The 47,507-nt window shown below is 43.9% G+C and carries 33 protein-coding genes and 1 pseudogene (1 of these 34 only partly in view); 21 read left to right on the top strand and 13 right to left on the bottom strand.

Translation table 11 applies throughout. From position 1 onward, the window contains the following. Together L1D37_RS11125 and L1D37_RS11120 are read right to left on the bottom strand one after the other, a co-directional pair. Nucleotides 1-278: pseudogene (locus L1D37_RS11125) on the bottom strand (IS110 family transposase); the annotation flags it as partial. Between the two features lie 269 nt (nt 279-547). Further along, the gene (locus tag L1D37_RS11120; protein WP_176680153.1) at nt 548-1,591 is read right to left on the bottom strand and encodes a porin; all 1,044 of its coding nucleotides are present in this window, start codon (nt 1,589-1,591) and stop codon (nt 548-550) included. Nucleotides 1,592-2,105: 514 nt separating this feature from the next. On the opposite strand from L1D37_RS11120, the gene dinG reads away from it, so the two are divergent. The 5 genes from dinG to L1D37_RS11095 all read left to right on the top strand — a co-directional run bounded on the left by dinG (nt 2,106) and on the right by L1D37_RS11095 (nt 6,982). After that, entirely contained in the window at nt 2,106-4,181 is a 2,076-nt protein-coding gene (gene dinG, locus L1D37_RS11115; protein ID WP_239847919.1) for an ATP-dependent DNA helicase DinG, read from the top strand. 127 nt (nt 4,182-4,308) lie between these two features. Further along, nucleotides 4,309-5,088 carry a TSUP family transporter gene (locus L1D37_RS11110; protein ID WP_239847918.1) on the top strand — a complete coding sequence of 260 codons (780 nt, stop codon included), beginning with the start codon at nt 4,309-4,311 and terminating at the stop codon, nt 5,086-5,088. A 22-nt stretch (nt 5,089-5,110) separates the two neighbouring features. Next, nucleotides 5,111-5,659, top strand: a complete 549-nt coding sequence (locus L1D37_RS11105) for a primosomal replication protein (RefSeq protein WP_048659684.1) — start codon at nt 5,111-5,113, stop codon at nt 5,657-5,659. Continuing rightward, entirely contained in the window at nt 5,649-5,819 is a 171-nt protein-coding gene (gene rsmS / locus L1D37_RS11100; RefSeq protein WP_017111064.1) for a pleiotropic regulatory protein RsmS, read from the top strand. The genes L1D37_RS11105 and rsmS overlap by 11 nt, the downstream gene beginning before the upstream one ends. Nucleotides 5,820-5,848: 29 nt before the next feature. Further along, nucleotides 5,849-6,982: a cupin domain-containing protein gene (locus tag L1D37_RS11095; RefSeq protein WP_239847917.1), complete on the top strand. Its 1,134-nt coding sequence runs from the start codon at nt 5,849-5,851 to the stop codon at nt 6,980-6,982. 112 nt (nt 6,983-7,094) lie between these two features. Here L1D37_RS11095 and L1D37_RS11090 read toward each other — a convergent pair whose 3' ends face one another. Then, nucleotides 7,095-9,212 (bottom strand): methyl-accepting chemotaxis protein, encoded by a 2,118-nt coding sequence (locus L1D37_RS11090; protein WP_239847916.1) that lies wholly within the window; start codon nt 9,210-9,212, stop codon nt 7,095-7,097. A 556-nt stretch (nt 9,213-9,768) separates the two neighbouring features. Between L1D37_RS11090 and emrD the strand changes: the two genes are divergently transcribed. The 3 genes from emrD to xthA all read left to right on the top strand — a co-directional run bounded on the left by emrD (nt 9,769) and on the right by xthA (nt 14,387). Further along, the gene (emrD, locus tag L1D37_RS11085) at nt 9,769-10,974 is read left to right on the top strand and encodes a multidrug efflux MFS transporter EmrD (RefSeq protein ID WP_239847915.1); all 1,206 of its coding nucleotides are present in this window, start codon (nt 9,769-9,771) and stop codon (nt 10,972-10,974) included. Nucleotides 10,975-11,319: 345 nt separating this feature from the next. After that, entirely contained in the window at nt 11,320-13,410 is a 2,091-nt protein-coding gene (locus L1D37_RS11080; protein WP_239847926.1) for a S9 family peptidase, read from the top strand. A gap of 170 nt (nt 13,411-13,580) precedes the next feature. Next, nucleotides 13,581-14,387, top strand: a complete 807-nt coding sequence (gene xthA, locus L1D37_RS11075; protein ID WP_057621890.1) for an exodeoxyribonuclease III — start codon at nt 13,581-13,583, stop codon at nt 14,385-14,387. Nucleotides 14,388-14,508: 121 nt separating this feature from the next. Here xthA and L1D37_RS11070 read toward each other — a convergent pair whose 3' ends face one another. From L1D37_RS11070 to L1D37_RS11050, 5 genes are all read right to left on the bottom strand, one after another. After that, complete coding sequence (locus L1D37_RS11070) at nt 14,509-17,361, bottom strand: ImpA family metalloprotease (RefSeq protein ID WP_239847914.1); 2,853 nt, start codon at nt 17,359-17,361, stop codon at nt 14,509-14,511. A 219-nt stretch (nt 17,362-17,580) separates the two neighbouring features. Then, nucleotides 17,581-18,258: an ABC transporter permease gene (locus tag L1D37_RS11065; RefSeq protein ID WP_239847913.1), complete on the bottom strand. Its 678-nt coding sequence runs from the start codon at nt 18,256-18,258 to the stop codon at nt 17,581-17,583. A gap of 2 nt (nt 18,259-18,260) precedes the next feature. Further along, nucleotides 18,261-19,001, bottom strand: a complete 741-nt coding sequence (locus L1D37_RS11060) for an ABC transporter permease (protein WP_017630433.1) — start codon at nt 18,999-19,001, stop codon at nt 18,261-18,263. 79 nt (nt 19,002-19,080) lie between these two features. Beyond that, nucleotides 19,081-19,851, bottom strand: coding sequence for an ABC transporter substrate-binding protein (locus L1D37_RS11055; protein WP_010437364.1), 771 nt, complete (start codon nt 19,849-19,851; stop codon nt 19,081-19,083). 136 nt (nt 19,852-19,987) lie between these two features. After that, on the bottom strand, nt 19,988-20,758 hold the full coding sequence (locus tag L1D37_RS11050) for an ABC transporter ATP-binding protein (RefSeq protein WP_004736532.1): 771 nt from the start codon (nt 20,756-20,758) through the stop codon (nt 19,988-19,990). A 792-nt stretch (nt 20,759-21,550) separates the two neighbouring features. Here L1D37_RS11050 and L1D37_RS11045 point away from each other — a divergent pair. From L1D37_RS11045 to L1D37_RS11025, 5 genes are all read left to right on the top strand, one after another. Then, nucleotides 21,551-23,092, top strand: a complete 1,542-nt coding sequence (locus L1D37_RS11045; protein WP_017630432.1) for a DUF3360 family protein — start codon at nt 21,551-21,553, stop codon at nt 23,090-23,092. Nucleotides 23,093-23,399: 307 nt separating this feature from the next. After that, nucleotides 23,400-25,676 carry a formate C-acetyltransferase gene (gene pflB, locus L1D37_RS11040; protein ID WP_017631244.1) on the top strand — a complete coding sequence of 759 codons (2,277 nt, stop codon included), beginning with the start codon at nt 23,400-23,402 and terminating at the stop codon, nt 25,674-25,676. A gap of 201 nt (nt 25,677-25,877) precedes the next feature. After that, nucleotides 25,878-26,879, top strand: coding sequence for a lipid A deacylase LpxR family protein (locus L1D37_RS11035; protein WP_239847912.1), 1,002 nt, complete (start codon nt 25,878-25,880; stop codon nt 26,877-26,879). Nucleotides 26,880-27,043: 164 nt separating this feature from the next. Next, nucleotides 27,044-27,784 carry a pyruvate formate lyase 1-activating protein gene (pflA, locus tag L1D37_RS11030; RefSeq protein ID WP_017631242.1) on the top strand — a complete coding sequence of 247 codons (741 nt, stop codon included), beginning with the start codon at nt 27,044-27,046 and terminating at the stop codon, nt 27,782-27,784. Between the two features lie 221 nt (nt 27,785-28,005). Continuing rightward, a complete protein-coding gene (locus L1D37_RS11025; RefSeq protein WP_017631241.1) occupies nt 28,006-28,506 on the top strand; it encodes a YfbU family protein in 501 nt (166 codons plus the stop codon). A 95-nt stretch (nt 28,507-28,601) separates the two neighbouring features. Here L1D37_RS11025 and L1D37_RS11020 read toward each other — a convergent pair whose 3' ends face one another. Further along, nucleotides 28,602-29,315, bottom strand: a complete 714-nt coding sequence (locus L1D37_RS11020) for a MipA/OmpV family protein (protein ID WP_239847925.1) — start codon at nt 29,313-29,315, stop codon at nt 28,602-28,604. Nucleotides 29,316-29,711: 396 nt separating this feature from the next. Between L1D37_RS11020 and L1D37_RS11015 the strand changes: the two genes are divergently transcribed. From L1D37_RS11015 to L1D37_RS11005, 3 genes are all read left to right on the top strand, one after another. Beyond that, complete coding sequence (locus L1D37_RS11015; RefSeq protein WP_017631239.1) at nt 29,712-31,646, top strand: PrkA family serine protein kinase; 1,935 nt, start codon at nt 29,712-29,714, stop codon at nt 31,644-31,646. Nucleotides 31,647-31,766: 120 nt separating this feature from the next. Further along, a complete protein-coding gene (locus L1D37_RS11010) occupies nt 31,767-33,038 on the top strand; it encodes a YeaH/YhbH family protein (RefSeq protein WP_048659698.1) in 1,272 nt (423 codons plus the stop codon). A gap of 11 nt (nt 33,039-33,049) precedes the next feature. Beyond that, nucleotides 33,050-34,612, top strand: a complete 1,563-nt coding sequence (locus tag L1D37_RS11005; RefSeq protein WP_123283423.1) for a SpoVR family protein — start codon at nt 33,050-33,052, stop codon at nt 34,610-34,612. Between the two features lie 179 nt (nt 34,613-34,791). Here the strand turns inward: L1D37_RS11005 and sohB are convergent, their stop codons facing one another. Next, nucleotides 34,792-35,859, bottom strand: a complete 1,068-nt coding sequence (sohB, locus tag L1D37_RS11000) for a protease SohB (protein ID WP_239847911.1) — start codon at nt 35,857-35,859, stop codon at nt 34,792-34,794. A 137-nt stretch (nt 35,860-35,996) separates the two neighbouring features. Between sohB and L1D37_RS10995 the strand changes: the two genes are divergently transcribed. The 4 genes from L1D37_RS10995 (at nt 35,997) to L1D37_RS10980 (ending at nt 42,256) form a co-directional block, all read left to right on the top strand. Further along, nucleotides 35,997-36,737, top strand: coding sequence for a YciK family oxidoreductase (locus L1D37_RS10995; protein ID WP_017629695.1), 741 nt, complete (start codon nt 35,997-35,999; stop codon nt 36,735-36,737). Nucleotides 36,738-36,891: 154 nt separating this feature from the next. After that, nucleotides 36,892-37,599 carry a translesion DNA synthesis-associated protein ImuA gene (gene imuA / locus L1D37_RS10990; protein WP_239847910.1) on the top strand — a complete coding sequence of 236 codons (708 nt, stop codon included), beginning with the start codon at nt 36,892-36,894 and terminating at the stop codon, nt 37,597-37,599. Between the two features lie 3 nt (nt 37,600-37,602). Continuing rightward, entirely contained in the window at nt 37,603-39,075 is a 1,473-nt protein-coding gene (locus L1D37_RS10985; RefSeq protein ID WP_239847909.1) for a DNA polymerase Y family protein, read from the top strand. Between the two features lie 88 nt (nt 39,076-39,163). Beyond that, nucleotides 39,164-42,256, top strand: a complete 3,093-nt coding sequence (locus L1D37_RS10980) for an error-prone DNA polymerase (protein WP_239847908.1) — start codon at nt 39,164-39,166, stop codon at nt 42,254-42,256. Between the two features lie 344 nt (nt 42,257-42,600). On the opposite strand, the gene L1D37_RS10975 is transcribed toward L1D37_RS10980, so the two are convergent. Together L1D37_RS10975 and L1D37_RS10970 are read right to left on the bottom strand one after the other, a co-directional pair. After that, entirely contained in the window at nt 42,601-43,542 is a 942-nt protein-coding gene (locus tag L1D37_RS10975) for a chemotaxis protein CheV (protein WP_239847907.1), read from the bottom strand. A gap of 167 nt (nt 43,543-43,709) precedes the next feature. Further along, complete coding sequence (locus L1D37_RS10970; protein ID WP_017632359.1) at nt 43,710-44,927, bottom strand: ROK family protein; 1,218 nt, start codon at nt 44,925-44,927, stop codon at nt 43,710-43,712. A gap of 319 nt (nt 44,928-45,246) precedes the next feature. On the opposite strand from L1D37_RS10970, the gene pyk reads away from it, so the two are divergent. Beyond that, on the top strand, nt 45,247-46,692 hold the full coding sequence (gene pyk, locus L1D37_RS10965; RefSeq protein ID WP_176680167.1) for a pyruvate kinase: 1,446 nt from the start codon (nt 45,247-45,249) through the stop codon (nt 46,690-46,692). 137 nt (nt 46,693-46,829) lie between these two features. Here pyk and L1D37_RS10960 read toward each other — a convergent pair whose 3' ends face one another. Continuing rightward, nucleotides 46,830-47,507, bottom strand: partial view of a DUF6363 domain-containing protein gene (locus L1D37_RS10960; RefSeq protein WP_239847906.1) — the 3' portion only. 537 nt of this gene lie beyond the right edge of the window; only the last 678 of its 1,215 coding nucleotides appear in the window; the start codon falls outside the window, past its right edge; the stop codon is at nt 46,830-46,832.

The following is a 47,507-nucleotide window of genomic DNA, read 5'->3' as shown; positions in this document are numbered from 1 at the left end:
TCGATGAAATCGTTTTTATTGCCTTTGACATAAGGCTTAACATACTGAGGAGGAATAAGTCGGGGTTGATGCCCAAACTCACTACACTTTCGAGCAAGCCAATGAGCACCGCCACAGGCTTCGAAAGCAATAGTTGTTGGTTCTATTTTTCTAAGAAAGATTAAGAGTTGGTTACGATTAAATTTACGACGAAGCACCTCCACGCCACAACGGTTATGTGCGATAGCATGGAAGCAATGTTTACCTAGGTCGATACCTAAAATATGAATAGAAGACATATGGTTCACCTCATTCTGAGAGCCTACTCTAAGCTTAAGGGCTTGAGAGTGAGGCGGACCATATAATTAAGCCGCCACAACGGTTATGTGCGATAGCATGGAAGCAATGTTTACCTAGGTCGATACCTAAAATATGAATAGAAGACATATGGTTCACCTCATTCTGAGAGCCTACTCTAAGCTTAAGGGCTTGAGAGTGAGGCGGACCATATAATTAAGCCAGTCATATGACTGGCTTTTACAGCGTTACTTAACTAAGAGTTAGACTATTAGAAGTAGTAGTAAGCAGCTGCGAATACGAATGTCTCTTCGTCAGAGCTCTCAGCACGAACACCTTGTGGTACGTCAAGCTCTTGCTTGATATCGATACCCATGTCTAGGCGATCGCTGTGCGTGTACATTACTGCAACGTTCATGTAGCTGTAATCTTTGTCAGCAACAAAATCTTGCTCTTTAGTGTTTGCACCGTAACCAGCAGCAACAGTTACTTGCTCAGATGCAGTGAATGCGCCTGATAGGTAGTAACCAGTGTTCTTCTTATTTGTTGCATTTGTTTTGCTTGCGTCTTTCTCACCGTCATCAATCCAAGTATTGAAACCTAGTTTTACAGCATCGCCAACTTTAACATTACCAGAAACAGAGGTTACCGTGTAATCTGCTTCGTCACGGTCTTCGTAACCAGCGTAGATATTGAAAATTTCGTGTTCGAAACCAACGTAACCGTTCACACCTTTGTCAGCAGCAGAGTGGCTTTCGTCTGTTTCAAAGTAAGAAACACCGTAAGCAAAACCAGAAGTAGCACCTTGGAACTTAACAACGTTGAATGCATCAGAAGCATCGCCAGCAGAAGCACCAAACTCGTAAGTCATATCACCAGCGCCATCAACTTTATCTAGAGCTGTATCATTTTCCCAACCGAAAGATGCAACACCAAAACCAGTGTCAAAACCTAACCATGCTTTATCAACGTCAGTATTTGGACCAGACTCGATGCCGCCGTATACTTCTGAAACTTTAGCTGACTCGTTTGTGTCAGAGATGTAGTTCATCATTAGGTCAGTTTCAAAGTAACCAACCCAACGGTTGTTTTTGTAGCTTACAGCTAGTGTTAGAGCAGTTGCCCAATCATCGTAGAATGCACCAGAGTATGAATCGTAGTAACCACCAACACCCCAAGCACCAGATACTGAGAATTGGTCTTTGTGCATGTCTTCAAACTCAAACATTGGCTTAGAGTTTTGAGAACTTGTTTCAACTGCGAATGCAGAAGTTGATACCGCTGCGATAGCTAGCGCTAATAGAGTCTTTTTCATAATAAATCCACTGCCTTTTCTAAGAATGGGAGATCCTTGCCCGGTTCCCTTTTATTTTTTATGACTGGTCATTACCACTCTTTGTTGGTTAATCACCGTCACTAAATTTCGAGGTCTAGATTGCAAAAGATTATCCTGCGTGTCAAATAAACTAAAAACAAACCTAAAAAAAACACAAACCAATCAAAATCAAAGACTTACATTTTTTTTCATTGTTTTACGAGCAGGTTATCCTTAGTTTTATCAGGAAATATAATAATCCAAAAAAAGAACAAAACAGAATTAAACACCACCAACAATCTACAAAACAACCAACAATCAGAATTTAACACCTACAAGCCAGTCTTTTTTAATATTTATATTTCGCAAGATAAATAAAATCGTTAAGTTCCTGATGGTTCAGTTTTTTTTTGTGAACAAGATCTACCTTTGGTTCAAAAGCAAGCTATTTCACGGTAAATGTACCGACTAGTGATATGTGCTACTATCCTCGCTCCGTTACGTAGGTCACAGTATGCTAACTACTAAAATTCAAAAATCTATTCGCACCAGTTATCAAAACCTCCAAGATCAGTTGGACAACTTTGTACCTAGACGTGCTCAAAATTACCTTGTTGCAGAAATCGCGAAGACACTTTGTGGTCAATACCATAAAAGTAACCGCATGATAGTTGCTGAAGCAGGAACGGGGATTGGTAAATCACTTGCTTATTTAATGGCGACGATTCCTGTTGCAGTGCTCAACAATCGAAAAATCGTCATTTCAACGGCGACGGTTGCACTTCAAGAACAACTCGTAAATAAAGATCTCCCTCTATATAGAAGACTTACAGATAGAGAGTTCTCTTTTATACTCGCCAAAGGTAGACAGCGTTATTGCTGTGCCGAGAAGCTAGCCGCAGCTTGTGGGGTTGATGGTGGTCAGATGGCTATGTTCGAATCCAAGCCAAAGCAAAAAGACATCGAACAATTACAGACCATGTACCGCAGCTTGACTCAAGGTAAGTGGGATGGCGACCGTGATTCATGGCCGAAACCAATCGACAACATGATTTGGCAAATGATTGTCAGTGATAAACACAGCTGTAATAACAGTATGCCTACTCATAGAGACTGCCCTTTCCAAAAAGCACGCTCAGAGCTAGATAAAGCAGATGTGATTATTGCCAATCACAGCTTGGTGATGGCAGACGCTGACTTAGGTGGCGGCGTGATACTGCCTGAACCAGAAAACAGCATCTATATCTTCGATGAGGCTCATCACTTACCACACGTAGCAAGAGATCACTCTTCTGCAGCGGCAAGCTTAAAAGGTGCAGCTTCATGGTTAGAGCGTTTAAATCAATCCATCACCAAGCTTTCAGGCTTGGCGGATGAAAAGCGAGTAGGTCGATTCAGAAATGAATTGCAAGATTCTGTACAGCAGCTGATTCCTACTCTGACTCAGCTAAGTAAGCAATTTAACGCCACCCATTTTGAAGATGGATTGTACCGTTTTGAACACGGTGATTTACCAGAATGGTTAGAGAACGAATCTAAAGACCTCAAACAATTGAGTCAAAAAGCGAGTCAGGCTGTCGCGAAGATTGCTGACCTTATTGCTGAACGTGTTAAAGATGGAGAACTTTCAGCGAAATTAGCCGAGCCCGCGCTTGCTGAAATCGGCTTCTATATACAGAGAACAGAAAACCTAGCGCAAGTTTGGCGCTTAATGGCCGAGCCTAAACGCGAAAAAGGCGCGCCTTTAGCTCGCTGGCTTGAACTCAATAAAGAGAGTGAAGGCGATTTCGTCGTGAATGTTTCTCCACTCGAAGTTGGTTGGCAGCTTGACCAGCAGATTTGGAGCCGCTGTATCGGTGCGGTACTTGTTTCTGCGACCATGAGAGCACTCAACTCGTTCAGCTTTTTCTGTCACCAAGCGGGGATCAGTCAAAAAGAAGAAGATGGCGTGCAATTTCTGGCTTTGGCATCACCGTTTGATTATCAAAATCAAGCGGAGCTGATCGTGCCAGCCATGAAGTACGAACCGCAAGCGCCTCAGTTTACCGAATATCTTATTGAAATTTTGCCTAAGGTAATAGAAGACAACAAAGCTAATCTCGTTCTATTCTCTTCTTACTGGCAAATGAATAAAGTTGCAGAAGCTTTGGCAACAGATTTCGTTAAAAAGTCATGGGCTTTGCAGGTTCAAGGTGATACATCACGCACCGAAATCCTAAAAAAACATAAAAAGCTCATAGACCAAGGTAAAACAAGCGTTCTTTTTGGAACTGGCAGCTTTTCAGAGGGTCTGGATCTACCAGGAGAGCTTCTTGAAAACCTGGTTATTACCAAGATTCCTTTTGGCGTTCCTACGTCACCTGTAGAACAAGCACATTCAGAATATATTGAATCACGTGGCGGTAATCCTTTTATGCAGATTACTGTTCCAGAAGCGAGTAAAAAGCTTATTCAATCTGTCGGTCGACTACTGCGTAAAGAACGAGATTCTGGTAAAGTCACGATCCTGGATAGACGCATAGTCACGAAGCGATACGGGAAGTCCCTACTCGACTCACTACCGCCTTTTAAAAGAACAATAAAATACTAATTTTCCTACCCTAAAGGTAGTTATGGGCCAGTTATCGCTAGGCCCTGCATTCACAACCCAACATGATTAATCCATCGATTATTCGTGTGGCTGCCTCAACAGCCAATAACGAGAACACTAGCTATTTATGGAAATGATTGAACCAACCATGTTGGTTATCCTCGCTCTGGTTGCATTTGCAGCGGGCTTTATTGATGCTGTTGCCGGTGGTGGTGGGATGTTAACCGTCCCAGCTTTGCTGTCGCTTGGCCTGCCGCCACATATTGCACTGGGGACGAACAAGCTCGCTGCAACATTTGCCTCATCGACCGCAGCCTTTACTTACTATCGTAAAAAGCTATTTAAGCCCGAATGTTGGATCAACGCATTCATAGCCACCTTGATAGGCGCGACTATTGGTACTTTAACCGTTGATGCAATTAGCACTGAGTGGTTAGAGAAAGTACTACCATTAGTTATTCTTGCTGCAGCGGTCTATACCATTTTTCACAAGACACCAAATGCCAATCACAACGTGTCACCGAACCCTTGCCCTGTGCTTAAGAAAAAGCAAAAGTACCAAGGTTTCATTCTTGGCTTTTATGATGGTGTTGCAGGCCCGGGAACTGGCGCATTTTGGACAGTAAGTTCTATGGCGCTTTACCGCCTAAATATCTTGCTTGCTTCAGGCCTGTCCAAAGCAATGAACTTTACCAGTAACTTCACTTCTTTAGTGACCTTTGCAATTCTTGGTCATATTGATTGGGTTCTTGGTTTAACCATGGGTGTTTGCTTAATGGCTGGGGCATTCGTTGGCGCGCACTCTGCAATTCGTTTTGGGGCGACGTTTATACGACCTGTGTTTGTGACTGTGGTCAGCGTTCTTGCAATTAAACTGGCTTACGAAGCGTGGTTTGTGAACTTATAACCACCAGCAAACGGGAAGCAAAATGAATCAGTTTTCAAAGCTCAAAAGTGTTATTGATACCTTGATTGGCCATTGCTCTCAGGTCGATAAGTCTCGTGGCGCTTATCATCAAGCACTGTTTGATCGGGCCTTGTTTAAGTGCGGAGCCTCGACTCTTCTTCCTTATGCCCTTGAAACTCAGGCGACTTATAACACCATTATTCGTGAACAGAGCACCAATCAGCTCACTTCATCACGAGCAAATTATCTGACTGAAAGGCTGACCAACCAGATTGCAGCGATTCAGCGAGAGTTAGCCAACCACGATTTGCGCCTAGATAGGAAAAGTAAATCAGGGAAAAGCTTAAACGACTTGTACAACGAACTCGCACAACACCAAGATTGGCAAAAGCGGCTCGTCGATTTAGTTCAAACACGAAAGTTAGCGTTTGATTCTGCGCCACGCCACCATAAGAAAAAAGCGGAAGAGGCTTGGCAACTCGCAAAAGAACGATTGGAACGCTGTGAGGACTCAATGAAGAACATTGAGAGATTGATTAACTTAGAGAACCCTAAGCGAAATGAGCACTGATAACACATCATCACCACTGGATAACGCACCTGAAGAAGTTAAGTTAGCTGTCGACCTTATCTACTTACTCGAAAGCAACGAGATCGACCCAAAGGTTGCGTTAGAAGCAATTAAGATTGTCCAGCAAGATTTACAAGCCAAACTAGCATCTAGCATCTAGCATCTAGCACAAAAATATACAGGATTCACATGTACCAACTTAGCTTTTCTATGCCCGAGTTTCTTGAAAACTACTGGCATAAAAAACCAACCATCTTAAAAGGTGGCTTCCAAAACTTCGTCGACCCAATTTCGCCGGAAGAACTTGCTGGTTTATCGATGGAAGAAGAAGTGGATTCTCGCTTTGTTTCTAACCTCGACAACAAATGGACAGCCGAACACGGCCCATTTACTGAAGAGAAGTTTGGTGAACTCACTGAAACACATTGGCAATTGATCGTTCAAGCAGCAAACCATTGGCATCAAGGTGCAAATCAACTGACTGAAGCGTTCCAACAATTACCAAACTGGTTGTTCGACGATCTAATGATTTGCTACTCAGCACCGGAAGGCGGTGTTGGCCCTCATATTGATCAATACGATGTATTCATTATTCAAGGCCAAGGTAAGCGTCAATGGAAAGTGGGCGCGAAAGATGTTGGTCAATACAAAGAGACCGTACAAGCTTCTGCTCTACGCCAAATTGAAGGATTTGAGCCAATCATTGATGAAACCTTAGAACCAGGTGATATCCTTTATATCCCGCCAGGCTTCCCACACGAAGGCAACACGCTAGAACCATCAATGAGCTACTCGATTGGCTACCGCTCTCCTAAAGAGCAAGAGCTAATCAGTAACTTTGCCGACTTTGTGCTTGCTCATGATATGGGCGACGTGCACCTGCATGATCCAGAGTTCAAAACGCAAGATGGCTACGGCAAGATTCGTTCGTCAGATTTGAGTAACCTAACTGATATGTTGAAGTCCGCATTAGAACAGCCTGAAACCGTGAGTGATTTCATGGGTTGTTTACTGAGCCAATCACGCCATCAACTTGATATCGTTGCCCCAGAGCCACTATGGACTCAAGAAGAAATAGCTCAACACTTGGAGTCTGAAGGCGAGATCCACCGTGTATCTGGTTTAAAGGCGCTTTACCACGAAAATGAAAGCAACACAGCTTACATCAATGGCGAAGTGGTTAAGGTTGATGAAGCGGACTCTTCGTTACTCAACATACTTTGCGATGATACTGTAATTACTTCGGCTACTGCCCTATCTCCTTCTGGCGTAACGGTAGTGACTGAATTAGTGAACAAAGGCTACTGGTTCATCGAAGAGTAAGCCGTACCAACTGCTCGTTGTTTGTCAGCTTTGGTAGCAAGATATAAAAAAGGGACAAATGAAGATTTCATTTGTCCCTTTTTCAATTCAGGAGTTGGCTAAATCTTATTAGTTATACTTTGAACTGATTGACCAATTTCTGCTGCTGTTGAGACAGCTGATCAATTTCGTTGCCCACTTGTTCAGAAGCCGCTGCTTGTTCCAAGATCTTCGCACTCAAGTCTCGAATATTAACCACACTTTGATTCACTTCACCAGACACCGATTGCTGCTCTTCTGCCGCTCTTACGATCTGATTGTTCATATCACTGATCGCTTCTATCGAAGTAAAGATCGACCCCAGATCCTCAACCGCTTTTTGGACATGTAAGGCAGTGTCATTAGCGAGAATATTGCCTTCTTGTATCGCCTCAACAACATCTTGAGTACCAGCATGAACCTTATCGATCACAGCTCTGATCTCACCAACGGATGACTGTGTACGGCTTGCTAGGTTTCTTACTTCATCAGCAACAACCGCAAAACCGCGACCTTGTTCGCCTGCCCTTGCCGCTTCAATCGCAGCATTCAGTGCTAGTAGATTAGTCTGTTCAGAGATCCCTTCAATAACACTTAAGATCTCAGTGATGTTTCCATTATTCTTCGCTAGCTCTTCCACAATAGGCACAGCACTCGACATGCGTTCCACCAGCTTTCTCATTTCACCAGCTGAAAGCTCGATAACTTCTTGCCCTTGCTGAGCTGAACGGTTCGCTTCGCAGGCTGCATCAACAGCAACTTCTGCGTTTTGTACGACTAAGCCTGCGGTTTGAGTCATCTCTTCTGCCGCAGTTGCAACTAAATCCACTTCTTTGAATTGAGATTCGCTGCTTTCACGAGTGCTTGATGCAGACGCTTTCGCTTGGCTAGTTGTGCTCGCTACTTGCTCTGTCGTTTGAATCACTTCTTTAATTGTGTGCTGAAGCTTATCTAAGAACAGATTAAACCCTTTCGATAGCTGACCGATTTCATCTTGAGATTTCACTTCTAAACGCTGCGTTAAATCGCCTTCACCAGAAGCAATATCATTTAACCTCTCTACTACCTGTCGAATTGGTTTTACAATAGACAGTGAAGCAAATGCGATAATAGCTAGACCAAAGAAAATAAACACAGTACCTGCGATCACTTCTGTCTTGATGCCTTCACTTAACTTAGTACTAATGATGGAATCCAATTTATTTGCATCGGCGACGACACTCTCTCTTGGGATCTCGAACAACACGCCCCAAGTTTGGTTAGCGGCTACAACTGGAGCAAATGCGAGTAACCACTCACCGTTCTCACTCCATTGCGTTGTCACTTCGCCACCAAAGATAAAATCGGTCATCAAGTCGCTGTTTGTGTTGTTACTTTGGAAGCTCGAACCAACTGCAATGCTTGAATCATCAGAAGCAATAACAGAACCGTCTAGGCTCACCACGTAAACTGCGCCAGCACCATCAAACAAGCTTTGGTCAGATTGAGTCACTACATTGGTTAAGCCATCTAGTCTGAGATCAATCCCTAAGAAACCGATCGCCATATCATCGACTAAGATAGGTACAGAGATTGAAGAGGTCAGTAAGGTTTTACCCCCGCTGTTTACAACTCTTGGCGTACTGATACAGGTTTGCCCTGATGACAAAGGACAGTAGAAACGCTCACTGTTGCTGTCATCACTCAATGTCGATTCTGAAAGCACGTTCGGTAGAACATTCTCACCGTTGTCTGCTACTTTCCAATAAGGTGCAAAACGGCCTTTTTCGTTAGAGCCAACATAATCGGCATCCACATAGTTCGCGTCTTCACTATCAAGTAAATCTGGCTTAAAAACTAAATATGCGCCTTGAATCGAATCGAAGTTTAAAACTGAACGACGCACCATTTCATCCAACGCAGTACGAAGTTCTTCACTCGGCGTAAAATTTTCATCTGCATTGTTCTTTAAAAACTGAGCACTCGCCGCTAGCATCTCTGCGCGGTAAATCGCTTCGTCAACGTAACGTTGAGTTTCTTGAGCATTAAGCTGAGAAACAGACGCCAACAACTGCTGAGTTTTATTGATAACTGATTCTGAGCTTTGAGATTTGATGACTTGTTGATTACTCGTCGCGTTGTAGATCGAGAAACCAATAAGAGACAGTGAAGTAATGATTAGGCAACAACCTGCTAAGAGGGTTATTTTCCACTGTACCGATAGAGAACGCATTTAATATCCTTATTTAAGCCAAAAGACTTCCTTAACCATAACTCCCACATTGATAACGAATTGCTGTCCACAATGTTAATGAGTTAGACGAATAGCTTAGCGGATGATTACAGCACAATTTACGCACATATAAAACGAAAGTTTACATAAATGTTAATAAGTCGTGTTTTTTGTCTTTTGTTACTGTGATTTCAAGAGCTTTGAGCTTGTCACGCCAAGTTAAACTATTGAAGCTAGAACGCCCAATTTGCAGTGTTCGCAACATAGAGAGATGTTTGAACTAACACTATTAATGGGAATATTGCTTTATCAAAAAGACATTTCAAAGAAGCCCATTCCCCACACTCTACATCTTTAATATACCGAAATTTGGATTACTTTTTCTAATCCAAGTTATAGATTTTTATCTTGATCAACTTCACATTTTTTGATTGCTAAGTCGTCAATCAAGCTCTAATATCTCGCGCCTAGATTCCCTGAATACTTTTATTCTTTTGGCTCTCCTTAATGGAGCGCTAAGGCTTTTTACGTCTTTAATTTTTGGAGAGATACGCAAATGTCTGCCTCGTTTCCATTAGCGAAACTTACCTTTTTAATCGCTATTCTGACAGCCGTAGGTCAAATGACTCAAACGATGTACGTGCCTTCTATCGGTCATATGGCGGGTGAGTTCTTGGTTTCTGCGTCTTCACTTCAAGCTGTGATGGCGTGCTACTTGATACCTTATGGTCTGTCGCAATTTGTTTACGGCCCGCTTTCTGATCGCCTAGGTCGTAAACCTATCATCGTTGCGGGTTTGATCATCTACATCATCGGTACTTTGGTGGCGTTGTTCGCTCATGAGTATCAATGGTTCCTAGTGGGTAGCTTTATCCAAGGTTTAGGCATAGGTTGTGGCGGTGCGATGTCTCGTACATTGACTCGTGACTGTTTTGAAGGTGCAGAGCTGCACCGCGCAAATAGCTTAATCAGCATGTGTGTGATTTTCTCACCATTAATGGCGCCTGTTTTAGGTGGTTACCTAACAGAAGCTTTCGGTTGGCGTTCTAGCTACTTGTTCCTCGCGCTATTTGGTATCGCTGTTGTGATCACCATGATGACGAGCATGATGGAAACTCTACCAAAAGAACGACGCAAAAACGAATCGGTTGTAAACAGCTACAAATTCGTTCTGTCTGATAAACGCTTCCAAGGTTTCTTACTAGTATTAGTAGCAACGTTTGCGGGCGTCGCAGTATTTGAAGCCGCGGCTGGTGTACTACTTGGTGGTGTACTGGGTTTACCTGCAACCACAGTCAGCTTGTTGTTTGTTTTGCCTATTCCGGGCTACTTAGTGGGTGCAGGCCTATCTAGCTACATCGCACAACGTCGCTCTGAGCGCCGCGCACTGAATGTTGGCCTAGTGTCGATCTTAGTCGGCTCAGCCGTGGTACTGATACCAGGTCTGTTTGGTCAAACAACAGCACTAACTTTGATTGGCGGTGCAACCATTTACTTCTTGGGAGCCGGTATCTTATTCCCGGCGGCTACAACAGGTGCACTTTCGCCATTCCCATACCACGCAGGTACAGGAGGCGCGATCTTAGGTGGTATGCAGAACCTAGGTGCTGGTATCGCAACACTATTGGCATCGTTCTTCCCTGCTCAAGACCAGCTTCCACTCGGTTGTTTGATGATTGCAATGTCATTTATCGTGATGCTTGGTTTACGTTGGGTCAATCGTAAACCTGACCACTCAAACGAGATGCCACTGGCTATCTAAAGCAAACTCGAATCCTACTCAAATACAGAAAAGGGACATACTGAAAAGTGTGTCCCTTTTTGTTATCCGTTTCCACTTACCCACGTCTATCATCAATTTCATTTAACATTACTTTGCTTTTTTAAAAACAATAACAGACACTTACGTTGAAAGTGCATATCCAGAATCCAATTATAAATAACATCACTGGAAGAAAACCAAGATACCTAGGCTCTGATAACAAAGGATGCTGGCATTAAAACGAGTAAGGTGCACACTAAGGATATACAGATGCGTTTCGCTTTAACCACATTAGCCGTATCGGTCGCGCTTGTCGCCGGATGCAGCAATAAAGGAATAACAACCATGAAACACTACTCTCCATCGCAACTCGTCGCTCAGCAGACACAAGCTCCTGTTGCTAAGAAAGTCCCTCATGCAATGACGATTCATGGTGATACTCGAATCGATAATTACTACTGGATGCGTGATGATGAACGCCAAGACCCAGAGATCTTGCAGCATCTTGAACAAGAGAACCAGTACGCAGAGACCGTGCTGGAGCATACAGAATCAACACAAAAACAGTTATTTGAAGAGATCAAAGGCCGAATCGCGAAAGACGACAATTCAGTACCGGTTCGCAAAGGCAGCTACTACTACTCGAATAAAGTAACAGGTGACAACGAATACCCAGTTCACTTGCGTGAAAAAGACTTTTTAGGCACAGACAAACAAGTCATCTTAGACGTTAATGAACTAGCAAAAGAACATGAATTCTTCAGTATTGGTGGCCTAACAATCAGCCCAGACGAAAACTTGTTGGCCTATGGCGAAGATACCCTGAGTCGCCGTATTTACACCATCAAGATTAAAGACCTAACGACTGGTGAATACCTAAACGACGAAATTGAAGGTGCTTCGAGTGCTATCGCGTGGCAAAACGATAACCAAGCCTTTTACTACATCAAGAAAGATCCACAAACGCTGCTAGGTTACCAAGTTTACCGCCACGTTTTAGGCACCCCTCAAACTAGCGATGAGTTAATCTACGAAGAGAACGACAGCGCTTACTACACCTCATTGAGCAAAAGCAAAGATGGTGAAGAGGTCTACATTTGGCACTCGAGCACAGAAACCAGTGGTGTTTCAGTCATTGATGCCAACAATCCACAGGCTAAAGCCGAAGCTTTTTACCCAAAAGAGACTGGAATTGAGTACAGCATCGCTAAACTGGGTGATTGGTATTACATCTACACCAACTACCAAGCGGTCAACTTCCGTTTGATGAAAGTCGCAGCGAAAGACATGCATGACCGCTCAAAATGGGTCGATGTCATTGCTGCAGACGATAACACTCAGCTTGTTGATTTCGAGTTATTTGACGACCATCTTGTTTACGAGCAACGTGCAGATGGCTTGTCTACAGTCACAGTTCGCCAACTCTCAACAGGTAAAGAGTTCCCGCTCAAATTTAACGACACCGCTTTCGCCGCTTACTTAACGAGTAACTATGAGTTAGATAACTCAAAAGTTCGAATCTATTACAGCAGCTTGACTACGCCAGGAACTTATTATGATTTCGACCTAAGTACGGGTGAGTCTGAAATCAAGAAGCAAACACCAGTATTAGGTGATTTCGAAGCGGATAACTACCAATCAGAGCGAATCATGGTTACGGCTCGCGATGGCAAGCAAGTACCTGTCTCTTTGGTGTATCGCAAAGATTTATTCAAAAAAGACGGTACTAACCCAATTTACCAATACGGCTACGGCTCTTACGGTTCAACCATTGAACCGACCTTCAGCTCGACTCGTCTCAGCCTGCTTGATAGAGGCTTCGTTTTTGCAATCGCTCACATCCGCGGTTCAGAAATGCTAGGTCGACCTTGGTATGAAGACGGCAAAAAGCTGACCAAGCAAAACACGTTCAATGACTTTATCGATGTAACTAAGGGACTAGTTGAAGAAGGTTATGGCGCTAAAGACAAAGTATTTGCTGTAGGCGGTTCAGCCGGCGGTCTATTAATGGGAGCTATCATCAACCAAGCGCCTGAATTGTACAGAGGCATTGGAGCACATGTTCCGTTTGTTGACGTAGTAACAACCATGCTTGACGAGTCGATCCCTCTTACGACTAACGAATACGACGAATGGGGCAACCCTAACAATAAAACCTACTATGACTACATGCTGAGTTACTCACCATACGACAACATTAAGGTAAAAAACTACCCGAACATGTTGGTGACAACAGGCCTACATGATTCACAAGTGCAATACTTTGAACCAATGAAGTGGGTGGCGAAACTGCGTGAAATGAAAACAGACAACAATGTACTGGTGTTCAAAACCGATATGGAAGCCGGACACGGTGGCGCTTCTGGTCGATTTAAGCGATTAAAAGAAGATGCTCTTGAATACGCCTTCTTTTTAGACTTACTAAAAACTCAGTAGACTCAGCGTAACTGTAGGTATTCACACAATTTAACGTCGCCATTTAGTCTCGACAAAATGGCGACAGGAATTATTAAGCATGGTTAAATACAATGAACCATGAAATCCACCACATCAAAAAATCTTTGAAAACTCGCAGTGACAAAGGTTTACGAGAGGTATAAAAACAAATGAAAGTAATTAGCTTCAACATCAACGGCCTAAGAGCCCGCCTTCATCAACTGCAAGCTGTTATCGACAAACACCAACCGGACGTAATTGGTCTGCAAGAGATAAAAGTACACGATGAAGCCTTCCCTATTGCTGATGTTGAAGCAATGGGCTACAAGGTCTACTTTCACGGCCAAAAAGCACACTACGGTGTGGCTATGCTGTGTAAGCAAGAGCCAATCTCGGTTCAGAAAGGTTTTCCAACCGACAATGAAGACCATCAAAAGCGTATGATTATGGCGACGTTTGAAGATGAAAACGGTGAAAAGGTTACAGTACTAAATGGTTACTTCCCTCAAGGGGATAACATCAAGCATGAAACCAAATACCCGTACAAGCGTGAGTTCTACAAAGACTTGATGACTTACCTAAACGATTACCACAATAAAGATGAACAAGTGATCGTAATGGGCGACATTAATATCAGCCCAATTGATGCTGACATCGGCATTGGTGAACCTAATGCAAAACGTTGGCTGAAGACCGGTAAGTGTTCATTCCAACCAGAAGAACGTGAATGGCTAAAAACTCTGATGGATTGGGGTTTTGTGGATAGCTTCCGTTTACTGCACCCTGAAGTTAACGATCAATACTCGTGGTTTGATTACCGCTCAAAAGGTTTCGTGGATAACCGCGGACTGCGTATTGATGTAGTCCTAGCAACTCAGAAACTTGCTGATAAATGTACTGAAGCTGGCATCGACTATGAGCTACGCGGTATCGAAAAACCGTCTGATCACGCCCCAATTTGGTCGACGTTTAAGTAATTAGCTCATTTAACTAGTTTTTTGTTTAACTGCTTAAAAAAAGAAAGGAGAGTTGGGATTACCATCTCTCCTTTTTTGTATCGATCTTTTATTGGTTAATCATATTGGCGATATTGATTCATTAAAGTGGCCAAACAGCACTTCCATCCACATCCACTGGATACTTCGCAAAGTCATCCAAGCAATAGCCAGTATTCTCAGATGCAAAATACTTGAGAGGCATAGTAGTCAAATTCAAGCTTTCAACTTGTTGTTTCGCCTTATTCTCAAAGCTAAAGCCCCACATATCCAAGTACGCTCGCATATCTCGTTGAGTGACATAGCTCATCGAGATCAATTGCCAATCATCACTAGAGATAGCTTTTGCCTCTTCAAGTGTGTAATCAGAGAAACCTATCGAGCCTCGATTTGCACTCCATAATTCTTCTGATTTGGCCAAACGATTAAACTCTCGCTCTATCGTATGCAAACGCCCCAGTAAGTGCCAACCCGTTGTCAAAATCCCCTGCTCTTGTGCCAACATCATCATCTGGATATAGATGCGTGCACCCCAACTCCAATTCGCTTGGTTCTGAGTAGCCATATAAGCATTCGGGTCGATTTCCAAACGACTCTGTTTAAGTATCTCAAATTGACCTTTAAAGTCTAAACCTTGGCAAGCGGATATTTTTCCTGTCTCTTGGTAATAACGAGACTTACTGTAATAGGAGTAGTAGTTCGTTGTTGAGTGACCTTCCCAACCAGAGAAACGAAAGCGACTCTTCTCAAGCCCATGCCCTAATTCATGTAGATCACCATGCCCTAGAGGATCAAAAGACCAATAAGCATCGTAAGGGTTTCCTGAACAACCGTAACCACAGTTCGCTTGGTCGGCGTTCATATGCTTCACAATATCAATGGTTTCAACCTGCCAACCCTGATTTTTTGCGTATTGCTGAATTTCATCAATGACATCAATTCCAGGGCCTTCAAAACCAGCAAGCGCATGAGGTAAGTTATGAACGTAACGCTCTGTTGCTAATGCCATATCTTGTGGCTTATCCCATCGCGCAGGGCTTACTGAATCCTGCATTTTTTCTAGCTTTGAGTGAACTTCAAATCCCGGAGTAATCAGCTCGGCCCAATCAAAGTTTCCTTCCTCAAGCTGTGCAACAAAACTGTCGTTGTCTACCTCACTGCGCCAAACGGGGTGTTGCGCGACATTTTCAAAACGCAGCTCCACATCAATATCATTGGTATCAAAATGAACCTGTAATGTTCCACCATAGGCTGAAGTGAGATAAATCGTCTCTCCCGTTTTCACTGGGTAGGTTACCGAGGTTAAAAATTTTGGCCGAGCGTAACCGTCATTGCCCGAAAACTCGTGTGTCGCGCCGCTACGCAATGTATTAAATGCAATAGACGTAGCCACATCGTTATTGTCTAAGCGAGTCACCTTGATTGTCTTACCCGGCAAGGCATACACACCAGCGGATCGGAAGTTTCTTTTAGACTCCAAGGCAATGGTTTTAGAGACGAGCGGTACATTCTCAAAACTCTTGGTACTAAAGTTCCCTAGACTTGGTTGCGCCGCGTTATAAAGTCGACTGTTGTATGTTGCGTAATCACTGTAATAAGAACGAAGAAAATCAATCCTCTCTGTCACGCCTTTACCCATTGGGTACTGAACATCTTGACGGTAATGGTCAGCAAGTAGCAGTAACAGCTTTTCATATTCGTAATCATCCGTTGTAAACAGATCCACTTTCTTACTATCAAGCGATGTTAGATGGGAACGAATACTGTTTGCTGCAATATAGAACTCTTCATCCATATTGGATTCATCAGGGCAAGATTTATCATCACAGGTATTCAGGTCCGCAGTGAAGCTATCGTCTTTCAATCTCTGTAAAAGTGCTTGTTGTTGAACAATGTTATCCGGAACCTGATTAATAAGTTGTGTAGAATCCCAATTAGACAGGCCGAGCTTGCGCCAATAGTTATCACCAACGTAAGTCATGTGCATTTCAGCGAACAAGGCATTACCTAAGTCCGTCATACCACCATCAAGATGCAGGTATAACACAGGAATATTGTTGCTGAACGCGAGGCGTACGCCCTTAAGAACATCGTCTATGCTATCGCCAGCATTAAGCTTTTGAGACACGATCAACAAATCAGGGTTATTAGCTTCAAGACACTGGCTTAACTGGCTGCCATCACAAGTGTTGTCTGCGTTGATAGCCATAGAAGCGTTAACATTGTCGGTTAACCAGTTTCGTGTCGCTTGGTCATCAGGAAAGTAATGAGACTGATCAAGCTGAGCTAACACGATATTCTGGGGCGCATCAGTACCCGAAACCCAAGTAACCAAATTCTTCAGCCAAGTGTTCATCTCTTCATTAACAGAATCAGGGAAACGTTGCTTCGTTCTAAATGGGTTACTCGCTAATGCTGCATAGCGACTGTTGTCTGATGTATAGCCAGCAATACCTATCACTAACTCTTGATCATGATATCCATCAATCATCGCTTTATTAGTTTTTAAGATGACATCATTAAAGCCATAGGTAGGTAAGATAATTGCTGTGTCATGGGTTGGATCCCAATGAAGATTGCGTAACGGCTTCCCATCTGAGCTTTGAGATAAAGCTTGTTTAATCAGATTGTAATCCGAGTTGTATCGAGTTACTAAAGCTTGGCTAGCTTCAATAAATTCATTAGAGTCAGTTACATACGAGGCATCGCCCGTGGACAATGCCTTTTGTACAGCTGTTTGTGGAGTAGGAGTAATATCAGGGTCACCGCTTCCGTCACCTCCGCTCCCTTCCCCACCAGAACCACCAGAACCACCAGAACCACCAGAACCACCAGAACCACCAGAACCACCAGAACCAGTTTGGGCACTTTCACCGCCGCTACCACCTCCGCATCCTAAAAGTGATAGGGCGATAACACAAAGAACCAAATTGGATAGTAAGTTACTCTTTTTCATCATTATTCCATACAACAACAAAATTTCACCGAGTCTATCTATAGTTAAATCTAAAGCAATTATTCTAATGAATGTGTAAGCACAATTTGAAGCAAGTTAACTGTTTTGAAAAATCGATAGCTATCCAAGGTGAATCTATCCAAAGCCATCACTGAGTTTTCTTGTGATACAAAAAACGGCGCTATTAAAGCGCCGTTTTGTTAACTATGTAAAATGCAATTAGCTAAGTGGTCTTAGGTAAGCAAGGAAACGTTTCTCTGCGAATTTGAAAATCGCGATGATGATAAACGTTAGCGCCATGTAGAACAGGCCTGCTGTTAAGAAAGACTCGAATGGAGCGTAGTAACGTGAGTTAACCAAACGCGCTGCACCTGTTAAGTCCATAATCGTTACGATACCCGCAACGGCTGAACCGTGAAGCATGAAGATAACTTCATTACTGTAGGCTGGCAGTGCGCGACGTAGAGCGCTTGGTAAAATGATACGACGGTAAGTCTTCGGTGTACTCATGCCATAAGCTTTTGCTGCTTCCACTTCACCTTTCGGTAAGCCATTAATCGCACCGCGAATGATCTCAGCGGTATAAGCTGACGTGTTCAGAATGAATGCCACCAAAGCACAAAACCATGCGTTTTCCCATAATGTGTCTTTCACAGGGAAGAATTGGTCCATACCGTAGTAAATCAGGTACAGCTGAACCAGTAATGGCGTACCACGGAAGAAATAGATGAATGACCAAGCCGGAGCATTAATCAGCATATTCGGACTGTTGCGAGCGATCGCTAATGGTATGGCGACGAGTAAGCCAATGATCAAAGCGACGCAAACCATCCAAGCCGTTGTCCATAAACCACCAAGGTAAATCGGCAGGCTTTCAATTATCAATGAAAAGTCCATAACTACCTCGCGTGGATACTGAATTTACGTTCAACCAGCTTAAGTAAGCCCGTCGAAACACTGGTGAAGAATAAGAAGATAATCGCCACTGTCATGTAGAAAGTGAATGGCATTTTGGTTGAACCCGCCGCCAGTGCGCTGACACGTACCATGTCTTCTAGGCCAATAATCGAAACCAGCGCGGTGGTTTTAAGTAATACCAGCCAGTTGTTACCAAAACCCGGTAATGCATGACGAATCATCTGTGGCAATAGAATACGACGGAACGCTAGTACAGGTCCCATACCATAAGCTTTTGCCGCTTCCATCTCACCGCTGTCAACTGCCATGATGGCACCGCGGAATGTTTCTGCCATGTAAGCGCCAAAAATGAAGCCTATGGTTAAGACACCAGCAACAAATGGGCTGACGTCAATGTAATCAGGTAGGTAAGAGGTCCATTCGTGGTTAGGATCACTTGACGTGAACCACTCGTTGAGCCACTCATTGATGGAATACAAACTGTTGTTTAAAAGGATTTGTCCACCAAAGAAAATCAGCATCATCAGTACGAGATCTGGAATGCCTCGAATGACGGTTGTGTAGAGGGTTGCAATAGCACGAGCCCAGCGATAAGGCGCGAGTTTTGCTAAGGCACCTAGCATACCAAGAACCATAGCTAAAATTAGCGACAGCAAGGCAACTTCGATTGTGAGCACCGCCCCTTTCAGGATCGACGCTTCATATCCTTGTAAATCAAACATAATGGATTCCAACAGAACTGCGAAAAAGTTGGTAAGACAGGGAGAGGAGAACCTCTCCCTTAAGAATTGACGCTAAAGATTACTGACCGTATACGTCGTAGTTGAAGTACTTAGCCGCGATATCTTGATAGATGCCTTTTTCACGTAGTGAAAGGATTGCCGCATCCAATTGCTTAGTCAGATCTTTGTCTTGCTTACGTAGAGCAATACCAAAACCTTCACCGAACCACTTAGGATCAGTTAGTGATGGACCAACGAATTCGTAGTCTTCACCACCCGCTTTGTTTAATACGCCTTCTTCTAGAGCAGATGCATCACCTAGTACAGCAGCAACACGACCGTTTGCTAGATCAAGGTAAGCTTCGTCGAATGAACCGTAACGAACGATCTCCACAGTGTCGCCGTAGTTGTCTGTTAGGTATTTATCGTGAGTTGTTGCACGTTGAACGGCAATTTTTTGACCACTTAGATCATCAAAGTTAAGGCCGGCACCTTTCTTAGCGATGAACTTGTTTGGGATAAGTGCGTATTTACCAGTGAAGTCGATTTTTTTCTTACGCTCTTCCGTGATAGACATTGCCGCAATGATCGCATCATATTTACGAGCAAGTAGAGAAGGAATAATACCATCCCAGTCTTGTGCAACGATCTTACACTGCACCTGCATTTCAGTACAAAGCGCGTTAGCCATATCGACATCGAAGCCTTTCAGTGAACCGTCAGCTTCTGTCCAGCTAAATGGAGGGTAAGCACCTTCAATACCAAAGCGTACTGTTTTCCATTCTTTTGCTTGAGCTACGCCCGTTGCAGCAGTTGCAGCAAGTGCCGCGACTAATAACCACTTTTTCATATCCCTACTCCTGTGATTTAGGTTTTTATGTTTTGCTAGTTTTAATATTGTGTTTGTTGTTGCTTATTAACTTACTTGTTGTGTTTTATTGTTCACACCGTCGCTGTTTACCTTGGCAACGGCGTTTCAATTCTGATTAGTAAATCGATGAGATAAATTGTTGTAAACGTTCAGATTCAGGTTCCGTAAACAGTTTAGCTGGATCGCCCTGTTCTTCCACTAAGCCTTGATGCAGGAACATCACATGGTTTGATACGTCACGAGCAAAAGCCATTTCATGTGTTACCACAAGCATGGTTCTTCCCTCTTCTGCTAGATCGCGCATTACACCAAGTACTTCCCCTACTAACTCAGGGTCAAGTGCTGATGTTGGTTCATCAAACAGCATCACTTCAGGATCAACGGCTAGCGCTCGAGCAATTGCCGCACGTTGTTGTTGTCCACCTGATAAATGACCTGGGTAGTAATCTTTGCGCTCATACAAGCCTACTTTTTTAAGTAGTAGTTCTGCATTTTCAATCGCTTGAGCTTTAGGTACACCTAATACGTGAACGGGGGCTTCGATAACATTTTCGAGAACGGTCAGGTGAGACCAAAGATTGAAGCCTTGAAAAACCATCGCTAAGCGAGAACGGATTCGCTGTACTTGTTTTTCATTGGCAGGAACAGATACGCCTTGGCGGTTGTTTTTCATTTGAATTAATTCGCCATTAACCCAAATCTCGCCTGCAGTTGGTGTCTCTAAAAGGTTGATACATCTAAGGAAAGTACTTTTACCCGATCCTGAAGATCCGATAATCGATACAACATCGCCTTTATGCGCAGAAAGTGAAATTCCCTTTAAAACTTCATTTTGACCAAACGTTTTGTGTAGATCCTTTATGTCCAGCGCTGGTACATCTTTCATGCGCTTTCTCTCCCAAGTTTGTGAAAATGCAAGGTACTCCGACCTTTTCATGCGATACAAACTAGCACCACACGAAACAACATGCAACAAATTATTAACCTAATAAATTGGAATAAATAGCGATTCACTCTGACTTATTATGCAAAAGGTAGCGTTTTCGCCTCAATTTAATGAATGAGTTCTATCAATAAGCTGTAATTACACCCCTTACATTGTTTAAATAAAGTTAACCAAAATGAGATTCCCGTAGCTTGATGTCTCACAAGAAAAACAAGTTTTGTGAACTTAGATAAGCCGAGACCTGCAAAATATAATCTGCACGCTCAACGCTACATACACACCATAAGACACAATTATTTTAAGGTTATTGCATTGTAAGCATTTCACTGGGAACAGTTGGGAAGCAAGTAATAGTGAAATAACTCAGTAAGAATTGAGTATTGAACTCGAGCCACGACGACAAAGGCTCGAAGAAGATAGGTAAACGTCAATTTGTGAAAACTAATTACACGATTCATCAATGGTACGTTAATGAATCGCTTCGTTTTGTAGCTTTCTTTCACATACACTCATAAAGTGATCAAGATCAATCACCCTAAAGGGTAAGCTTGTTAGACTCCTCAGCAAAGAATAAGGCATTAAAAATGCCAAACATTTCTTTTAACTTAGCTGCATAAAGCACATCAAAACCGTGCAACATAATGTTAATGAGTTATAACTAAGAAATAACGCAATTACGCGAAATTATAGAATTCAATTTTAGAATTACTAACATAAAAATATGAGGAATCTATGTCAGACGTTGTGAATAATGCGAACTCTGAAGTAGAAGAGAAAAGCTATAAAGAGCTACACCGTCCTGCTTCTGAATTTGAGAGCCGCTCAGATTATCTAGATCACGAGCTTCAAATCATGAAGCCTCGCCGCTTCGGCCTAAACCTTCCTGGTCGTGACTTCCGCTTTGAACTTGAAGACCTTGTTCCTGCACTTGCTGGTACCATTGGTATCATCGCGATGTACTCTGCAGTAATGATGTCTTGGGCTGACGGCCTAACTCAAGCTTGGGATCACGTAAACCTAGGTAAAGAGTTTGCGATTGAAGTCGCTCGTGTAGAAATGCTTATCCCTGCTCTATTGTTCTGTATCCTAGCTTCTGGTTTCTTTAACCCTAAAGCAAACCTTGCCGGTAACCACGGCCCAATGATTCCTCTTATTGGTACCATCGCTCTAGCTGGTGCTCACCCTCTTGCATTGGCAATCCTTATCGGTGTCTTTGGTCTTATCCTAAGTTTCCTAAAAGGCGGCTCCAAGCTGGTTAACCTGACTTCTGAAGGTACCGCTGGTGGCTTGCTCATTTTCTTAGGCCTAACCGGTACAATGAGCCAAATCAACTCAATTCAAGAATGGGCGGTTGGTCTTCAATCTTCTACTGTTGAAGCGGGTAGCATGGGTTACGTTGGTTTAATCGTTCTTGCTATTACTATTGCTATTTACGCTTTCCTAGCAAAAGTGAACAAGCGTTGGTTGGCTATCCCAGTATGTGCATTCACAGGTCTTGCTATTGCATTAGTATTAGGCGCTGGCTTCGACATCGTATTCGAAACTGAAATGGGCATTCCAAACCTAAACCCAGTTTACTGGTGGGGTTCTACTTCTGAAGGTTGGATGCTTGGCTTGCCAAACGTTGAACACTTCATCGCATCTCTACCATTTGCAATCCTTGCTGTAGCAATGTGGTCACCTGACTTCCTAGGTCACCGTATCTTCCAAGAGCTTAACTACCCTAAAAAGTCTGAAAAAGTGCTTATGGACGTAGATGACACAATGACTATGTGTTCAGTTCGTCAAATGGTTGGTACTGCGGTTGGTGGTGGTAACATCACATCTTCTTGGGGTACTTACATGATCCCTGCAGCTATCGCGAAACGTCCAATTCCTGGCGGCGCAATCTTGCTTGGTTCTCTGTGTATTATTGTTGCGATTCTTGGTTTCCCAATGGACGTTGCAGTATGGCCACCAGTGATGCGTGTTGCGCTACTTGTAGGTGTATCTCTACCTCTACTTGAAGCGGGTATGCAAATGGTTAAGGATTCTAAAGATTCTCAAGCGGCTGGTATCTGTATCTTCGGTTCAGCGGTTGTTAACCCAGTACTAGCATGGGCATTGACTATGCTTCTAGATAACAATGGTCTAATTGGTGATAAAGAGCGTGCTAAGCGTCTATCATTTGTAGACAAAATTGTTATCCCAGTTGGTGTTTTAGTTATCTGTCTAGTAGCAATGCTTGCAGTTGGTATGCTAGAAAGCCAATATGGTCTAAAAGCTTGGCTATAATAGTCCTTACTACACAAAAGTAGTATTCGGATTAAAAAAAAGTTTGGGTGGCAACCCCTGCCACTCAAATTTTTTCAACTTTTTTTGGCATTTATTGATTTAGTTTAAGGTTTGCAGGAATTTTTTAGCGTAGTCTTGAATTCATAGAGTAAAGACAACATATAAAAAGTAGTGACAATATATATAACCATATGACGCTTATATGCTCATATATATTGTTATTAATAAGAGTGTACTACCCTTACGAGGGGCGCTGGCTCAACAGTGTTAATGTACGTATTTTTTCTACTAAAAAGGTAGGTATGTCATGGCAGAGCAATTTGCTAAAGCTTGGGAAGATTTTGCTGCAGGTGAGTGGCAAAGCGAAGTAAACGTTCGTGATTTCATTCAAAAGAACTACACGCCGTATGAAGGCGACGAGTCTTTCCTAGTTTCTGAGGGTACTGAAGCAACTAACAAGCTTTGGTCTTCGGTAATGGAAGGTATCAAACAGGAAAACGCAACTAAAGCACCTGTAGATTTCGATACTTCTGTTATCTCTACCATTACTGCTCACGATGCAGGTTACATTGAGAAAGATCTTGAGACTATCGTTGGTCTACAAACTGAGAAGCCACTAAAGCGTGCAATCATCCCTAACGGTGGTGTACGTATGGTTGAAGGTTCTTGTAAAGCATACGGTGAAACTCTTGACCCAATGGTTTCAAAAATCTACTCAGAATACCGCAAAACACACAATGCTGGCGTTTTCGATATCTACACTCCTGATATCCTAAAATGTCGTAAGTCTGGTGTTCTGACTGGTCTTCCTGATGCTTACGGCCGTGGTCGTATCATTGGTGACTACCGTCGTGTTGCACTTTACGGTATTGATTTCCTAATGAAAGACAAAGCTGCTCAATTCGCTTCTCTTCAAGAGCAGTTTGAAAACGGCGAAGATCTTTCTGCAACAATGCAACTGCGTGAAGAGATCTCTGAGCAACACCGTGCTCTGGGTCAAATCAAGCAAATGGCTGAGAAATACGGTTTCGATATCTCTGAGCCAGCTCAAACTGCTCAAGAAGCTATCCAGTGGACTTACTTCGGCTACCTAGCTGCTGTTAAATCTCAAAACGGTGCTGCAATGTCTCTAGGCCGTACTTCGAGCTTCCTAGACATCTACATCGAGCGTGATATCGCTGCTGGCAAGATCACTGAAGAACAAGCACAAGAAATGATCGACCACTTCGTAATGAAGCTGCGTATGGTTCGTTTCCTACGTACTCCTGAGTACGATGAGCTGTTCTCTGGCGACCCAATCTGGGCAACAGAGTCTATGGGTGGTATGGGCATCGACGGTCGTACGCTAGTAACGCGTTCGAACTTCCGTTTCCTAAACTCTCTATACACTATGGGTCCTTCTCCAGAGCCAAACATCACTGTTCTTTGGTCTGAGCAACTACCTGACGGCTTCAAGCGTTTCTGTGCGAAGGTATCTATCGATACTTCTTCTATCCAGTACGAAAATGATGACCTAATGCGTCCTGACCTAGAGTCTGATGATTACGCTATCGCTTGTTGTGTATCTCCAATGATCGTTGGTAAGCAAATGCAGTTCTTCGGTGCTCGTGCTAACCTGGCGAAAACAATGCTTTACGCAATCAACGGCGGTGTGGACGAGAAACTTAAGATGCAAGTTGGTCCTGTTTCAGACAAGATCACTGACGAAGTTCTTAACTACGATGACGTAATGGGTCGCCTAGACACATTCATGGACTGGTTAGCTAAGCAATACGTGACTGCACTAAACAGCATTCACTACATGCACGACAAGTACAGCTACGAAGCGTCTCTAATGGCTCTTCATGACCGTGACGTTCGTCGTACTATGGCTTGTGGTATCGCTGGTCTTTCTGTTGCTGCTGACTCACTGTCTGCAATTAAGTTTGCTAAAGTGAAGCCAATCCGTGATGAAGACGGTATCGCAACTGACTTCGAAATCGAAGGCGATTACCCTAAATACGGTAACAACGACTCTCGTGTAGATGATATCGCTTGTGAACTAGTTTCTACGTTCATGAACAAGATCCGTAAGCTTAAGACTTACCGTAACTCTATCCCTACACAGTCAGTTCTTACTATCACGTCTAACGTTGTATACGGTAAGAAAACTGGTAACACTCCAGACGGTCGTCGTGCTGGCGCTCCTTTCGCTCCTGGTGCAAACCCAATGCACGGTCGCGATGAGAAAGGTGCTGTAGCTTCACTAACGTCTGTAGGTAAACTACCGTTTGCTGACGCACAAGATGGTATCTCTTACACGTTCTCTATCGTGCCAAACGCACTAGGTAAAGAACTTGATAGCCAACGTGCTAACCTTGCAGGCCTAATGGATGGTTACTTCCACCACGAAGCTGGCATTGAAGGTGGTCAACACCTTAACGTTAACGTTCTTAACCGCGACACTCTAGAAGACGCAGTTAAGCACCCTGAGAAATACCCTCAGCTAACAATCCGTGTATCTGGTTACGCTGTTCGCTTTAACTCTCTAACTGCAGAGCAACAAGCTGACGTAATCGCACGTACATTTACTGAGTCTCTATAAGCCCACCGCTTAATAGACAGTAAATAATATTAGCCTCGCCAATGTGCGGGGCTTTTTTATATCCGTTGTAAATCGCACAAGCTTAACCCATCCCTCGAAGTGTTAGATTGAGCAAAAAAGCACCCTGCTATTCACTTTTTTTCCACAAATTCTGTCAAATTACGGTAATATCGCGGTTCATAATTTAAGAGTAACTGCTCCATGAAATACCTGCGTTGTTTACCCCTGATTCTTCTCTCTTTCTCATCTTTAGCATCTGAGCGTTCGACGCTGACTTTTGCTTTAGATAATGATGGTATTTTTGGTGTCGACCAAGACTATACCAACGGTCTATTTCTGGGTTACACATCATCAAGTATTACGCCATACAACTGGGTAAAACCACTGAGCCTTTCTTACTGGGGCGCAAGCTCTCTAGATAAGTGGGAGATTACCATTGGCCACAAGATGTATACGCCTTCAGATATCGAGTTGGAAACTCCATCTGCCAATGATCGTCCATACGCTGGTTACCTACACACAGAATTCAACTACATCAGCTTGAATCCACAGCAAGCTCAGCGTTTTAACATCACGTTTGGTACCACAGGTGAACGTGCGCTGTCTGAAGATGCTCAAAAGCTGGTTCACTCAATCACAAAATCAGATGAACCTATGGGCTGGGAATATCAAGTTGATGATGAGTGGGCGGGAAGCGTTGGTTACCTAAACCATTTCAACCTAATGCGTAATCAAGCACTAGCAAATACAGATTTCGAGATCTCTAACGTTTCAGAGATCAACGTCGGTAACTTTAGAAGTGACATTTCAACGGGCTTCATGTTCCGTTGGGGTACAGACCTAGGTGGTAACTTTGGTGCGGCGAACATCAGCACCGAAAATCCATTCAAAGCCGGTATGATCGGTGCATCAAACACAGGTTGGTTTACCTATGCAGGCCTTGAAGGTCGTTACCGATTTAACGATCTAACAATCGAAGGCGATCGCTCTGGTGTGGATGAGTACGCGAATAAAAATAATGAAGATCCTGCAATTTACGATGTGACATTAGAAAACGTTCAAGCAACCGCAGTACTAGGTGTAGCTTGGTATAACCAATACGTTGGTGCATCCTTCGCACTTACGGCAAAAACACCTGATTACAAAGAAGCAAAAGAGTCGCTGTACACCACTGGCGGCATCACAATGTTTGCGTTCTTCTAGCCACCAGCAAGGGCTTTCGTCCTTCACGGTTCAAGTTCAATAAGGGTAATCATCTTCACAGGTGATTGCCCTTATTTTTAAAGACCTCGTTACCATTTGACCCTATTTTATGTACCGTTTTTGTAATAAAATAAAGGGTATAAATTCCTCTACGAGAATAGCTCATGTCTACAACTGGTCGCATTCACTCATTCGAATCTTGTGGTACTGTCGATGGCCCTGGTATCCGCTTTATTGTGTTTCTTCAAGGCTGCTTAATGCGCTGTATGTACTGCCACAATCGCGATACATGGGATCTTCATGACGGAAAGGAAGTAACGGTCGAAGAGATCATTAACGAAGCTAAATCATACCGTCATTTCATGAAAGCTTCTGGCGGTGGTATCACCTGTTCAGGTGGCGAAGCGATGCTACAACCTGAGTTTGTTCGTGACTTTTTCCGCGCAGCTCAAGCTGAAGGCATTCACACTTGTCTTGATACTAATGGCTACATTCGTAAGCACACAGAAGTGGTTGATGAAGTTCTTGAAGCCTCTGATCTAGTGATGCTTGACCTTAAGCACATGCGAGACGAGATTCACCACGATTTCATTGGTGTATCAAACCGACGTACTCTGGATTTTGCACGCTACCTGCACAAAATCGGCAAGAAAACTTGGATTCGCTATGTGATTGTTCCTGGCTACACAGATACTGCTGAAGATGCACACCTTCTTGGTGAATTCATTAAAGATATGGACAACATCGAGAAAGTAGAACTGCTTCCATACCACAAGCTTGGTGCTCATAAATGGGAAGCGCTGGGTCACGACTATCCACTTGATGGTGTTAACCCACCAAGTAAAGAAAAAATGGATGAGATTGTCGCTGTTCTTAGTCAGTACCATTCAAACGTAAAATACTAATACCTACGGTTTTCAAAGCCTGTTTCAAACGCCTCAATTTCGATTGGGGCGTTTTCTTTTTCGAGCCAAACAATCCTTTCACTTTTCTTTACAACTTTTGTTTATCAATTCAAAAAATCATATTAAATCCGTGTTGAGATCATGTTTCCACTCGTAGGAATGCTGTTACTCTTACTGCAACAAAAGAATACAACATTTAGTTTTTTAGTGAGGCTCCTCCCATGGAAATGACCAATGCTCAGCGTCTAATTCTATCAAATCAATACTACCTAATGTCTCAAATGGATCCTGAGAACTCAGCTAAATACCAACGTCTACAAACGATTGTAGAACGTGGTTACGAACTCCAAATGCGCGAGCTTAACAAAGAATTTGGTTGTTTGACTGAAGCAGAATGTCGCGAAATTATCGACATCATGGAGATGTACCATGCAATGCAAGAGTCAAACAAAATGCTAGCAGAACAAGAGCGCGCTGAAGTTGATCAACGCCGCCTACAGTTCTTAGGTTTTGATATCGCTTCTGAAGCGCAAATCGTACACTACGTGCGTTTCCTTGTTGACTCTGAAGGTCTTTACCCTCAATTCGACAAAGCTGATCACCACTTCAATAGCCAAATGCCAATGCTAGACAAATACCGTCGCATGCTAACAACATGGCGCAACTGCCCTCGTCAATACCACCTATGTGCGACAGAGCTGTCTCAAATCTTTAGTGCTTAATGCATGAAAAGATAAGCCTTAATTTGGCTTATAAAGTTTCAAATAAAAAGGGTTACTCACATGAGTAACCCTTTTTTATATTCGCTTCTTGTTAACTAGAAAACGTAAGCAACCCCGACGTTGGCCGCCATATTAATCCCGCTTTCAAGGATTGGGCTGTTCTCGATATCACCTTCTAGGTTGGTGTAACGAACGCCGCCAGTCACTCGAACATTCGGCGTTACATGTAAGTAACCACCTAAACCAATAAAGTACTGGCCGTCCCAATCTGCATCAAACTCATTCAAGTTCGTTCTTGCTGCTTCTGCCGAGCTCACACCATACAAGTGATTATTCAAACACTCACTGTTATAAGCGTAACCAATAGATGGAGTAATCGCCCAACCATTGCGACGAATAGGAAGGCGCCACGCTGCTTCCGCATAAATGCCGTTGTGTTTAAAGCCTAGATCCGAACCCGCCGTCGCTTCAAACATACCCACCATAGTGATCACTTGATAGCTTACACCACCCAATACTGAAGCTTCACGCTCATCTAATTTTTGAATATCAACGTTATCAGAATCACCCGGCTTTAATGTTCTTGAATCGTACACCGCTCGAAAGACGATGTTTTGCGGTGAACCCGCAGGAAATAAACGATAGCCAGCACTGAAACCACGCATGAAAAAGTGCTCGCCTTCATAACCAATCATTGGAATAACTGCGCGGTTTGACGGCGTATCTTTATAAACAGCAGGAGAATAGGAAGCAGCCACACCCAATGACCATTGCGATATTTTTGCATGTGTGGCGGTCGCCATGAGCATTGCCGTTCCAACAAAGGCGATTTTTAACCAGAGACTCTTCACTATTTCTACCTATTTTTTAAGCGATTTTTGATAACGTCGCGCATTATATGGTATTTCATTCCAAAAAATCAATAAGGCTTCGTTATACATCCAATACGCATAAATCCACAGCAAGAATTGGAAAGCCTCCTAAAATCACAAAACAAACCGTCGATACCCCATGAATGTAAAATAATTCGATCCCTCCCGGCTCAAGTTGCCCATTGCTTTCGTTAGCCATTCAACACGCAAAATTGTAAATAAATACATAATTGTTAAGCAAAATTGTGGAAGCGGGTCTAACCTTAAAATGTAGGGAGAGCCTATTTTTCAATCGCTCGTCAGTTTTGACTGGTTAACAAGGGGAATGTGACTATGAGTATATTTGACCACTATCAATCACGTTATGAAGCAGCCAAGGAAGAAGAGCTGACACTGCAAGAGTTCTTGGCGCTGTGTAAAGACGATAAAAGTGCTTACGCTAACGCTGCGGAACGCTTACTTCTTGCCATCGGCGAACCGGAGGTCATTGACACCGCTCAAGACCCTCATCTCAGTCGTATTTTCTCGAACCGAGTCATATCTCGCTACCGTGAATTTGAAGATTTTTACGGCATGGAAGACGCGATTGAACAGATTGTTTCTTACCTAAAACATGCGGCTCAAGGCCTAGAAGAACGCAAACAGATCCTTTACTTACTTGGCCCTGTGGGCGGTGGTAAATCTTCGCTTGCTGAGAAACTCAAAGCCCTGATGCAAAAGCTACCAATTTATGTATTGTCTGCTGACGGTGAACGAAGCCCAGTAAACGATCACCCATTCTGTCTTTTCGATGTCAACGAAGACGGCGACTTACTTAAGAACGAATATGGCATTGAGAAACGCTACCTTCGCTCGATTATGTCTCCGTGGGCAGCGAAACGCCTACACGATTTTGGCGGCGATATTTCTAAATTCAAAGTCATCAAACTGCGCCCTTCTATTCTCGATCAAGTCGCGATCGCGAAAACAGAGCCAGGTGATGAAAACAACCAAGATATTTCATCTTTGGTCGGTAAAGTTGATATTCGTAAGCTTGAGCACTTCTCTCAAGATGACCCTGATGCCTACAGCTACTCTGGTGCGCTATGTAAAGCAAACCAAGGTCTGATGGAATTCGTGGAGATGTTCAAGGCACCGATCAAGGTATTGCACCCTCTACTAACAGCGACTCAAGAAGGTAACTTCAACGGTACTGAAGGGCTTTCTGCATTGCCATTCGACGGTATGATTCTGGCTCACTCGAACGAATCCGAGTGGCAGACCTTCCGTAACAACAAGAACAATGAAGCCTTCCTCGACCGTGTGTACATTGTAAAAGTCCCTTACTGTCTGCGTGTGTCTGAAGAAGTTAAGATCTACAAGAAACTGCTTGAGCACAGTGAGCTATCCCAAGCGCCTTGCTCACCAAGCACACTCGATCTGCTATCGCAATTCAGCATCCTGTCGAGACTGAAAGAGCCTGAAAATTCTTCTCTATTCTCTAAGATGCGTGTTTACGATGGTGAGACCCTTAAAGACACCGATCCAAAAGCGAAGAGCTACCAAGAGTACCGTGACTATGCGGGTGTTGACGAAGGCATGTCTGGTCTATCAACACGTTTCGCCTTTAAGATCTTGTCTCGTGTGTTCAACTTCGACCAAGCCGAAGTGGCTGCGAACCCAGTGCATCTGTTCTACGTGATTGAGCAGCAAATCGAACGTGAGCAATTCCCTCAAGAGACCGCTGAGAAGTACCTAGAGTTCTTGAAAGGATACCTAGTGCCACGCTACGTAGAGTTCATCGGTAAAGAAATTCAAACTGCATACCTAGAGTCTTACTCTGAGTACGGTCAGAATATCTTCGACCGCTATGTCACCTACGCTGACTTCTGGATTCAAGACCAAGAGTATCGCGATCCAGAAACAGGCCAGCTATTTGACCGTGCTTCTCTAAATGGTGAACTAGAGAAAATCGAGAAAACAGCCGGTATCAGTAACCCTAAAGACTTCCGAAATGAGATTGTGAACTTTGTGCTTCGTGCCAAAGCCAACAATAACGGTCAAAACCCGGTTTGGACGAGCTACGAGAAACTGCGCACTGTGATTGAGAAGAAAATGTTCTCTAACACAGAAGAGCTGCTTCCTGTTATTTCGTTCAATGCTAAGACCTCAACGGATGATCAGAAAAAACACGACGACTTCGTTGCTCGTATGATGGAAAAAGGCTACACCGAGAAACAAGTTAGACTGCTATCTGAGTGGTATCTAAGAGTTCGTAAATCCTCATAAACAAAACTGTATTGAGCTGCTCACGTGAGCAGCTCGTACAAAGCAATAACTCTTATATCCTAATAACTCTTATACCCTAATAAAAAGTAGGATCGTGACATCAGCTGAGAGGGAGTTCTTATGGCACAATTTATCGATCGGAGGCTCAATGGCAAGAATAAGAGTGCTGTAAACAGACAGCGATTCTTACGACGCCATAAAGAGCAAATCAAAGAATCTGTGGCCGATGCAGTCAACCGACGCTCAATCACCAACACTGAAACCGGTGAGGACGTCACTATTCCTCATAAAGACATCAAAGAGCCAAGCTTTCATCAAGGGCAAGGCGGCGTAAGAGAACGCGTTCACCCTGGTAATGATCAGTTCATCACTGGCGACAAAATTGAGCGCCCTAAAGGCGGCGGCCAAGGTGGTGGTTCCGGCCAAGGTGATGCAAGCCCTGATGGCGAAGGCCAAGATGAATTTACCTTCCAAATTTCAAAAGATGAGTACCTTGATATTCTCTTTGAAGATTTAGCTCTGCCTAATCTAGAGAAGAATCAGGTCAACAAAATCACCGAATGGAAAACCCACCGCTCTGGTTATCAAAGTGCGGGGATTCCATCCAACATCGCTATTGTTCGTTCACTGCAGCAATCTCTAGCTCGTAGAACCGCGATGACAGCAGGTAAAAAGCGTGAGCTTAACCTACTGATGGAGCAACTTGACCAAGTTAAAATGACGGAACCGGCACAACCATTCGAAGAGAGTCGCTTAAAAGAAGAGATTGCCGAGCTACGCAAAAAAATCGAAAACGTGCCATTCATTGATACCTTCGACTTACGTTTTAAAAACTATGAGAAGCGCCCTATTCCATCTAGCCAAGCGGTAATGTTCTGTTTGATGGATGTGTCCGGCTCAATGGACCAAGCGACCAAAGACATCGCAAAACGTTTCTACGTACTGCTTTATTTGTTCCTCAATCGTACCTACGAAAACGTCGATGTGGTGTTTATTCGTCACCATACTCAAGCAAAAGAAGTCGACGAGCATGAGTTCTTCTACTCACAAGAAACGGGCGGCACCATCGTTTCTAGTGCACTGAAATTAATGAAAGAAATTGTTGCAGACCGTTACCCAGCTAATGAGTGGAATATCTATGCGGCACAAGCTTCTGATGGTGATAACTGGGCTGATGACTCACCTCGCTGTAAAGAGCTGTTGGTCAACACGCTTCTGCCAACTTGTCAGTATTACTCTTATATCGAAATCACACGCCGCTCTCACCAAACACTTTGGCACGAGTATGAAAAGTTAGAAGCGAGCTTCGACAACTTCGCGATGAAAAACATAAAAACGGTGGATGATATCTTTCCTGTATTTAGAGAACTGTTCCAGAAAGAGACAGCGTAAGGGGGCTTGCCATGACAGCGAAATCAAACGTTGCAGAGAAAGACAAAGCTGCACAAAAGAAAAACGACAAGATGCTGCCTGATGGTCCAGATTGGACGTTCAACCTCTTAGAGCAATATCACGTGGAAATTAAGCGTGTCGCGCAGCATTACCGTTTAGACACTTACCCAAACCAGATTGAAGTGATTACCTCAGAGCAGATGATGGATGCCTACTCCAGTATCGGTATGCCCATCAATTATAATCACTGGTCGTTTGGTAAGAAATTCATTCAAACCGAACAAAACTACAAGCACGGCCAAATGGGCCTAGCGTACGAAATCGTGATCAATTCAGATCCTTGTATCGCTTATCTGATGGAAGAGAACACGGTAACGATGCAGGCACTAGTAATGGCGCACGCTTGTTACGGCCATAACTCCTTCTTTAAAGGCAACTACCTATTCCAAACTTGGACAGACGCAAGCTCCATCATCGATTACTTGCTGTTCGCTAAGAAGTACATTAGTGGTTGTGAAGAGAAATATGGTGTCGCTGAAGTCGAGCAGCTGCTTGATTCTTGCCATGCACTGATGAATTACGGCGTAGACAGATACAAACGTCCTGAAAAGATTTCCATTGCAGAAGAAACGGCAAGACAAGAAGAGCGTGAAGCTTATCTACAGTCTCAAGTGAACGAGCTTTGGAGAACGGTTCCTCAAAACAAAAGTAAGGAAGAAGAGACCAAAATCCGCTTCCCTAGCGAGCCTCAAGAAAATATTCTCTACTTTATTGAGAAGAACGCCCCACTGCTTGAGCCTTGGCAACGTGAGTGTGTTCGTATTGTTCGCAAGGTAAGCCAGTACTTCTATCCTCAGAAACAAACGCAAGTGATGAATGAAGGTTGGGCAACCTTCTGGCACTACACCATTCTGAACCATCTTTACGACGAAGGCTTGGTGAGCGACAAGTTCATCTTAGAGTTCCTGCACAGCCATACCAGTGTGGTCGCACAACCTGCTTACAACAGCCCTTACTTCAGCGGGATAAACCCTTACGCACTTGGCTTTGCAATGTTTAGAGACATTCGACGCATCTGTGAAGAGCCAACCGATGAAGACAAAGAGTGGTTCCCTGAACTCGCCGGAAGTGATTGGTTAGAGGCAGTGCACTTCGCAATGCACAACTTCAAAGATGAAAGCTTTATCAGCCAATACCTTTCTCCAAAAATCATTCGTGACTTTAAGCTATTTTCTGTGCTTGATGATGACCGAAAAAACACCATTGAAGTGAGTGCGATACACGATGATCCGGGCTATCGCTTGATTCGAGAGAAACTTGCAGCGCAATACAACCTCAGTAACCTTGAACCGAATATTCAGGTATTTAACGTTGATGTTCGTGGTGACCGTTCAATGACGCTGCAATATGTGCCTCATGACCGTATCCCGCTTGATAAAGGCTACGACGAAGTAATGAAGCATCTTTATCGCTTGTGGGGCTTTGACGTAATTCTTGAGGAACTCAAAGACACAGGTCACCGAGAAATCCTGACCACTTGTCCGAAACGCAATGATTATGGAGCCAAGATTTAATACCCATCATAGTAAGTAGATAATGGGTATAAAACTCCGCTCCCCCTACAACATAGTGGTCACCCGCTCGGAAGTGGAGCAATAAAAAAGCGCATAAGTCTGATGACTTATGCGCTTTCTTTTCAAGGCTTAAACGTCTTTTAATAGACGTGAGGCATTCGAACTAGAACTAAATAAGCTTAAACAACCGGCTTTTGACCGCGTTCAATCAGCTTCATTAGCACGCTGTCTGCAGATTTACCTGCCACGCCTGCTAATTTGTCTGACAGCTTTTTCTTCTGTACGTAGTGAATCGCTAGAACCGTCTTGTCTTTGCATGCTTCGACAACTAGGTCATCAGAAGTACGGATCTCATCCACCAGCCCAAGTTCATGTGCTTGCGTACCAAACCAGTGCTCACCCGTTGCAACCTTATCAAGGTCTAGTGCTGGGCGGTGATCACGAATGAAGTCTTTGAATAAACCATGTGTCTCTTCTAACTCTTCTTTGAATTTCTCACGTGCTTTATCGCTGTTCTCACCAAACATAGTTAGGGTACGCTTGTACTCACCCGCTGTTAACTGTTCAAACTCAATGTCGTGCTTTTTAAGCAGTTTGTTGAAATTTGGCAGTTGAGCGATAACGCCAATAGAGCCAACGATAGCGAAAGGTGCCGACACAATTTTGTCTGCGATACATGCCATCATGTAACCGCCACTTGCTGCTACTTTATCTACCGAGATAGTCAAAGGCAGGCCAGCCGCTTTGATACGATCAAGTTGAGAAGATGCCAAGCCATAGCCGTGAACCATGCCACCGCCAGATTCAAGCTTAAGCAATACTTCATCGCCTTCACGAGCGACAGCTAGAACCGCCGTTACCTCTTCACGTAATGAAGCCACTTCTTTCGCATCAATGCTGCCGTTAAAATCAAGAACGAATAGGTGTGGTTCACGCTTGCTATCAAGCTCACCCTCTTTCGCTGCTTTCTTCACTTCTTTACCGCGTGATTTTACTTTCTCTTTTTCCGCTTTCTTTTCTGCTTTATCACGGGCTTTGATGAAAGCATCATCGTGTAGATGGTGCTCTAATTGTTCGATCGTCTGTTTATGGTGTTCAGATAGGTTCGTGATTTCCAGCTCACCTTTAATCGCGCTTGATTTTCCACCCACAGATTTAGCAATGACTAAAATTGCAATGATGGCGATTACAACGGTCGCAATCTTGGCTAAAAACAAGCCGTAGTCCAACAAAAATTCCAATGTCATATCCCCTATTGTATGAATTAGTGTATTGTAACCATCTTGTCACGATTACCAAGAATTTCTCATCATTCCTGCGGTTATCTGTGTGATTAAACATCAATGGAATGACGAACATAATAAAAGAAAGAAGGATAAGCACAGTGGATTACCCAATCTCTACAGATGCCCTCAAAGATAAAGTAATTTTGGTTACAGGTGCCGGTGCTGGCATTGGTCGCCAAGCCGCACTAAGCTTCGCTCAACATGGCGCAACTGTCATTCTGTTAGGCCGCAATGTAAAAAACCTAGAATTCATTTACGATGAAATCGAAAGCGCTGGCTACCCGCAGCCTGCGATTATCCCATTGGATTTAAAAGGCGCGACAAAACAGAACTACATTGATATGGCTGAAACCATTGAATCGCAGTTCGGTCGTTTAGACGGTCTACTTCATAACGCTGGCGTTTTAGGTACTCTGAGCCCGTTTGAGCAGATTGATGAAGAAACCTTTGATGATGTTATGCAGATCAATGTGAAGTCTGAATTCTTGATGACTCAAGCGCTGCTACCTGCACTGAAGAAAGCTGAAGCCGGTCGTATCGTATTCACCTCTTCTACCGTTGGCCACTCTGGCCGTGCATTCTGGGGCACTTACGCAATTTCTAAGTTTGCTACCGAAGGTATGATGCAGATCTTAGCGGACGAGCTTGAAGACACAAACATCCGTGTTAACGCGATCAATCCAGGCGGCACTCAAACGCGTATGCGTGCAAAAGCGTACCCAGGTGAAGATGCTAACAAGCTGAAAACGCCACTGGACATCATCCCACTGTACCTACACTTAATGAACCCAAGTGTGACAGACATTAATGGACAATGTATCGACGCTCAACCTAAGTAGTTGATATTATGAACAATAACAAGAAGTCGCTTTAATCGCGGCTTTTTTTGTATCTAAATCAACCACCTAATACTTACTTCCACTAATTTTCATCATTTTGCTTTGCATCTTTTTCATTGTTAAATATACTGTATAAATATACAGGTATTTAATTATGCATGAACTCATAAAAAGCTTACAAGACCGCCAGCTAATCTGGAAAGGACTACAATCAACAACGCAAGGAAGTACCACTTCGACAGGCTATCCGCAATTGGATAAACAGCTTGATGGTGGCTTTCCGACACACGGCGTTATTGAAGTTGAATCACAACAAGGGATTGGCGAACTGCGCCTGCTAACCCCCTATTTAGCTCAGCAAAACTCACAGAAGCTGGCCATATTCATTAACCCGCCAGGGAAGATCTGTGCCGAGTTTTTTAGCAATCAAGGGATTGAACTAGATAACATCTTAGTAATCGAGCCTCAACGCGATCTCGATGCATTGTGGGCTGCTGAACAATGCCTCAAGAGTGGTGCTTGTCATTCTGTGTTGTTATGGGGAGCCGATCTCGAAATCCACCAAACCAAACGCCTACAAGCAGCAAGCGAAACGGGCAAGTGCCTGCAGTTTCACTTTAAAGCCACCAGCCATAATCAGTTATCTCTGCCTGTTTCTTTAAGCATGAAGCTCTCTTCTCAGGCCCAAGGTTTAAAGATTGAAGTGACGAAAAGAAAAGGTAGTTGGTCTTATGGCAGCTTTATTCTCGATATGACCCACAATTGGCCGTTACTCACAGAAAAAGTCATCAGCACCGATAGTTCACATCACGGTCTATCAGGTAATACTGTATTGGCCTTTCCTATTGCGAAGCAAGGTTAGCGCATGCTGTGGTTTTATCTGCACTTTCCATCTCTTCAGTTGGATACCTTATTTAACTCTAATGAATTGGGTTCGAACGAAGAAGCACACGAGCAACCTATTATCATCGTGGATGAAAAAGATCATCGTGTACTACAAGCTAATCAAACTGCGTTGGACTCAGGCATTACACTGGATATGGGTTTAGGGTCTGCAGCGGCGCTTTGCCATAACTTACACGTCCACCCTTACAGTATTGAGCTAGAGAAAAACAAGCTGAAAGAGATAGCTCAATGGGCGTATCTGGTCACTTCTGATATGGCGTTATTGCCACCTAATGGTTTGTTGATTAAAGCCTCTAACATGCTGTCACTTTACGACGGACTAGATAACTATTGGCATGAACTCAAAAGCCATTTAGAAACACTCAACATCCAGTTCAGCTTTGCCACGGGTTACTCACCGCTTTCTGCGATCCTTTTGGGCAAGCAAGCGATCAACCAAGCAACGAACAATGTTCAACACATGAAGGCTTGGGTTAACCAACAAGCTCTGAGTTCTAGTGAGCTGCCGCCTAAGCAAGTTGAACGCTTAAATCGTGTCGGTATTAATATCGTTGAAGACCTATTGAAACTGCCTTTGCAAGAAGTCGCACGTCGCTTTGATATCGACTTGGTGAATTATGTTGGTCGCCTTAATGGGCAGTTCAAGTACCCAATTGATTTCTATCATCCACCAGAAAGCTTCCAGCAATATCTGGAGCTGTTGTTTGATATTGAAAACATCCTGTTTATCGAAAAGCCACTGCTGAAATTATTGAATCAACTGGAATGCTTTTTGAAGCTACGTGACCGAGTGGCTTTTGAGTTAACCCTGACTCTGCATCTTAGGGATAAAGACGACCACCATGTCTCTTTCTATTCGGCGCAGGGCGATTACCTTGCCAGTAAATGGGCGAGCCTAACGCATCTCACCTTAGAGTCACTGAAGATCACAGCACCCGTTCAAGGGCTCACTCTCTCGTTAACTCGTCATGGTGAACCTCAAATGGCCTACCATGATCTTTTTGATGGCAATACCGGAACGCTTGCTGCGTTAGATCTACTTTCATTGTTACAGGCAAAGCTTGGGCAGGCCTGCATTCAAACGCCGAAAATACAGCAAGATCCTAGACCAGAGAAAGCCAATCAATATTCGCTACCAACACTAAGTCATACGGCGAAAAAGGGGCTAGCTCCACAAGAACTCGATCAACAAGCCACAACAACGAACAACATTAACCAACAGCGACTCAGGCCCAGTATTTTACTGCCAGAACCTGAAGCATTAACCGAAAACGTCACCTTATCTCAAGGCCCTGAACGTATTGTTTCTGGTTGGTGGGATGGCGAGAAAATCATTCGTGATTACTTTATTGCTCACAGTGAAAACGGTCGATGGCTATGGGTATTCAGAACGCCCGATAAACAGTGGTTCTTACACGGTTTGTTCAGCTAGTCAGTTTAGTAAGTCGTTTTGCCACTTGCTTCATTTAAACGTCCCTTTTCAATCATGTTCACTCGCAACAGTTAAGTGAGATTCCATTATGTCTCAGCAGTACTCAGAGCTTTTCTGCCAAAGTAATTACTCCTTTCTTGAGGGGGCTTCACACGCGGAAGAGTTGGTTTTACAGGCCGATTTTTTACGTTACAAAGCACTCGCTGTTACTGATGAGTGCTCGGTCGCGGGCATCGTTAAGGTTCACTCTGCAATCAAGCAACACAAGCTGTCGCTCAAGCAGATTGTAGGGAGCATGTTTTGGCTAAATGACGAGTGCCAAGTGATTTTGATATGTCCAAACAGACAAGCCTATGCCGAGCTGTGCCGTATTATTACCAATGCGAGACGTCGTAGCAGCAAAGGGCATTATCAACTCTCTGAGTGGGATATCATGTCGGCTAAGCACTGCTTCATCCTGTGGCTACCTCAGCAAAAAAATGAAGACGTGCATTGGGGACAATGGCTTTCTCAACATCATTCCGGTCGGTTGTGGATTGGCTTACAACGACACCTAAAACAAACCGATCAACAGTACATCGATTACTGTGTGGAGCTGTCACAACATCATCAATTGTCGATTACAGCTTGTGGTGGCGTGTTAATGCACAATGCTAATCGCTTGCCCTTACAGCACTCACTCACCGCGATTAAATATCAAAAATCAGTAACCGAAGTTGGCAATCACTTACTGGCGAATGCCGAGCGCTGTTTACGAAGCATCAATAAGCTCTCTCATATCTTCAAAACTGAGTGGTTAGAAGAGAGCAACCGAATCTCTGAGCTGTGCGACTTTGATTTAGGTAGCCTACGCTACGAATACCCAAGTGAGCTGATTCCTCAAGGTGAAACACCCATGAGTTATCTGCGCATGTTGGTCGAGAAAGGAAAAAAGGCTCGCTTTCCACAAGGTGTCCCTAATGACATCCAACAGATCATCGATAAAGAGCTAGGGCTGATTGGCGAGCTCGACTACCCTTTCTTTTTTCTCACGATCCACGACATCGTGATGTTTGCGAAAAGCCAAGGGATTCTTTACCAAGGTCGAGGGTCCGCGGCTAATTCCGTAGTTTGTTACTGCTTAGAAATCACCTCTGTCGACCCAAGACAAATCTCAGTGCTGTTTGAACGCTTCATCAGTAAAGAGCGTGATGAGCCGCCTGATATTGATGTCGATTTTGAACACGAACGTCGTGAAGAAGTCATTCAATACATCTACAAAAAATACGGTCGAGAACGTGCTGCGCTTGCTGCTACGGTCATTTCTTATCGCTTTAAAAGCGCGGTAAGGGATGTCGGAAAAGCATTGGGACTGCAAGAAACCCAGCTTGATTACTTCATTAAGAACACCAATCGAAGAGACAAAAGCCTAGGTTGGCAAGCTCAACTCACCCAATTGGGGCTACAACCGGACTCTTTGAAAGGTCAGCAATTTATACACTTAGTGAATGAAATCATCGGCTTTCCACGTCATCTTTCTCAGCATGTAGGCGGCTTCGTGATCTCTTCTGGGCCTTTGTATGAATTGGTTCCCGTCGAGAATGCGGCAATGCACGATCGCACCATTATTCAATGGGATAAGGATGATCTTGAAACTCTGGGGCTGCTTAAAGTTGATGTACTCGCATTGGGTATGCTGTCTGCAATTCGAAAATGTTTCGACCTGATCAAGCGTATTCATGGCCGCTCACTAACAATCGCAGAGATCACTCGACTTAAGGATGATCCTCAGGTTTACGGCATGATTCAGCGAGCAGACACGGTAGGGATATTCCAAATTGAGTCACGCGCACAAATGAGTATGCTGCCAAGGCTCAAACCAAGAACTTATTACGACCTAGTGATTCAAATCGCGATCGTGCGTCCAGGACCAATTCAAGGCGATATGGTGCACCCGTTCTTAAAGCGTCGCGATGGTATTGAGCCAATCAGCTATCCATCTAAGGATGTTGAATCGGTACTCTCGCGCACTTTAGGAGTACCGATATTTCAAGAACAAGTGATTAAGCTCGCGATGGTTGCCGCAGGTTTCACAGGGGGTGAAGCGGATCAGCTCAGACGCGCAATGGCCGCTTGGAAGAAGAATGGCAACGTTTTTAAGTTCAAAAACAAGCTCATCGAAGGCATGCAAAAGCGTGGCTACGAAACCGAGTTTGCCGAACAGATTTTTAAACAGATATGTGGATTTGGTGAATACGGTTTCCCTGAAAGCCACTCGGCTTCCTTTGCGGTATTAGCCTATTGTTCAGCTTGGTTGAAATGCTACTACCCTGAGTGCTTCTATGCTTCTTTGTTGAATAGCCAACCCATGGGCTTTTATAGTCCATCGCAGTTGGTTCAAGATGCACAGCGACACAATGTGACGATACTTCCGGTATGTGTGAACGCTTCTCAAAACGACCACATGGTTGTCTCTCATCAGAATGGTCTAGCGATTCGATTAGGGCTGCGACAAATCAAAGGTTTGAGTGAGCACGGTATCCAGAGCGTACTTGCCAATCGTCCGCATTCTGGTTATCGCCATCCTAGCCAAGTAAAACAACTATCGATGAATAAGAAGGACATAGAGCTACTCGCATCAGCAAACGCGCTGCACAACGTTTCGGGAGACCGTTTCCAGACGCGCTGGGCGATAATGGACTCTGCTTCTGACCTACCTCTGTTTAGCCAAATCTATGACGGTACTAAAGATGGTCATGGCGAACACACATTGCACAAACCCAATGAGATGCAGGATTTACTTGAAGACTTCACCAGTGTCGGGATTTCATTAAATAAGCACCCTATCACCTTACTAGAAGAAGCGAATCGATTAGGCCGATTTACTCATATGAAGGACTTGATACAACAAAGGCACAAATCCATGGTCACCGTTGTCGGGCTAGTTACAGGTAAGCAATCACCGGGTACTGCAGCAGGTGTCACCTTTGTCACATTAGAGGACAGCACTGGTAATATCAACGTGGTGGTATGGGGAACCACTGCGCGTGCGCAACAGCAAGCCTATCTCACAGCCAAGGCATTAAAGGTACAAGGAATATTAGAAAAGGAAGGTGAAGTGGTGCATGTGATTGCCGGAAAGCTCATTGATATTACCGATGAGATTGTTGGTTTGAAAACCAAATCACGAGATTTTCATTAGCGATTCAAATCGCCCTCCCATAAACACTGAAACGCTAGAAACGCTAGAAACGCTAGAAACGCTAGAAACGAAAAAGGGAAGCATCTGCTTCCCTTCATTTCAAATTGTTGAGTTATACCTCAACGTCAGCTTCCGTACGTCTTTTCTTAAATTCCCTATATAGTAATAAGCTCAAAGTCATAACGACTTTAGACGTTAACCATATCATTAAGAGGAACTACCTTAGATTGTGCATGAAAAGTTACGTTAGTAGTGAGCATATTTCGTGTCGATTAATATGCTGCATCAATATTAGCAAACGTTTTCTATCAGGTCACTCAAAACAAACCGTACAGCAGTATTAATTATAAAAGCTGACGCATTCGCTCTTGAGTCACTTCCACTAAAAGGTCCGGTTGGAACTTAGAAATAAAGCGGTTACACCCTACTTTCTCAACCATAGCCTCATTAAAACTTCCGCTTAATGACGTATTTAGCGTAATAAACAGGTCATGCATTCTTGGGTCAGTACGTACTTCGTGAGTCAGTTTATAACCGTCCATTTCGGGCATTTCGGCATCGGTGATCATCAACAAAATCTCTTGATTGATGTCTTTGCCTTCATCACACCAACCCTTAAGTAGGTTCAGTGCTTCTAAGCCATCGCAACACTCAATAATGTTTAAACCAAGCTGCGACAAAGTACCTTTAATCTGGTTACGTGCGGTTGAAGAGTCATCAACGATAAGAACGTTGCGGCCAATCATTTCGTTGGCTAACTGCTCATCTAACACACCTTCAGAGATCGACACATCGTAATCGATGATCTCTGCTAGCACTTTTTCAACATCGATGATCTCAACGATTTTGTGCTGCTCTTCTTCTTGAATATGCGTGATAGCCGTGAGGTAGTTTGCACGACCCGTGGTCTTTGGCGGCGGCTGGATTTCAGTCCAAGTTGTATTAACGATATTACGAACCTGTCCAACCAAAAAACCTTGTACGGTTCGGTTGTATTCCGTAATGATCAGGTTGCTCTCTTGAGACTCTACACGTGACGGCGGAAAGCCAATCGCGCTGCGCAGGTCAATCACAGGCACCGATTCACCACGTAGAGAAGCAACACCGGTTATGTGGTGGTGAGAGCCCGGTAAGCGAGTAAGTACAGGCACTTTTAGGACTTCTTTCACTTTAAATACGTTAATCGCAAATAGTTGACGACTATTTAAGCTGAATAATAAGAGTTCCAGACGGTTTTCACCGACTAGCTTGGTTCTCTGATCAACCGAATTTAAAACGCCAGACATACAACACCTTAGTGACAAATAATAACTGTGGCTACAATAGCCTACTTCAATGGGTTAAAGCAAAGCGCTAATGCACAGAATGCTTAAACTAAGTACAACAAATGATGTTATACAAAGCTTAAGTACATGGAAAGATTTGGGGTAAGGCCAAAAGAAGAGAAAAAGAGTTAGCCTTCAATAACTTTCATTAATAGCTGACCGTCATACAAGGCCTGCTTAATAAGTGCAGCACCGGGCATGGTTGCTTGCTTATAGAATCGAGATTCCACCAGCTCTAAGTCTTGATGGTAAACCGATAAACTCTGCTCTTCGATACACTTTTGAATCGCAGGGTACAAAACACTTTTCGCCTGATTGATAACACCACCGACCAAGATCTTCTCTGGGTTGAATAGGTTAATCACAATCGCAATCGCAGAGCCTAAGTAACGACCTAACTGTTCAATCACTTCAACAGCCAATGGATCGCCGTCAGCCGCGGCTGCACAGATCTGCTCAATCGTGACATCCTCAAACACAGTCAGCGTTGATTCTTCACCATTGGCTAATCGCTCTTTGACTTGCTCACGAATCGCTTGTGAACTCGCGACCGTTTCTAAACAGCCTCGGTTACCACAGTGGCAAAGCTTACCCTCTTTATCGATCTGGATATGACCCAGTTCACCGATGTTACCGTGACGCCCTTGCAGAACGCGACCATCAAGAATGATCCCGGCACCTAAACCATGGTGAATTGAGATAAGAACAGAGTTGTCGTTGTCTTGTGAGTTACCAAACAGCTTCTCTGCTAATGCCCACGCTCGGGTGTCATTAGCAATAAAGACTGGCAAACCGGTTTCTTTGTAGATCTCCGGACCCAACGCTAAGTTTTCAACGTTGTAATGCGGCATTTGCAACACAATACCCTGCTCTGAATTCACAAGACCAGGCAGTGTGATGGCAATGCTCGTCACCCTGTCGAGTTGTTCGGCATAGGTTTGGAAGAACTCATCAATTTCATGGAGAAGACGTGCAAGCACATCATCTTGGTCACGTTCGTGAATATCAATTTTGGTATCGATAAGCACATCACCGCCCAATTCATGGAGCGCTATCGTGAGGTAACCACGACCAAGACGCATCGATAAAAATTGCCAACCTTCATTATTGGTTTGCAGACCGACAGCAGGACGCCCACGAGTCGTGGCTTCTTGAACCGTGGTTTCGTGAATAAGGTGAGCTTCAATGAGTTCACGGGTAATTTTAGTAATACTCGCCGGAGCCAACTCACTTTGCTTGGACAGATCGATACGAGAAATAGGACCTTTAAGGTCAATTAGTTTATATACACGACCAGCATTGACCTGTTTGATATGATCAATATGGCCCGGTTGAGCCATGTACATTTTACGCTCCAGAAATCATCAACGAGGTAATTTTTTTACTTTGCGAAGTAATTGTGAAGTCACTTGGTATATCGCCGTGACCAGTATCACGTATATACATGAATCTTTGTGTATCGAGTCAAATAGTTCGAGGAAAATTAACACCTACATCGATAAATCGAGACTTAATTTTCATAAAAAAACATCGCGCTTGAGTACTAAGTACAATAAATATCAGTAAATACAGAAATATCTTCCTAGCTCCCAATAAATTATCAATTAATGCATATACTTAATTCAGTCTTGTAAAAGATTACTTGGTCTCACTCTAGGAGTATTCATGACAGCCGAATTAAGAAAAACGAAAATCGTCACAACGTTAGGCCCTTCAACAGATAAAGGTAACGTGCTTGAAGAAATCATCAAAGCAGGTGCCAATATCGTCCGTATGAACTTTTCTCACGGCAGCAGCGACGACCACATCCAACGCGCAGAAAAAGTCAGAGCGATAGCAAAAAGACTCGGCACTCAAATCGCCATTCTCGGAGACTTACAAGGTCCCAAGATTCGTGTGTCGACATTCAAAGATGGCAAGATCCAACTTGCGGTGGGCGACCTATTCACTCTCGATAGCAGCCTAGGTTTAGGTGAAGGCAACCAAGAAGCTGTTGGCCTTGATTATAAAGAACTGCCTAACGACGTATCCGCCGGCGATATCCTGTTGCTTGACGATGGTCGTGTTCAACTGAAAGTCACCAAAGTCGAAGGTTGTCGCGTTCATACCGAAGTGATTATCGGTGGCCCTCTTTCGAACAACAAAGGCATCAACAAAAAAGGTGGCGGCCTTTCTGCTGAAGCACTGACCGACAAAGACAAACGAGACATCGTCACCGCCGCTCAGATTCAAGTCGATTACCTAGCGGTCTCTTTCCCACGTAACGGTGAAGACATGCACTACGCTCGTCAATTAGCACGGGAAGCAGGGTTAGAGGCTCACCTAGTGGCTAAAGTCGAGCGAGCAGAGACAGTTGCGACCGTAGAGAACATGGATGACATCATAATGGCCTCAGATGTGGTCATGGTGGCCCGTGGTGACCTCGGAGTGGAAATAGGCGACCCAGAGTTGGTCGGGGTACAAAAACAGCTTATACGCCGTGCTAGAGCGCTTAACCGAACAGTGATCACTGCAACTCAAATGATGGAATCGATGATCTCTGCGCCAATGCCAACTCGTGCCGAAGTGATGGACGTTGCCAACGCGGTATTAGATGGTACCGATGCGGTGATGCTTTCAGGTGAAACCGCTGCGGGTGATTACCCAGTTGAAACCGTGAAATCCATGGCCGAAGTGTGTATCGGTGCTGAAAAGATGGCGGGCATCAACCAATCGAACTACCGTATTGACCGTACCTTTGTGACGGCAGAAGAAACCGTTTCGATGGCGACCATCTACTCTGCCAACCACATGGAAGGCATCAAGGGCGTAGTGACGCTTACCGAGTCCGGGCGCACAGCTCTGATGATGTCACGACTCAGTGCCGACATGCCTATCTACGCGCTGTCTCGTAACGAAGGAACGCTAAATCGCTGTACTCTGTACCGAGGCGTAACACCTATCTACTTCGAAACTGAAGCCGAAGACAGCTTCGATATTGCACTATCGACACTTGCCTGTCTGAAAGAGGCGGGACACTTGAAGTTTGGCGACTTAGTGATCGTCACTCAAGGCGATATAATGGATGTCGCGGGCTCAACCAACTGTATGCGAATCTTACCAGTCACCTAAACCCTGAACACTAGGGGCTTATATAAGTAAGTAATTAGCTAGCAAGTATAAAAAAGGGTTATCGAACCAAGTTCAATAACCCTTTTTCTTTTTGAATAGAATGAGCCAACTACACATTAACTTGCCCACTTAAAATATCACTTATCCGCGACACTAGTCGTCAGTTTTGGTATGTGTGAACTGCGAGCATTCTGTGTTGAGGTATAGGTTTCGACAAATCGGTAACCAGCTTCTAGCCCCAGGTCGTAATCATGCAACAAGTCTTCTTTATCACTCATTAATGAACTCGACTTCAGTGGTTTACTTGGCGCTATCTGTACCACGAACGCATCGTCCGGCGGAGAGTTTAAAAAGTCCTGAGTTAGGGAGTATGTTTGATAGTGCACCATCAACATGTCAGCTAAACCTGAATCAAATTTATCACCGATTAAATGACTTAATCGGTAGATATCGTCAGCGCCAAACAACCACCGACCACCATTGAGCAGATCCAAATGTCCACGATCGCGCTTCTGCTCTTTAGAACGCATAATTTGTTGTTGGAAGAAAGAAGTCCAATCGGATTTCCATTGTTCCACTTTCTGTTGCCAGTGATCTTGAACACTGTCGAAAGACTCTCTGAACCATTCCAGCTCTTCCGCAGATATAGGTTTAGGCGCTTTCACTGCGGTGCTGCGATTAGGAGCTTCAACCAAGAGTTCACCTCCCTCCTCGACCACAGGTTCAGTACGAATCACAACAATAGAGCGAGCTTGCCTACGCCAGGCTTCTTGAACAGGGATACAAGCAGACACACCACCGTCAACATAAGTACT

Origin of the sequence: Vibrio sp. Isolate33, assembly GCF_022397895.1 — a bacterium.
GTDB classification, from domain to species: domain Bacteria; phylum Pseudomonadota; class Gammaproteobacteria; order Enterobacterales; family Vibrionaceae; genus Vibrio; species Vibrio pomeroyi.
This window is presented reverse-complemented; position numbering and strand designations above follow the sequence as displayed.

Bases quoted from the DNA above. Each gene is read 5' to 3' on its own strand.
- L1D37_RS11120 (WP_176680153.1), bottom strand. From the start codon at position 1,591: ATGAAAAAGACTCTATTAGCGCTAGCTATCGCAGCGGTATCAACTTCT.
- dinG (WP_239847919.1), top strand. From the start codon at position 2,106: ATGCTAACTACTAAAATTCAAAAATCTATTCGCACCAGTTATCAAAAC.
- L1D37_RS11110 (WP_239847918.1), top strand. From the start codon at position 4,309: ATGGAAATGATTGAACCAACCATGTTGGTTATCCTCGCTCTGGTTGCA.
- L1D37_RS11105 (WP_048659684.1), top strand. From the start codon at position 5,111: ATGAATCAGTTTTCAAAGCTCAAAAGTGTTATTGATACCTTGATTGGC.
- rsmS (WP_017111064.1), top strand. From the start codon at position 5,649: ATGAGCACTGATAACACATCATCACCACTGGATAACGCACCTGAAGAA.
- L1D37_RS11095 (WP_239847917.1), top strand. From the start codon at position 5,849: ATGTACCAACTTAGCTTTTCTATGCCCGAGTTTCTTGAAAACTACTGG.
- L1D37_RS11090 (WP_239847916.1), bottom strand. From the start codon at position 9,212: ATGCGTTCTCTATCGGTACAGTGGAAAATAACCCTCTTAGCAGGTTGT.
- emrD (WP_239847915.1), top strand. From the start codon at position 9,769: ATGTCTGCCTCGTTTCCATTAGCGAAACTTACCTTTTTAATCGCTATT.
- L1D37_RS11080 (WP_239847926.1), top strand. From the start codon at position 11,320: ATGAAACACTACTCTCCATCGCAACTCGTCGCTCAGCAGACACAAGCT.
- xthA (WP_057621890.1), top strand. From the start codon at position 13,581: ATGAAAGTAATTAGCTTCAACATCAACGGCCTAAGAGCCCGCCTTCAT.
- L1D37_RS11070 (WP_239847914.1), bottom strand. From the start codon at position 17,361: ATGAAAAAGAGTAACTTACTATCCAATTTGGTTCTTTGTGTTATCGCC.
- L1D37_RS11065 (WP_239847913.1), bottom strand. From the start codon at position 18,258: ATGGACTTTTCATTGATAATTGAAAGCCTGCCGATTTACCTTGGTGGT.
- L1D37_RS11060 (WP_017630433.1), bottom strand. From the start codon at position 19,001: ATGTTTGATTTACAAGGATATGAAGCGTCGATCCTGAAAGGGGCGGTG.
- L1D37_RS11055 (WP_010437364.1), bottom strand. From the start codon at position 19,851: ATGAAAAAGTGGTTATTAGTCGCGGCACTTGCTGCAACTGCTGCAACG.
- L1D37_RS11050 (WP_004736532.1), bottom strand. From the start codon at position 20,758: ATGAAAGATGTACCAGCGCTGGACATAAAGGATCTACACAAAACGTTT.
- L1D37_RS11045 (WP_017630432.1), top strand. From the start codon at position 21,551: ATGTCAGACGTTGTGAATAATGCGAACTCTGAAGTAGAAGAGAAAAGC.
- pflB (WP_017631244.1), top strand. From the start codon at position 23,400: ATGGCAGAGCAATTTGCTAAAGCTTGGGAAGATTTTGCTGCAGGTGAG.
- L1D37_RS11035 (WP_239847912.1), top strand. From the start codon at position 25,878: ATGAAATACCTGCGTTGTTTACCCCTGATTCTTCTCTCTTTCTCATCT.
- pflA (WP_017631242.1), top strand. From the start codon at position 27,044: ATGTCTACAACTGGTCGCATTCACTCATTCGAATCTTGTGGTACTGTC.
- L1D37_RS11025 (WP_017631241.1), top strand. From the start codon at position 28,006: ATGGAAATGACCAATGCTCAGCGTCTAATTCTATCAAATCAATACTAC.
- L1D37_RS11020 (WP_239847925.1), bottom strand. From the start codon at position 29,315: ATGCTCATGGCGACCGCCACACATGCAAAAATATCGCAATGGTCATTG.
- L1D37_RS11015 (WP_017631239.1), top strand. From the start codon at position 29,712: ATGAGTATATTTGACCACTATCAATCACGTTATGAAGCAGCCAAGGAA.
- L1D37_RS11010 (WP_048659698.1), top strand. From the start codon at position 31,767: ATGGCACAATTTATCGATCGGAGGCTCAATGGCAAGAATAAGAGTGCT.
- L1D37_RS11005 (WP_123283423.1), top strand. From the start codon at position 33,050: ATGACAGCGAAATCAAACGTTGCAGAGAAAGACAAAGCTGCACAAAAG.
- sohB (WP_239847911.1), bottom strand. From the start codon at position 35,859: ATGACATTGGAATTTTTGTTGGACTACGGCTTGTTTTTAGCCAAGATT.
- imuA (WP_239847910.1), top strand. From the start codon at position 36,892: ATGCATGAACTCATAAAAAGCTTACAAGACCGCCAGCTAATCTGGAAA.
- L1D37_RS10985 (WP_239847909.1), top strand. From the start codon at position 37,603: ATGCTGTGGTTTTATCTGCACTTTCCATCTCTTCAGTTGGATACCTTA.
- L1D37_RS10980 (WP_239847908.1), top strand. From the start codon at position 39,164: ATGTCTCAGCAGTACTCAGAGCTTTTCTGCCAAAGTAATTACTCCTTT.
- L1D37_RS10975 (WP_239847907.1), bottom strand. From the start codon at position 43,542: ATGTCTGGCGTTTTAAATTCGGTTGATCAGAGAACCAAGCTAGTCGGT.
- L1D37_RS10970 (WP_017632359.1), bottom strand. From the start codon at position 44,927: ATGTACATGGCTCAACCGGGCCATATTGATCATATCAAACAGGTCAAT.
- pyk (WP_176680167.1), top strand. From the start codon at position 45,247: ATGACAGCCGAATTAAGAAAAACGAAAATCGTCACAACGTTAGGCCCT.